This is a genomic window from Dyella flagellata (assembly GCF_030160275.1).
In the GTDB taxonomy this organism is placed as follows: domain Bacteria; phylum Pseudomonadota; class Gammaproteobacteria; order Xanthomonadales; family Rhodanobacteraceae; genus Dyella_B; species Dyella_B flagellata.
In genome coordinates, this window is the sequence record NZ_BSOA01000053.1 from 1 (window position 1) to 57671 (window position 57671).

Annotated in this window: 44 protein-coding genes and 3 tRNA genes; 28 read left to right on the forward strand and 19 right to left on the reverse strand. The window is 60.7% G+C overall.

All coding sequences use genetic code 11. The features are described 5' to 3' along the window. Window positions 1-139: 139 nt before the first annotated feature. The 4 genes from arsC to QQJ96_RS22815 are packed head-to-tail and all read right to left on the reverse strand — an operon-like array spanning window position 140 to window position 3742. The gene (arsC, locus tag QQJ96_RS22800) at window positions 140-484 is read right to left on the reverse strand and encodes an arsenate reductase (glutaredoxin) (protein ID WP_284334346.1); all 345 of its coding nucleotides are present in this window, start codon (window positions 482-484) and stop codon (window positions 140-142) included. A gap of 5 nt (window positions 485-489) precedes the next feature. Further along, window positions 490-1851: a pseudouridine synthase gene (locus QQJ96_RS22805; RefSeq protein ID WP_284334347.1), complete on the reverse strand. Its 1362-nt coding sequence runs from the start codon at window positions 1849-1851 to the stop codon at window positions 490-492. Further along, window positions 1848-2765 (reverse strand): SMC-Scp complex subunit ScpB, encoded by a 918-nt coding sequence (gene scpB, locus QQJ96_RS22810; protein ID WP_284334348.1) that lies wholly within the window; start codon window positions 2763-2765, stop codon window positions 1848-1850. Before scpB ends, QQJ96_RS22805 begins: the two co-directional genes overlap by 4 nt. A 44-nt stretch (window positions 2766-2809) precedes the next feature. After that, entirely contained in the window at window positions 2810-3742 is a 933-nt protein-coding gene (locus QQJ96_RS22815) for a segregation and condensation protein A (RefSeq protein WP_404649040.1), read from the reverse strand. Window positions 3743-4471: 729 nt separating this feature from the next. Between QQJ96_RS22815 and QQJ96_RS22820 the strand changes: the two genes are divergently transcribed. Then, window positions 4472-4846: a PilZ domain-containing protein gene (locus QQJ96_RS22820; protein WP_284334349.1), complete on the forward strand. Its 375-nt coding sequence runs from the start codon at window positions 4472-4474 to the stop codon at window positions 4844-4846. Between the two features lie 99 nt (window positions 4847-4945). Here the strand turns inward: QQJ96_RS22820 and QQJ96_RS22825 are convergent, their stop codons facing one another. Continuing rightward, window positions 4946-6634 (reverse strand): long-chain-fatty-acid--CoA ligase, encoded by a 1689-nt coding sequence (locus QQJ96_RS22825; protein ID WP_284334350.1) that lies wholly within the window; start codon window positions 6632-6634, stop codon window positions 4946-4948. Between QQJ96_RS22825 and QQJ96_RS22830 the strand changes: the two genes are divergently transcribed. Next, complete coding sequence (locus tag QQJ96_RS22830; protein ID WP_284334351.1) at window positions 6633-6776, forward strand: hypothetical protein; 144 nt, start codon at window positions 6633-6635, stop codon at window positions 6774-6776. The two genes, QQJ96_RS22825 and QQJ96_RS22830, sit on opposite strands and share 2 nt — an antisense overlap. Continuing rightward, window positions 6773-7207: a hypothetical protein gene (locus QQJ96_RS22835; protein ID WP_284334352.1), complete on the forward strand. Its 435-nt coding sequence runs from the start codon at window positions 6773-6775 to the stop codon at window positions 7205-7207. The genes QQJ96_RS22830 and QQJ96_RS22835 overlap by 4 nt, the downstream gene beginning before the upstream one ends. 129 nt (window positions 7208-7336) lie before the next feature. Here QQJ96_RS22835 and acnA read toward each other — a convergent pair whose 3' ends face one another. Beyond that, on the reverse strand, window positions 7337-10087 hold the full coding sequence (gene acnA / locus QQJ96_RS22840; protein ID WP_284334353.1) for an aconitate hydratase AcnA: 2751 nt from the start codon (window positions 10085-10087) through the stop codon (window positions 7337-7339). Window positions 10088-10397: 310 nt separating this feature from the next. On the opposite strand from acnA, the gene acnB reads away from it, so the two are divergent. From acnB to QQJ96_RS22855, 3 genes are all read left to right on the forward strand, one after another. Then, window positions 10398-12989, forward strand: coding sequence for a bifunctional aconitate hydratase 2/2-methylisocitrate dehydratase (acnB, locus tag QQJ96_RS22845; protein ID WP_284334460.1), 2592 nt, complete (start codon window positions 10398-10400; stop codon window positions 12987-12989). Between the two features lie 116 nt (window positions 12990-13105). Then, a complete protein-coding gene (locus QQJ96_RS22850) occupies window positions 13106-14005 on the forward strand; it encodes a LysR family transcriptional regulator (RefSeq protein WP_284334354.1) in 900 nt (299 codons plus the stop codon). 160 nt (window positions 14006-14165) lie between these two features. After that, window positions 14166-14669: a nuclear transport factor 2-like protein gene (locus QQJ96_RS22855; protein WP_284334355.1), complete on the forward strand. Its 504-nt coding sequence runs from the start codon at window positions 14166-14168 to the stop codon at window positions 14667-14669. 153 nt (window positions 14670-14822) lie between these two features. On the opposite strand, the gene hflD is transcribed toward QQJ96_RS22855, so the two are convergent. Genes hflD through QQJ96_RS22870 form a run of 3 tightly spaced genes read right to left on the reverse strand, consistent with a single transcriptional unit; the run spans window position 14823 to window position 17060 of the window. Further along, entirely contained in the window at window positions 14823-15437 is a 615-nt protein-coding gene (gene hflD, locus QQJ96_RS22860; RefSeq protein ID WP_284334461.1) for a high frequency lysogenization protein HflD, read from the reverse strand. A gap of 10 nt (window positions 15438-15447) precedes the next feature. Further along, window positions 15448-16575 carry a tRNA 2-thiouridine(34) synthase MnmA gene (mnmA, locus tag QQJ96_RS22865; RefSeq protein WP_284334356.1) on the reverse strand — a complete coding sequence of 376 codons (1128 nt, stop codon included), beginning with the start codon at window positions 16573-16575 and terminating at the stop codon, window positions 15448-15450. Then, window positions 16572-17060: an NUDIX hydrolase gene (locus QQJ96_RS22870; RefSeq protein WP_284334357.1), complete on the reverse strand. Its 489-nt coding sequence runs from the start codon at window positions 17058-17060 to the stop codon at window positions 16572-16574. Before QQJ96_RS22870 ends, mnmA begins: the two co-directional genes overlap by 4 nt. Before the next feature lie 135 nt (window positions 17061-17195). Here QQJ96_RS22870 and clpS point away from each other — a divergent pair, with 135 nt between their 5' ends. Both clpS and clpA read left to right on the forward strand, forming a co-directional pair. Then, window positions 17196-17522: an ATP-dependent Clp protease adapter ClpS gene (gene clpS, locus QQJ96_RS22875; RefSeq protein ID WP_284334358.1), complete on the forward strand. Its 327-nt coding sequence runs from the start codon at window positions 17196-17198 to the stop codon at window positions 17520-17522. Between the two features lie 122 nt (window positions 17523-17644). Beyond that, complete coding sequence (gene clpA, locus QQJ96_RS22880) at window positions 17645-19915, forward strand: ATP-dependent Clp protease ATP-binding subunit ClpA (RefSeq protein WP_284334359.1); 2271 nt, start codon at window positions 17645-17647, stop codon at window positions 19913-19915. Between the two features lie 82 nt (window positions 19916-19997). On the opposite strand, the gene infA is transcribed toward clpA, so the two are convergent. Together infA and QQJ96_RS22890 are read right to left on the reverse strand one after the other, a co-directional pair. Then, on the reverse strand, window positions 19998-20216 hold the full coding sequence (infA, locus tag QQJ96_RS22885) for a translation initiation factor IF-1 (RefSeq protein WP_126686694.1): 219 nt from the start codon (window positions 20214-20216) through the stop codon (window positions 19998-20000). A 111-nt stretch (window positions 20217-20327) separates the two neighbouring features. Then, window positions 20328-20606: a polyhydroxyalkanoic acid system family protein gene (locus tag QQJ96_RS22890; RefSeq protein WP_284334360.1), complete on the reverse strand. Its 279-nt coding sequence runs from the start codon at window positions 20604-20606 to the stop codon at window positions 20328-20330. Window positions 20607-20839: 233 nt separating this feature from the next. On the opposite strand from QQJ96_RS22890, the gene QQJ96_RS22895 reads away from it, so the two are divergent. The 8 genes from QQJ96_RS22895 to pgsA all read left to right on the forward strand — a co-directional run bounded on the left by QQJ96_RS22895 (window position 20840) and on the right by pgsA (window position 29043). Then, entirely contained in the window at window positions 20840-21613 is a 774-nt protein-coding gene (locus tag QQJ96_RS22895; RefSeq protein WP_284334361.1) for an FHA domain-containing protein, read from the forward strand. 58 nt (window positions 21614-21671) lie between these two features. Beyond that, window positions 21672-22757, forward strand: a complete 1086-nt coding sequence (serC, locus tag QQJ96_RS22900; protein WP_284334362.1) for a 3-phosphoserine/phosphohydroxythreonine transaminase — start codon at window positions 21672-21674, stop codon at window positions 22755-22757. Window positions 22758-22805: 48 nt separating this feature from the next. Next, window positions 22806-23894, forward strand: coding sequence for a prephenate dehydratase (gene pheA / locus QQJ96_RS22905; RefSeq protein ID WP_284334363.1), 1089 nt, complete (start codon window positions 22806-22808; stop codon window positions 23892-23894). After that, window positions 23891-25198 (forward strand): 3-phosphoshikimate 1-carboxyvinyltransferase, encoded by a 1308-nt coding sequence (gene aroA, locus QQJ96_RS22910; protein WP_284334364.1) that lies wholly within the window; start codon window positions 23891-23893, stop codon window positions 25196-25198. The genes pheA and aroA overlap by 4 nt, the downstream gene beginning before the upstream one ends. A 2-nt stretch (window positions 25199-25200) precedes the next feature. Next, a complete protein-coding gene (kdsB, locus tag QQJ96_RS22915; protein ID WP_284334365.1) occupies window positions 25201-25971 on the forward strand; it encodes a 3-deoxy-manno-octulosonate cytidylyltransferase in 771 nt (256 codons plus the stop codon). A 105-nt stretch (window positions 25972-26076) separates the two neighbouring features. Beyond that, entirely contained in the window at window positions 26077-26544 is a 468-nt protein-coding gene (locus QQJ96_RS22920) for a low molecular weight protein-tyrosine-phosphatase (RefSeq protein WP_284334366.1), read from the forward strand. A gap of 52 nt (window positions 26545-26596) precedes the next feature. Next, window positions 26597-28423 carry an excinuclease ABC subunit UvrC gene (gene uvrC, locus QQJ96_RS22925; RefSeq protein WP_284334367.1) on the forward strand — a complete coding sequence of 609 codons (1827 nt, stop codon included), beginning with the start codon at window positions 26597-26599 and terminating at the stop codon, window positions 28421-28423. Window positions 28424-28467: 44 nt separating this feature from the next. After that, the gene (gene pgsA / locus QQJ96_RS22930) at window positions 28468-29043 is read left to right on the forward strand and encodes a CDP-diacylglycerol--glycerol-3-phosphate 3-phosphatidyltransferase (RefSeq protein WP_284334368.1); all 576 of its coding nucleotides are present in this window, start codon (window positions 28468-28470) and stop codon (window positions 29041-29043) included. Between the two features lie 167 nt (window positions 29044-29210). Here the strand turns inward: pgsA and QQJ96_RS22935 are convergent, their stop codons facing one another. From QQJ96_RS22935 to QQJ96_RS22945, 3 genes are all read right to left on the reverse strand, one after another. Then, a complete protein-coding gene (locus QQJ96_RS22935; RefSeq protein ID WP_284334369.1) occupies window positions 29211-29717 on the reverse strand; it encodes a hypothetical protein in 507 nt (168 codons plus the stop codon). Window positions 29718-30467: 750 nt separating this feature from the next. After that, window positions 30468-31004: a hypothetical protein gene (locus tag QQJ96_RS22940; protein ID WP_284334370.1), complete on the reverse strand. Its 537-nt coding sequence runs from the start codon at window positions 31002-31004 to the stop codon at window positions 30468-30470. An 18-nt stretch (window positions 31005-31022) separates the two neighbouring features. Continuing rightward, on the reverse strand, window positions 31023-34301 hold the full coding sequence (locus tag QQJ96_RS22945; RefSeq protein ID WP_284334371.1) for an nSTAND1 domain-containing NTPase: 3279 nt from the start codon (window positions 34299-34301) through the stop codon (window positions 31023-31025). A 253-nt stretch (window positions 34302-34554) separates the two neighbouring features. Here QQJ96_RS22945 and QQJ96_RS22950 point away from each other — a divergent pair. The 4 genes from QQJ96_RS22950 to QQJ96_RS22965 all read left to right on the forward strand — a co-directional run bounded on the left by QQJ96_RS22950 (window position 34555) and on the right by QQJ96_RS22965 (window position 36672). Beyond that, window positions 34555-34630: transfer RNA gene (locus tag QQJ96_RS22950), tRNA-Gly, on the forward strand. A gap of 554 nt (window positions 34631-35184) precedes the next feature. Then, the gene (locus QQJ96_RS22955) at window positions 35185-36207 is read left to right on the forward strand and encodes a hypothetical protein (protein ID WP_284334372.1); all 1023 of its coding nucleotides are present in this window, start codon (window positions 35185-35187) and stop codon (window positions 36205-36207) included. 233 nt (window positions 36208-36440) lie between these two features. Beyond that, window positions 36441-36516, forward strand: a tRNA-Gly gene (locus tag QQJ96_RS22960). Between the two features lie 82 nt (window positions 36517-36598). After that, window positions 36599-36672, forward strand: a tRNA-Cys gene (locus QQJ96_RS22965). An 85-nt stretch (window positions 36673-36757) separates the two neighbouring features. Here QQJ96_RS22965 and QQJ96_RS22970 read toward each other — a convergent pair. After that, window positions 36758-37231, reverse strand: a complete 474-nt coding sequence (locus QQJ96_RS22970; protein WP_284334373.1) for an ASCH domain-containing protein — start codon at window positions 37229-37231, stop codon at window positions 36758-36760. Between the two features lie 76 nt (window positions 37232-37307). Next, complete coding sequence (locus QQJ96_RS22975) at window positions 37308-37961, reverse strand: dihydrofolate reductase family protein (protein WP_284334374.1); 654 nt, start codon at window positions 37959-37961, stop codon at window positions 37308-37310. 226 nt (window positions 37962-38187) lie between these two features. Between QQJ96_RS22975 and QQJ96_RS22980 the strand changes: the two genes are divergently transcribed. Further along, window positions 38188-38664 carry a hypothetical protein gene (locus QQJ96_RS22980; protein ID WP_284334375.1) on the forward strand — a complete coding sequence of 159 codons (477 nt, stop codon included), beginning with the start codon at window positions 38188-38190 and terminating at the stop codon, window positions 38662-38664. An 11-nt stretch (window positions 38665-38675) separates the two neighbouring features. On the opposite strand, the gene QQJ96_RS22985 is transcribed toward QQJ96_RS22980, so the two are convergent. Continuing rightward, window positions 38676-40334, reverse strand: coding sequence for an MASE1 domain-containing protein (locus QQJ96_RS22985; RefSeq protein WP_284334376.1), 1659 nt, complete (start codon window positions 40332-40334; stop codon window positions 38676-38678). 363 nt (window positions 40335-40697) lie between these two features. On the opposite strand from QQJ96_RS22985, the gene QQJ96_RS22990 reads away from it, so the two are divergent. The 3 genes from QQJ96_RS22990 to QQJ96_RS23000 are packed head-to-tail and all read left to right on the forward strand — an operon-like array spanning window position 40698 to window position 46269. After that, on the forward strand, window positions 40698-42110 hold the full coding sequence (locus tag QQJ96_RS22990; protein ID WP_284334377.1) for a TolC family protein: 1413 nt from the start codon (window positions 40698-40700) through the stop codon (window positions 42108-42110). Further along, a complete protein-coding gene (locus QQJ96_RS22995; RefSeq protein ID WP_284334378.1) occupies window positions 42107-43237 on the forward strand; it encodes an efflux RND transporter periplasmic adaptor subunit in 1131 nt (376 codons plus the stop codon). The genes QQJ96_RS22990 and QQJ96_RS22995 overlap by 4 nt, the downstream gene beginning before the upstream one ends. After that, the gene (locus tag QQJ96_RS23000) at window positions 43234-46269 is read left to right on the forward strand and encodes an efflux RND transporter permease subunit (RefSeq protein WP_284334379.1); all 3036 of its coding nucleotides are present in this window, start codon (window positions 43234-43236) and stop codon (window positions 46267-46269) included. Before QQJ96_RS22995 ends, QQJ96_RS23000 begins: the two co-directional genes overlap by 4 nt. Window positions 46270-46599: 330 nt before the next feature. Here the strand turns inward: QQJ96_RS23000 and QQJ96_RS23005 are convergent, their stop codons facing one another. Continuing rightward, window positions 46600-47541, reverse strand: coding sequence for a cytochrome-c peroxidase (locus QQJ96_RS23005; protein ID WP_284334462.1), 942 nt, complete (start codon window positions 47539-47541; stop codon window positions 46600-46602). Here QQJ96_RS23005 and QQJ96_RS23010 point away from each other — a divergent pair. After that, a complete protein-coding gene (locus tag QQJ96_RS23010; RefSeq protein WP_284334467.1) occupies window positions 47491-47622 on the forward strand; it encodes a hypothetical protein in 132 nt (43 codons plus the stop codon). The two genes, QQJ96_RS23005 and QQJ96_RS23010, sit on opposite strands and share 51 nt — an antisense overlap. A 68-nt stretch (window positions 47623-47690) precedes the next feature. On the opposite strand, the gene QQJ96_RS23015 is transcribed toward QQJ96_RS23010, so the two are convergent. Further along, entirely contained in the window at window positions 47691-48197 is a 507-nt protein-coding gene (locus tag QQJ96_RS23015) for a hypothetical protein (RefSeq protein WP_284334380.1), read from the reverse strand. Between the two features lie 382 nt (window positions 48198-48579). Here QQJ96_RS23015 and QQJ96_RS23020 point away from each other — a divergent pair, with 382 nt between their 5' ends. From QQJ96_RS23020 to QQJ96_RS23030, 3 genes are all read left to right on the forward strand, one after another. Continuing rightward, window positions 48580-51597, forward strand: a complete 3018-nt coding sequence (locus QQJ96_RS23020; RefSeq protein ID WP_284334381.1) for an IPT/TIG domain-containing protein — start codon at window positions 48580-48582, stop codon at window positions 51595-51597. A gap of 156 nt (window positions 51598-51753) precedes the next feature. Next, a complete protein-coding gene (locus QQJ96_RS23025) occupies window positions 51754-56994 on the forward strand; it encodes an RHS repeat-associated core domain-containing protein (protein WP_284334382.1) in 5241 nt (1746 codons plus the stop codon). 13 nt (window positions 56995-57007) lie between these two features. Then, entirely contained in the window at window positions 57008-57568 is a 561-nt protein-coding gene (locus QQJ96_RS23030; RefSeq protein ID WP_284334383.1) for a hypothetical protein, read from the forward strand. Window positions 57569-57671: the final 103 nt, after the last annotated feature.

The window sequence follows — 57671 nt, forward strand, 5'->3', positions numbered from 1 at the left end:
ACAGGCCAGCAAAGAAAAGTGACTCGGGCCCTTTAGGGTCCGAAAGCGCCGCAGGCAATGCAACATCGTTGCGACATGCAACAACAGTGCGACGACAAAAGGGGGATGTTGGGGGCTAGCCCCCAACTTACGCGCCCCCCTAGAGGATCTCCAACACCTTCTCAGGCGGCCGCCCAATCACCGCCTTCCCGTTGGCGACCACGATCGGCCGCTCGATCAGCCGCGGATGCTTCACCATCGCAGCGATCAGCGCTACTTCGTCCAGCGATGAATCATCGAGCCCCAGCTCCCGATACTCGTCTTCGCCCGTGCGCAGCAGTTGCCGCGCGGTGATGCCCAGTTGCGCGGCCAGTGCTTTGAGTTCGGCTGCGCTGGGCGGGGTTTCGAGATAATTGATGACCTCGAACGGCTTGCCGTGCTGTTCCAGCAAGGCAAGCGCACCGCGCGACTTCGAACAGCGGTTGTTGTGGTAGATGCGGATCATCAAGATCAGCGATTGCCGGAACGATTGCCGCCGCCGCCACCTTGGCCGTGCGGGCGATTGCCGCGCTGCGGACGGCCACCGCCCGGGCGATTGCCACCGCCACCGCCGCCGCCACCGCCACGGCTATTGCGATTGCCGCCGCCAGCGTTGAAGCCGCCGTAGGGATTGGAGCCACCACCGCCGCCACCACGACGATTGCCTTGCGCCTGGCCACCGCCATGACCGCGCCCGCCTTCGCGGGATTCGCCGGCAAACCAGGTGCGTGCGGGCGGCAGCTCCTGGCCTGGACCGATGCCGCGCTTCTTCTTGTTGCTACGCGCCTTCTGCTGGCGCTCCGGCACGGCCACGTTGCCGTTCACTTCGCGATTCGGATTGGGGCGACGCTTCTGCTTGCCGCGTGCCGGTTCTTCGCGGATACGATCGAACGCACGCAGTTCGCGCGCTTCGTCGTGATAGCCGCCGCTCCATGCCGCGGTGCCACTCTTTTCCGGACGATATTCGACGACGTTGCGGGGGGCGCGGCGCTGGTGCAGCACCGGGCTCAACGTGAGCACCGGTTGGGGTGCGCCGAGGCCGGCGGTCTTGCGCAGCTCTTTTACAGCGTCTTCGTTGAGCGTTTCGCAGTCACCACGGCGCAACATGCGCGGCAGCTCGATGCCGCCGTAGCGGATGCGCTTCAGGCGGCTGACCAGGAAGCCCTGCGAATCCCACAGGCGGCGCACCTCGCGGTTGCGGCCTTCGCGAATGACCACGCGGAACCAGCTATGGCTGCCGCCGCGGCTGATGATGGCCATTTCGTCGAAGCGGGCGGGGCCGTCTTCGAGCTCGACGCCGGCCTTGAGCTTTTCGATCACTTCATCGGGTACTTCGCCATGCACGCGGCACAGGTATTCGCGTTCCAGGCCGCTGCGTGGATGCATCAGCGCATTGGCGAGTTCGCCGTCGGTGGTGAGCAGCAGCAGGCCGGTGGTGTTGATGTCCAGGCGGCCCACGGCGACCCAGCGCGCGCCTTTCAGTCGCGGCAGCTGTTCGAACACGGTGGGTCGACCTTCGGGATCTTCGCGGGTGGTCACCACGCCCTCGGGCTTGTGGTAGACCAGCACTTCGGCATCATCGCGGCTGTCGGTGGCGACCACGAACTGCTTGCCGTCGATCACGACGCGATCGCCTGCGCGCACGCTGGCGCCAATGGTGGCGGGGGTGCCGTTGACCTCGACTTCACCGGCCTGGATGCGCTGCTCCAGCATGCGGCGCGAGCCAAGCCCGGCGTTGGCGAGCACCTTGTGCAGGCGCTCTTCGATCTGGGGGGTGTTTTCAGGCGGCGTGGCGCGCTTGAGGCTCAATACGGATTTTTGTGGCGCATTCATGCGCGGTACTCCTCGGTGTCTTGCTCGGCGGTGCCTTCAGCGGCATCCGCGGGATTCGCTGCCTCATCGGCAGTGGAAGGATGGGTTTCGGTTTCGGCGACTTTTTTCGCTTCGTCAGCGGAATCGCCGGATGGGACTGCTTCGGTGGATTCTTCGGATGGTTCTGCGTGGAGCGAGGGTTCCGGGTGCTGCTGCCCTTGCTCCTGGATTGCTTCGTCGCTTGGCGTCACGGGATGTTCCGTTTCGAACGGTTCCCGCTCCGTGTGTTCTTCTTCAGCGTGTGTTTCGTCGTCGAGCGCATCGGCTTCTTCAGCATCCGGATCGATCGGCAGATCGCGGATCGGCCTGGGTGGAGCCGATTCGTTGTCCAGCCGCAGCTGCGGGTCTTCCATGTCGCGGATTTCGGACAGTGGCGGCAGTTCGTCCAGGGATTTGAGGTTGAAGTAGTCGAGGAACGCGCGGGTGGTGCCGTACAAGGCAGGCTTGCCAGGTACATCACGGTGGCCGACGACGCGGACCCATTCGCGCTCCTCCAGCGTCTTGACGATGTTGGAGGACACCACCACGCCACGGATCTGCTCGATTTCCGGCCTCGTGATGGGCTGCCGGTAAGCGATCAGCGCCAGCGTTTCCAGCAGGGCGCGCGAGTAGCGGCTCGGTTTTTCCGACCACATGCGCGACACCCAGGGGTGTACAGCTTGCCGCACCTGGTAACGGAAGCCGGAGGCGACTTCCTTCAGCTCCACGCCGCGGCCCTGGCAGTCCTCGGTCAGTTGCTCGAGCGCCATGGCGATCTGCGCGCGGTCGACCTCGTCTTCCTCGACGAACAGCTCGCCCAGTTGCGCGATGCTCAGCGGCTGGCTGGCGGCCAGCAGGGCGGCTTCGATAATCGGTTTGAGTTGCTCGATCTGCATAGCTTTAGGATCGGGTGTCCATCGCAGTTGCGTTCTTTTGCGGGTTACTCGCCACCGGAGGCGACATTCGCTTGCTCGAACACGTCGTCGCCGCCGGTTTCCTCCGTCATGGCTTCTTCGTGCGCCGAGGCTGCGTTGGCTTTCACGTAGATCGGCGCCAACGGCTCCTCCTGCACGATGCTGACCAGAAACTCCTTGGCCAGCTCCAGCATGGCCAGGAAAGTCACCACCACGCCCAGGCGTCCTTCGCTTGCGTCGAACAGCGTTTCGAAGCGGTGGAACTGGTCGTCCTCCAGGCGGCTGAGCAGCTCGCCCATGCGCTGGCGCACACTCAGCGCCTCGCGCTTGATGGCGTGATGCCCAAACAGTTCGGCCCGGTGCAGCACGTCCTTGAGGGCCAGCAGCATTTCCTTCAAATCCAGCGGCGGTGGCAGCTTCACCACGTTGCGCTCGCCGGCGTCGGCCTGCGCCAGCACCGTGTCGCGTTCCAGGCGGGGCAGGGCTTCGATGTCCTCCGCCGCCCTCTTGAAGCGCTCGTACTCTTGCAGCCTGCGTACCAGTTCGGCGCGGGGGTCTTCCTCCAGCCCTTCCTCCGTGGGTGGGCGTGGCAGCAGCAAGCGTGATTTGATCTCCGCCAGGATCGCCGCCATCAGCAGGTATTCGGCGGCCAGTTCCAGGCGCATCACGTCGCGCATCATCTCGATGTATTCCATGTACTGCCGGGTGATCTCGGCAATCGGGATATCGAGGATGTCCAGATTCTGCCGGCGGATCAGGTACAGCAACAGATCCAGCGGCCCTTCGAACGCCTCCAGGATGACTTCCAGCGCGTCCGGAGGTATGTACAAATCCTGCGGCATCTGCAGGATGGGTTCGCCGCGCACGATAGCCAGCGGCATTTCCTGCTGCTGCGGCACCCCGGCAAACGCGTCTTGCGTTGCTAGTAAAGGCTGAGACTCGGTTGGCTCAGTGCTCATCAATGCGTGTCTTAAGGCCCGCCCGGCAAGGGCTGGCGTTCAGTTGACGACTCAAAACTCTTTTCCCACACGGAAACCTTAAGAGTTCATGCCTGGAATGCCTTGGCTGCTTGAGGCCATTCCGATAAAGCCCATCTGCGCGATGCCCAGCCAAGCAAGCGGTTTCCCGCGATGCTGGCCCTGATGAATCCCACGACTGTGGTTCGTGTCAGGCTGGCGAACGTCGGATGCCGGTTAGCAACGAGATACCTGCGTCACTGGTACGGCCGGACGTGAACCGACGTGACGCCGCTGGCGTTGCCCGCGATTCGTAAAGGTCGGCTGAGTACATCGGGTGAGGGCCATTCCGGCCGGGGCTCCCGGCGACCATCCATGCTTGGCCCCACGCACGGGTTACAGATTAACGTCAGAGGTTCGGCATGTCTAGCGAGGACTTCAACGGCGTTCAGGGGGCTTGGGCAGCTCCACCACGCCCAAGGCGCGGCAGCATGTGACCCTATGTGTCGGTGGCGGAGTCCGGGCGCCATTGCAACAAGCCTGATTCAGCAGTGAAACGCGGTTGTAGCAGTGGCATGTGGCTTGCTTCATCATAAGAGCGCCTGCGGGGAACGCCGGTTAGGAATACGCTGGTGCCTGACGAGTGACGAAACTGCCGGGAGGTCCGGATTCATCGCCACGCAGGATCGGATCCGGGCGTCACGTTGGCGTCGTTGGTGGGAGATGAAAAAGATGACGACAAGAGATGGGCACGCCACGGACGGTTCCGATGGGGAGCATTTGCGCCCCGCCCGCATGCGCATCAAGACCACGGTATTGATGAGCCACGGCGAGGAATCCCATTCGACCGACCTGATCGATATCTCGGCAACCGGCGCCTTGCTGCGCCGCCCGGGGGGCTGGAACGGCCAGCCCGGCCAGAGCTGGGTGCTCGACATGATCTTCGGCGGCGACCTGCACATCCACCTGGAGGCGAAGGTGGCGCGCGTGTCGGAGCGGCACATCGGCTTTGCCTACACACATATCCCGGAGGACAAGCAGGTACCGCTGTGGAACTTGCTGGGCGGCTATGCCGACATCCTGGAGATGTGGCATCACCACGAATAGCAAGACTTGCGATGCGTAGGCTGGGATGACAATCCCAGCTTGCCATGTCCGCACCTGCGCGATGCTGGGATTGTCATCCCAGCCTACACTCAGCTCACTTCACCCCGCTACGGCAGATGGTTTCTTCTCGTCCCTGAGTTCACGCCGCAGTATCTTGCCTACATTGCTCTTGGGCAGCGCATCGCGGAACTCGATGCTCTTGGGGCGTTTGTAGCCGGTGAAATTCTCGCGGCAGAACTGCTTGAGCTCGTCGATCGTGAGATTCGGATCCTTGCGCACCACGAACAGCTTGACCGCTTCGCCGGAGTGTTCGTCGGGCACGCCGATGGCGGCGACCTCGGCCACGCCCGGGTGCTTCATCACCGTATCCTCGATCTCGTTCGGGTACACGTTGAAGCCGGACACCAGGATCATGTCCTTCTTGCGGTCGACGATATAGACGTAGCCGTTTTCATCCATCTTGGCGATGTCGCCGGTGTGCAGCCAGCCATCATCGGTGAGCACCTTGGCCGTTTCGTCGGGGCGCTGCCAGTAGCCCTTCATCACCTGCGGTCCGTGCACCATCAGCTCGCCTACTTCGCCGATCGCCAGTGGCTGGTTGTCCTCCGACCAGATCGCCACGTCGGTGGAGGAAATCGGCAGGCCGATCGAGCCGTTGTACTCCTTCAGGTCCAGCGGGTTGATGCAGGCCGCGGGCGAAGTTTCGGTAAGCCCATAGGCTTCGGCCAGGGTGCAGCCGGTGACCTTTTTCCAGCGCTCGGCCACCGCGCGTTGCACCGCCATGCCGCCGCCCAGGCTCAGGTGGAGATTGGAAAAGTCCACGCTTTCAAAGCCCGGCGTGTTGAGCAATCCGTTGAACAGCGTATTGACGCCAGTAATCACCGAGAAGTGCGAATTGCGCAACTCTTTGACGAAGGCGGGCATGTCGCGCGGATTGGTGATGAGGATGTTCAAGCCGCCCAGGCGCATGAACACCAGACCGTTCGCCGTCAGCGAGAAGATGTGATATAGCGGCAGGGCGGTGATGACGATCTCGCGTTCCTCAGTGAGGTTCGCGCCGATCCAGGCACCGGCCTGCATCATATTGGCCACCATGTTGCCGTGCGTGAGCATGGCGCCTTTGGCTACGCCAGTGGTACCGCCGGTGTATTGCAGGAAAGCGATGTCCTGGTGCGTAAGGGAAGGCTTCGGCGCTGCCTGCTTCGCGCCGGTGGCCAATGCATCCTTGAAACGCACCGCCTGCGGCAGCGAGTAGGACGGCACCATCTTCTTGACGTGCTTGAGCACGAAGTTGACCGCGACGCCCTTGAGGCCCAGCAGGTCGCCAATGCCGGTAGTCACGATGTGCTTGACGTGGGTTTCGGCCACCACCTGTTGCAAGGTCGCCGCGAAGTTGTCCAGCACCACGATGGCCGCCGCGCCGGAATCTTCCAGCTGGTGCTTGAGTTCGCGCGCGGTGTACATCGGATTGGTGTTCACCACCACCATGCCGGCGCGCAACGCGCCGAACAGGGCGATCGGATACTGCAGGATGTTCGGCAGCATGATCGCGACACGGTCGCCCTTGGCGAGCTTCAGTTCACCGGTGAGATAAGCGGCGAACTGCGCGCTCAGCGTGTCGATTTCGCCATAGCTCAGCCGCTTGCCGAAGCTGGAGAACGCGTCACGCTCGCGATAGCGTTGAAAAGATTCTTCCAGTACGGCCACTACCGAGGCGTACTGATTGATATCGATTTGCGCGGGTACGCCATCCGGGTAGTGACTCAGCCACGGGCGCTGATTGCTCATGTTCGATCCCAAGCTCCATGAATTAATGCCAATGGTGACGAGCGCGCGCATCAGGCATCATGACGGCAAGGCATTGGAGCATACGCCGGCGTACAGCGGCAAGCCGCGTCGCAGCGAGGTCTCCCGGGGGCGGCTGGCATGAAATATCTGCACCGATTTTCGTTCTTTATCCTATTGACGCTGGCCGCAGCCGGGTGCCATCGCACGCCGGACGAGATGCTGATCCGGCACGCCATCGATAACGCGGCCCAGGCTGCTGAGCAGGTGGACGCATCGGCCGTGGTCCGCCCGCTTACCGATGATTTCGACGGCAACAGCGGCACGATGACCCGCCAGGACCTCGGCAATCTGCTGCGCGTCGCGAAGTTTCGCGGCGAGACGCTGCATGCCGTGTTAGGGGCGGTGGATGTCCAGCCGCGCGGTGAGCGATACGTAGCAAGTTTTACCGTGACGCTGACCAGTGGCGGAAAGTTGTTTCCCTCGCAACTGGGTGTGTTCCAGGTGGAAACCGCGTGGCGCAGGGACGGGCATGATTGGCGCTGCTACAGCGCGACGTGGACGCAGCAGCTTTGAGCAGGATACGCAACGAGGTGTAGGCTGGGATGCCAATCCCAGCATGAGGAACCGGCAAAGAAAGCTGGGATTGTCATCCCAGCCTACGAGAGAGACCCCTCTCTCTTGGAGGAGAGGGGGCGAGGAATGTCACGCAGCCTTCTTGCCGGCCAACTGCCGCAGCACGTACTGCAGGATGCCGCCATGACGGAAGAATTCCCTTTCCTTCGGTGTAAGCAGCAGCACCTTCACCGTGAAAGTCTTCTCTCCGTTCTCGCCCTTGGCCACCACCTTGGCTTCCTTCGCGTCACCGTCCTGCAAGCCGGTGATCTCGAAGGTCTCCTTGCCGTTGAGGCCCAGCGATTTCGCATTCTCGCCATCCTTGAACTGCAGTGGCAGCACGCCCATGCCGACCAGGTTGGAACGATGGATGCGCTCGAAGCTTTCGGCGATGACGGCTTTCACGCCCAGTAGCAGTGTGCCCTTGGCCGCCCAGTCGCGTGAGGAGCCGGTGCCGTATTCCTTGCCGGCGATCACGACCAGCGGCGTCTTGTCGGCCTTGTACTTCATCGCGGCGTCGTAGATGGCCATCTGCTCGCCACCTGGTACATACAGCGTATAACCCCCTTCCACGCCATCGAGCATCAGGTTCTTGATGCGGATATTGGCGAAGGTGCCGCGCACCATCACGTCGTCGTTGCCGCGGCGCGAACCGTAGGAGTTGAAGTCCTTCGGCTGCACGCCCTTGGCGATCAGGTAGCGGCCGGCCGGGCTGTCTTTCTTGATCGAGCCGGCGGGCGAGATGTGGTCGGTGGTGATCGAATCGCCGAACAGGCCGAGCACGCGCGCGCCGTGGATGTCTTCGATCTTGCCCGTCTGCATGGTCATGCCTTCGAAGTAGGGCGGATTCTTGATATAGGTGGAATCGGCCCACTGGTATACCGCGCCTTCCGGCGAGGGGATGGCGTTCCAGCGGCTGTCGCCCTTGAACACATCGGCATAGTTCTTCTTGAACATCTCCGGGCTGACGGCGCCGGCAATGACGTCGGAGATTTCCTGGTTGCTCGGCCAGATGTCTTTCAAATACACCGGCTTGCCGTCGCGGCCCGATCCCAGCGCATCGGTGGCGAGATTGACATCCAGCGAACCGGCCAGCGCGTAAGCCACCACCAGTGGCGGCGAGGCCAGGTAGTTCATCTTCACTTCCGGATGCACGCGGCCTTCGAAGTTGCGATTGCCGGAAAGCACGGACGCTACGGCGAGATCGCCTTCACCTATCCCCTTGCTGATTTCCTGCGGCAAGGGACCGGAGTTGCCGATGCAGGTGGTGCAGCCGTATCCGACCACGTAGAAGCCGACTTTCTCCAGCTCCTTCAACAGGCCGGTTTTTTCCAGGTAGTCAGTCACCACCAGCGAGCCGGGTGCGAGCGAGGTCTTCACCCACGGCTTGGCTTTCAAGCCTTTTTCCGCGGCCTTCTTGGCGAGCAGGCCGGCGCCCAGCATGACGGCAGGATTGGAAGTGTTGGTGCAAGAAGTGATCGCCGCAATCACCACTGCGCCGTCCTGCAAGCGGAAGTCCTCGCCATTCATCGATACGTGCGGACCTTGCGCCAGCGCACTGGCGTCGTGACCCACCGCGGTACCGCCGCCTTCGCCGGCAAGACGTGCCTCGGCACGTTCCGAAGGGACGTTCTTACGGTTGACGGTGAGGGTGGCGAGGCTATCGTGATAGCTCTTCTTCACATCTTCGAGCAGCACGCGGTCCTGCGGGCGCTTGGGGCCGGCCATCGAAGGTTTCACGTCGGCGAGATTGAGTTCCAGGGTGGCCGAGAACTGAGCATGCGGAGTGTTCTCGTCATGCCACAGGCCCTGTGCCTGAGCGTAGGCTTTGACCAGTGCGATGTGGTCGTCGCTGCGGCCTGACAGATGCAGATAGTTCAGCGCTTCCTGGTCGACCGGGAAGATGCCGCAGGTCGCGCCGTATTCCGGCGCCATGTTGCCGATGGTGGCGCGGTCGGCGAGGGGCAGGTGCTTGAGGCCATCGCCGAAGAATTCCACGAACTTGCCGACCACGCCGAGCTTGCGCAGCATTTGCGTAACGGTCAGCACCAGGTCGGTGGCGGTCACGCCTTCGGACAGCTTGCCGCTGAGCTTGAAGCCCACTACTTGCGGAATCAGCATCGAGGACGGCTGCCCAAGCATGGCCGCTTCCGCTTCAATGCCACCTACGCCCCAGCCCAGCACGCCAAGGCCGTTGACCATGGTGGTGTGCGAGTCGGTGCCGAACACGGTATCGGGATAGGCCCAGTCCGCGCCATCCTTGTTGCCGGTGAAAACCACGCGTGCCAGGTGCTCCAGGTTCACCTGGTGCACGATGCCGGTGCGCGGCGGCACGACCTTGAAATTGTTGAAGGCCTTCTGGCCCCAGCGCAGGAACGAGTAGCGCTCGTGGTTGCGTTCGAACTCGATTTCGACGTTCTTTTCCAGCGCCGCCGGCGAGCCGAACACGTCGACCTGCACCGAGTGGTCGATCACCAGTTCGGCCGGGGCGAGCGGATTGATCTGCTTGGCATCGCCGCCCAGCTTCACCACCGCGTCGCGCATCGCGGCCAGGTCCACCACGCAGGGCACGCCGGTGAAATCCTGCAACACCACGCGTGCGGGCATGAAGGCGATTTCCGTATCCGGCTCCGCCTTGGGGTTCCACTTGGCGACCGCCTCGATTTCCTTCTTGGTGATGTTGACGCCGTCCTCGTGGCGCAACAGGTTTTCCAGCAGGATCTTCATCGAATAGGGCAGCTGCTTCAGATCGAAGCGCTGGCCCAGTTTGGCGAGGCTGGCGATCTGGTAGGTGCTGCCGTTGACCTTGAGGGTATCGCGGGTGGCGAATGAGTCCAGCATGGGCATAACTCCTGTTGCTTGAAGACTTGGCGACGCGCGTGGCGCAAGGCTTGGGATGCTAAGGCACAGCGCGTTAGGGGAATTGCAAGAAGGCTGGTGTTCCGGCTTGGGGATGCCGTGAAGTTTGAGCCAATTCCCGACCTAAGCAAGCCGCGGGCAGCCAGCATGGTCTTGCATGATTTCGAACGCAGGCGGAAACAGCTTGTCGTTGCTGCGCTTTGGCCGCGGCTGGCAAAATAGCGAGCTTCGCCGCTCCCCCATTCGGGTGGGGCTGCCCACGGCCAAAGCCATCCCCGAAGGATCCGATCGCATGCTCAACGCCTATCGCCAACACGTTGCCGAGCGCGCCGCGCTGGGCATTCCCCCGCTGCCGCTGTCGGCCCAGCAGACCGCCGAGCTGATCGAATTGCTGAAGAACCCGCCCGCGGGCGAAGAGGCCTTCCTCACCGACCTGATCGCCCACCGGGTGCCGGCCGGCGTGGACGATGCGGCCAAGGTCAAGGCGTCCTATCTTGCCGCGGTGGCCTTCGGCACCGAGCGCTGCGCGCTGATCAGCCGCGAGAAGGCGACGGAACTGCTGGGCACCATGCTCGGCGGCTACAACATCCATCCGTTGATCGAGCTGCTGGATGACGCGCAGGTAGGCGGTATCGCCGCCGATGCGCTGAAGAAAACGCTGCTGATGTTCGATGCCTTCCACGATGTCAAGGAAAAGGCCGACAAGGGCAACGCCAACGCCAAGACGGTGCTGCAAAGCTGGGCCGATGCCGAGTGGTTCACCAGCCGTCCGGAAGTGCCGCAGAGCCTGACCATCACCGTGTTCAAGGTGCCGGGCGAGACCAACACCGACGATCTTTCTCCCGCGCCCGACGCGACCACGCGCCCGGATATCCCGCTGCACGGGCTGGCCATGCTGAAGAACAAGCGCGAAGGCGCGGCGTTCCAGCCGGAAGAAGACGGCAAGCGCGGCCCGATCCAGTTGATTCAAGACCTCAAGCAACAAGGCCATCTGGTGGCTTATGTCGGCGACGTGGTCGGCACCGGTTCCAGCCGCAAGTCCGCGACCAATTCGGTGCTGTGGTGGACGGGCGAGGACATCCCTTTCATTCCGAACAAGCGCTTCGGTGGCGTCTGCTTAGGTAGCAAGATCGCGCCGATCTTCTACAACACCATGGAAGATGCCGGTGCGCTGCCGATCGAGTTGGACGTTTCCGGGATGGACATGGGCGACGTTATCGAGCTGCGTCCCTACGAAGGCAAGGCGCTGAAGAACGGCGTAGTGATCGCCGAGTTCAAGGTGAAGTCCGATGTGCTGTTCGATGAAGTGCGCGCTGGCGGCCGCATTCCGCTGATCATCGGCCGCGGCCTCACCGCCAAGGCGCGCGAGGCGCTGGGCCTGGCGCCGTCCACGCTGTTCCGCCTGCCGCAGAGCCCGGCCGATACCGGCAAGGGCTACACGTTGGCGCAGAAGATGGTCGGCCGTGCCTGCGGCCTGCCGGAAGGCAAGGGCGTGCGCCCGGGCACTTATTGCGAGCCGAAGATGACCTCGGTGGGTTCGCAGGACACCACCGGCCCGATGACCCGCGACGAACTCAAAGACCTGGCCTGCCTGGGCTTTTCCGCCGACCTGGTGATGCAGTCCTTCTGCCACACCGCCGCCTATCCGAAACCGGTGGACGTCAAGACGCACCACGATCTGCCGGCCTTCATCGCCACCCGCGGCGGCATCAGCCTGCGCCCGGGCGATGGCGTGATCCACTCCTGGCTCAACCGCATGCTGCTGCCCGACACGGTCGGCACCGGTGGCGACAGCCATACGCGCTTCCCGATCGGCATTTCGTTCCCCGCCGGTTCCGGCCTGGTGGCGTTTGCCGCGGCTACCGGCGTGATGCCGCTGGACATGCCCGAATCGGTGCTGGTGCGCTTCAAGGGCGAACTGCAGCCGGGCGTGACGCTGCGTGACCTGGTCAATGCGATTCCGCTGTATGCCATCAACCAAGGCCTGCTCACCGTCGCCAAGCAGGGCAAGCAGAACATCTTCTCCGGCCGCATCCTGGAAATTGAAGGCCTACCCGACCTGAAAGTGGAGCAGGCGTTCGAACTGTCCGATGCATCCGCCGAGCGTTCCGCCGCCGGCTGCACGGTGAAGCTCAACCAGGCGCCGATCATCGAATACTTGAACAGCAACATCACGCTGCTGAAGTACATGATCGCGCAGGGCTACCAGGATGCCCGCAGCTTGCAGCGCCGCATCAAGGCGATGGAAGCATGGTTGGCCAGCCCGCAGTTGCTCGACGCCGACCAGGACGCCGAATACGCCGCGGTGATCGAGATCGACCTCAACGAAATCCATGAGCCGATCGTGGCGTGCCCGAACGACCCGGACGACGTCAAGACGCTGTCGGACGTGGCTGGCGCGAAGATCGACGAAGTGTTCATCGGTTCGTGCATGACCAACATCGGCCACTTCCGTGCGGCGTCGAAGCTGCTGGAAGGCAAGCGCGATATTCCCACGCGCCTGTGGGTGGCTCCGCCGACCAAGATGGACCAGAAGCAGCTCACCGAGGAAGGCCACTACGGCGTGCTCGGCACTGCCGGCGCACGCATGGAAATGCCGGGTTGCTCGCTGTGCATGGGCAACCAGGCGCAGGCGCGCGAAGGCGCCACGGTGTTCTCCACCTCCACCCGCAACTTCCCCAACCGCCTGGGCAAGAACACCAACGTGTACCTCGGGTCGGCGGAGCTTGCCGCGATTTGCTCGCGCCTGGGCCGCATCCCGACCCGCGCGGAGTACCTGGCCGACATCGGCGTGATCAACGCCAATGGCGAGAAGATCTATCGCTACATGAACTTCGACCAGATCGCCGATTTCAAGCAAGTGGCCGACACCGTCAACGCCTAATCGGCGGAGCAGGGTAGGCTGGGATGAAATCCCAGCATCTATAGAAAAGCTGGGATTGCCATCCCAGCCTACGCGAAGCCCGGCCTATGCCGGGCTTCGTCGTTTATGCTTGCGCCATGATCTCCTCCCACTTGTCCGCCGTCTCGTTACGCGACCTGATCCTGGTGCAGGCCGTGCACCGCCATGGCAGCTTCAATAGTGCTGCGCGAGCCATGCACATCAGCCCCTCCGGCCTGTCGCATCAGGTGCAGAAAGTGGAGCAGGCGCTTGGCGCACCGCTGTTCGAACGCGGCGGGCGACGCGTGGTACCTACGGCGGGCGGGCAACGCTTGCTGGAGCAGATCGATGCCGTGCTGCTCGCTGCCGAGCATCTGCAGCAAGCCGCACGCGCAGGCGAAACCGCGTTCGGTGGCGAGTTGCGACTAGGCGTTTTGGCCACGCTGGGTCCCTATCTGCTGCCGCATCTGATCGAACCCTTTCCGCAGCACTTTCCAGGCGCGCGGCTCAGCCTGTCGGAAGGCAAGCCGCGCGGTTTGCTGCGCCGCCTGCACGAAGGCGAACTCGATGCGGTGCTCGCTCCGCCGGCCTCTTCGTTGAGTGGCATGGTGATGTGCCCGCTGTTTTTCGAGCCTTGGGAGGTGCTGCTGCGTGCCGATCATCCGTTGGCCGGCAAACGCAACATCTCGATGGAGCAGTTGGACGCCAGCGAAGCGATCCTGATGGCGGAAAGCCACGCCGACGGCGAGGGCTATGTGCAGGATGTCAGTCTGGAAAGCCTGGCGGCGCTGGTGAATTTGCGCGGAGGGCATGCCCTGGTGCCCGCGCTTGCGCATGATCGACTGGCGTCAATGCCGGATATCGCACTGGCGAAAATCAAGGGTGAGGCCCCTGGCCGGGAAATTGCGCTGTATTGGCGCGAGGCATCGCCATGGCATGGCGATTTGCAAGCCTTTGCCGAATTGTTGCGCAAGCTTGCGAAGCAGCGTCCTGGTTTGCACCTGATCGAGACCGTGTAACGCAGTTGATACAGCCGTGTGCCGCGGCTTTACACCTCGATTGAAGGGCGCCGCAAGCAGGAATAGCATCCGGGCGTCTGCTCGCCGCTGAGCAGGCGCCGGGAATCCATGACGACCGCATTGCGTTTTCAATCCTGGTTTGCAGGAGATGGCCATGTGCATGAAGTCGATGGGCGTGAAGTCCGGGCTCCTGGTCCTGGCACTTTGGCTGGTGACGGCGATCGCCGCCGCGGCGGATTCTGGCGCCAACAACGCTGCGGACATTTTGAAAATACGCAACGTTGAGATCAGCTTCCATCAGGCGGGTAGCTGGCTGCCCAGGCCCGACCTCGACATGATGATGAGCTTATATGCGGACGATGCCGCCCTGACCGACACGGCGCATGGCAACAAGCTCTATCAAGGCAAGCAGCAGGTGCGCGACTACTTTGCCAAGGTCGCCGCGCCTTTCCAGCCTGGCAAGCACTGGATCGGCTATACGCCGGCGATGCGGATCAAGGCTGCCGTCGATGGCGACAAAGCCACGCTCTACTTCGAATGCCTATGGATGGACGTCGACCGCAATGCCATCGGCGCACACTCGTTCTCCGATATAACGCTGGAACGGTCTGGCGACCAGTGGCTGATCAAGACAATCAGGGTGGGCAAGGTCGATAAGCTCTGACGTGTCGATTGGGGATGCAAACCCCAACATTGCCATGGCTGCACAACACCTCATGGCCGTCATTCCCGCGCAAGCGGGAATCCATTTTCAGCGGCGTATCAGGGCAAGATGGATTCCCGCTTGCGCGGGAATGACGGCCATCTGGATACATAGTTACAAAGTGGTGCCGGTCAACAACCCCCGCGCCAGCATCGTGCATTGCCGCCGATGCAGCACCAGCTGCCATTGCCGGCCGCCGATCTGCCGCCACAACACAGCCGAGCGCACCGCCGCCAGCAGGCTCGCGCGCACGCGCTCTACCAGGGCTGGCTGCTGCAGCCATTGCGGATTGCCGGTGACCATCACGCGCGGCCGCAGCGTCGACAGCGTGCTGGCGTACAACTCGGCCAGACGGCTGAATACTTGCGGCGAATTCAGGCCGAAATGATCGACCTGCCGCTTGGTTGAAAGAATGCCTTGCTGCAGATGATCGAGCAGGTCCTTGTGGTGCGCGAGGCTGCGCTCCAGCCGCATCACGGTGACCACCATGCGCGTAATGGCCATGTCGCGGTCGTTTTCGTCCAGTTGTCCGATCAGCGTGCGCAGCCCGAGCCGGATGCCGGACACGTTGCCATACACCCCGACCACCGATGGCGCGTCGATGCGGAACACGCTCGCCAGGCTGGCATCGAGGGCCAGCTCGTCGCAGCGTCCTTCATTGGCGAGCTGCTGCGCCAGGATGGAGGCCTGGAACAGGCCGGCCAGGGCGAGCACCCGTTCCTCGTTGATGGCGAAAGCTTCAAACACGCTGCGTCGTTTCCTCTGCGGATGGATGGGCAAGGCCGCCGAAGGCCGCATCGGTGGCCGCTATGACCGCGCCGCCCAGGCACTCCTCGCCGGCGTAGAACACGACCGACTGGCCGGGTGTAACGGCGCGTTGCGGCTGGTCGAACCGCACTTCCAGCCGGTCATTTTGCATTGAGACGATACAGGCCTGATCGTGCTGCCGGTAACGGGTCTTGGCCGTGCAACGAAATTCCCCGCTCGGCGCCGCACCGGCGACCCAGGTGGGGGATTCGGCCGTAAGCCGGCGCGACTGCAGCCATTGGTTCTCGCCACCCTGGGCGACATAGAGCATGTTGCGGGCGACGTCCTTGCCCACCACGTACCAGGGCTCGCCGCCGGCATTTTGACGCCCGCCTATCCCCAAGCCGTTGCGCTGGCCCAGGGTGTAATACATCACACCCTGGTGCTCCCCGATCAGGCGGCCGTCGGGGCTGCGCATCTCGCCGGGACGGGCAGGAATGTATTGGGTCAGAAACTGACGGAAATCGCGCTCTCCGATGAAACAGATGCCGGTGGAATCCTTCTTGGCGTGGGTGGGCAAGGCGGCGGCGCGCGCCATCTCGCGCACCTTTGATTTCTCGATCTCGCCTACCGGGAACAGGGTGGAAGCCAGCTGTCGCTGGCCCAGCGCGTGCAGAAAGTAGGTCTGGTCCTTGGCCTGGTCCACGGCGCGCAACAGGCGGTAGCGGCCGTCCAGGCAGTCCACGCGCGCGTAATGGCCGGTCGCGATTTTTTCCGCGCCCAGCGCATGGGCCTCGTCCAGGAAGGTCTTGAACTTGATTTCGCGGTTGCACAGCACGTCGGGGTTGGGTGTACGCCCGGCGCGGTATTCGGCCAGGAAATGCTCGAACACGCCATCCCAGTACTCGGCGGCGAAATTGCGGGCGTGGAAGGGGATGCCCAGCCGGCCGCAGACCGCCACCGCGTCCTTGCGGTCCGCGTCGGCAGTGCAAGGGCCGTTGCGGTCGTCTTCCTCCCAGTTCTGCATGAACAGGCCTTCCACCTCGTAGCCGGCTTGTTGCAGCAGCAACGCGGCGACCGAGGAATCCACGCCGCCGGAAATACCCAGCATCACCTTCATGGTGCGGTACCCTCGGGCATCAGGCAGTTCACCACGGACAGCGGCAGCCGCTGCCCGGCGAGCCATTCGTCGATGCTCAGCAACACCATGGGGCTGCGCAGGCGCCCGCCCAAGGCCGCAATCTCCTGGCGCGTAAGCCATAGGGCGCGCCGCACCCCCACGTCGAGTGCTTGTTGAGAATCGTGACTTAACGGTTTGGCGGCAAAGGTGAAGCGCACGATCACGTCGCCATGTTCCTTGCTGCGCCACTGGTGCACGCCAATCAGATGCGTCAACGCGACGGTCCAGCCGGTTTCTTCACGCGTTTCGCGTACGGCGGCCTGCTGCAAGCTCTCGCAATCATCCAGGTGTCCTGCCGGCTGGTTGTAGGCCACGCAGCCGTTGACCTCCTCTTCCACCATCAGGTAGCGGTCGCGGTCGGCCACCACGCAGGCCACGGTCACATGCGGACGCCATACGTCGCTGGGGTTGTCGGGCGTTGTCATCTTAAGCGTCAATAAAGGGCAGGGGCGGTACTGGAAAAAACGTTATTGTGCCATTACCTAATGCCGACTAGCCGGGTAGCAAAATAAGCTCAAGGCGTATACTGCAACCGAACAGGACCGGATCCTTTTTTGAGCATGGCGAACGAATCCGAACAAGAACACGGCAGTGGGCGTGGGCTCACCGTCGAAGTATCGAAACCCGAGGTGGCGCGTCCGCCGCTGTTTCAGGTACTGCTGTTGAACGACGATTTCACACCGATGGACTTTGTGGTTGAGGTGCTGCGTATGTTTTTTGGCATGGACCAGGAGAAAGCCGTCCAGATCATGTTGCACGTACACACCCGCGGTAAGGGCGTGTGCGGGGTGTTCACGCGCGAAGTGGCCGAAACCAAGGTCACGCAAGTGAACGAATATTCACGTGCCAGCCAGCATCCTCTGTTGTGCACGATGGAGAAGGTTTAAAAGAGAGCCAAATCGAAGTTTTTCGCATCTGCGAAGGCGAAAACATTGATCCAGCCTTTTTTGGCCCCCATCTTGCATCCATCGCGGTGAAGCCGCCTAAATTTGCAGTGGAGTAGGTCCGGATGTTCAGCAAGGATCTCGAAGTCACCATCGGCCAGTGCTACAAGCAGGCCCGTGAGCAGCGCCACGAGTTCATGACCGTGGAGCACCTGCTGCTCGCCCTCACCGAAAACCAGTCGGCGTTGGGTGCCCTGCGCGCCTGTGGCGCGGATCTCCCGCGGCTGACCCACGAGCTGGAAAAGATCATCGCCGAGACCGTGCCGGTATTGCCGCACGGCGACGAACGCGACACGCAGCCCACGCTGGGTTTCCAGCGCGTGCTGCAGCGGGCGGTGTACCACGTGCAATCCTCCGGCCGTAAGGAGGTCACCGGCGCCAACGTGCTGGTGGCGATCTTCGGCGAAAAGGATTCGCACGCGGTGTACTTCCTGCACCAGCAGGAAATCACGCGCCTGGATGTGGTCAACTACATCTCGCACGGCATCGCCAAGATCGGCGACGAGCCGTCCAGTGGCATTTCCGGCGGCGAGCGCGACGCCGAAGACGGTGTCGAAGGCAAGGGCAATCCGCTCAGCGAATATGCCAGCAACCTCAACGAACTGGCGCTGGAAGGCAAGATCGATCCGCTGATCGGTCGCCAGGACGAGATCGAGCGCACCATCCAGGTGCTATGCCGCCGGCGCAAGAACAACCCGCTCTACGTCGGCGAGGCCGGCGTGGGCAAGACCGCGCTGGCCGAAGGCCTGGCCAAGCGTATCGTTGACGGCGAAGTGCCGGAAGTGCTGGAGAACGCCACCATCTGGGCGCTGGACCTGGGCGCGCTGGTGGCGGGCACCAAGTACCGCGGCGATTTCGAGAAGCGCCTGAAAGCCGTCATCGGTCAGCTGAAGAAGCAGGCTGGCGCGATTCTCTTCATCGACGAGATCCACACCATCATCGGCGCCGGTTCCGCCTCCGGCGGCACCATGGACGCCAGCAACCTGATCAAGCCGATGCTGGCCTCGGGCGAGCTGCGCTGCATCGGTTCCACTACGTTCCAGGAATTTCGCGGCATCTTCGAGAAAGACCGCGCCTTGGCGCGCCGCTTCCAGAAGATCGACGTGGTCGAACCCAGCGTGGCCGACAGCCTGGAAATCCTCAAGGGACTGAGGTCACGTTTCGAAGAGCACCACAACGTGTCCTACACGCTGGAGGCGCTGAAGGCCGCCGTCGATCTTTCGGTGAAACATATTCCCGATCGCCTGCTGCCGGACAAGGCCATTGATGTGATCGACGAGGCCGGCGCACGCCAGCGGCTGCTGCCGGTCGATCAGCGCAGCGGCAAGGTGGATGTCCCCGAGGTGGAATACATCGTCGCCAAGATGGCGCGCATTCCGGCCAAGCAGGTATCGGCTTCGGACCGCGACGTGCTGAAGAACCTGGAGCGCAACCTCAAGATGGTGGTGTTCGGGCAGGATCCGGCCATCGAAGCCCTGGCGGCCTCGATCAAGATGGCGCGTTCCGGCCTGGCCGATCCGTCCAAGCCGATCGGCTGTTTCCTGCTCGCCGGTCCCACCGGCGTGGGCAAGACCGAGGTCACCAAGCAGCTCGCCATGCAGCTGGGCATCGAAATGATCCGCTTCGACATGTCCGAATACATGGAAGCGCACTCGGTGTCCCGCCTGGTCGGCGCGCCCCCGGGCTATGTCGGCTTCGACCAGGGTGGCCTGCTCACCGAGGCGGTTACCAAGCATCCGCATGCCGTACTGCTGCTGGACGAAATCGAGAAGGCGCATCCGGATGTGTTCAACATCCTGTTGCAGGTGATGGATCGCGGCGTGTTGACCGACACCAACGGCCGCGAGGCGAATTTCAAGAACGTGATCGTGGTGATGACCACCAACGCCGGCGCGCAGCAGGCTTCCCGCCGCAGCATCGGCTTCGTCAAGCAGAACCACTCGATGGACTCGATGGAAGTGATCCGCCGCAGCTTCACGCCGGAGTTCCGCAATCGCCTGGACGCGATCATCCAGTTCAATCCGCTGGACTTCGAGCATATTCTGCGCGTGGTCGACAAGTTCCTGATCGAGCTGGAGGCACAGCTCAGCGAGAAGCATGTTTCGCTGGATGTGGATGCCGACGCCCGCCGCTGGCTGGCCGAGCACGGCTTCGATCCGCAGATGGGTGCTCGCCCGATGGCGCGCGTGATCCAGGAAAAGATCAAGCGCGTGCTGGCCGACGAACTGCTGTTCGGCAAGTTGTCCGAGGGCGGCAAGGTGAGCCTGAGCGTGAAGGATGGCGCGCTGGCGGTGAATGCCGAAGCGGCCGAGCCGGTGCCGGCAACGATCTCCTGAGCGGGATCGCCTGCCCAACAAAAAAGCCGCGCCCTGCAGGCGCGGCTTTTTTTATCGGGGCAGCCTTATCAGGGCGGGCCGCTTACTTCATGCGGTAGGTGATACGGCCCTTGGTGAGGTCGTAGGGGGTCATCTCCACCTTCACCTTGTCGCCGGTGAGAATGCGGATGTAATGCTTGCGCATGCGGCCGGAGATATGGGCGATCACGACGTGGCCGTTTTCCAGCTTTACTCGAAACATGGTGTTGGGCAGGGTCTCGATGACCGTACCATCCATTTCAATGACGTCGTCTTTGGCCATGCGTTCCAGGAAGTACGCGCGAGCCACCATGGTCGCGTAAGCCATCCATTATGCCACGTAACGGCAGCGGGTCAAAGAAATTGGTCCTTTGGGCTGCCAGCGGGCCGGCGCTCAGCTGAAATGCTCGTCCAGCTTGCGGCGGATTTCCTGCTCGATCATGCCCTTGAGCGGCGAAAACAACATGCCCAGCTGCGCGCTCACGTGGATTTCATTGGGCTCCAGCGTGATCGTGCCGGTGATGCCGGGGCGCTGGAAAGAGAGTGTGCGGTCGCTTTGCCATTTCGTCTCGACCTGGAATTTTTCCCGCATGCGGGTGGCGACGTGGTCGATCACGGCGTGGGCTTCGGCGGGTGACAGGCGGTGCGGGCGGTGGATTTCGATACTGGCCATACAGGTGCTCAAACACAGGTGAACTTGGCGCGTAGGCTGGGATGGCAATCCCAGCATCAGGATGCGGCATGGCAAGCTGGGATTATCATCCCAGCCTACGCGCCGCCGGACGCGCATACAGTGCGGTGACGGGTACGTGGAACAGAACAGGGAACCGCTAATCATAAACGCAAATCCTGTCGATATTTTCTGCGCTTCTGCTAGAGTCCCGCCGTCAGCTTCCCGGTTCTTTCATGCGCATCGAGTTTCCCCATTCCACCAGGGCGGTTTTCCACTGGAATCAGGCGCTGTTGCGCATCGGCAGCGACTCGGACAATGACTTGATCCTCGCGGCTGGCCAGTCCGCCGGCCATCATTTGCACATCAGCCTGGACCGGCGTGGCTGGGTGCTCGACGTGCTGCCCTACGCCAATCGCATTTACGTCAACGCGCGCCCGGTGCGCGAGCGTGCCATCCTGCGCGCCGGCGACATGCTGAGCGTGGGCGACTGCCGCATGCTGCTCTGTGCAGATGAGGCCCCTGCCGGGCGTACCGCCCCCGAAATGCCCGAGCAGGAGCGCTGCACGGTGGCCTTGCGCGCCGTCGCCGGGCCGCTTTCGGGGCAGGTGCTGCCGCTGGCAGATCGTCTGGAATGGGGTCCGCAAGGGCGTGTTCCGCTGGACCTGCCGCAGGGCGAGTCCGCCACGCTGACGATTTTCTGGCGTGCGGGCCAGCTGTGCATGGAAACCGGCCAGGCGCTCGACGGGCGTTACCCGGTCCGGGTCAACGGCATCGCCGTGCAGCAGACTACGCTGCTGCCGGGCGACCAGATCGGCGTCGGCATGCATCGCTTTCTCATCGACGCGCCCGGCCTGGAGCCTGAGCCGGAGATCGTGCTGCCGCCGGAGCCGGAGCAGCCCTTGCCCGAGGATGTCGCCGGTCCGCGCGGCGAGGTCTGGTGGCTGATCGCCACCGCGGCGGTGCTGGCACTGGGTATTGCGCTGATGCTGTTGCTGCACGCGCATTGACGTCCTGTTGCTGCGTCGCGGCATAATGCCTGTGACCATTCAAGACGGGATGCGGTGCGTGAGCAGGATTTGGAACTTCAGCGCAGGTCCGGCGGCACTGCCGTTGCCGGTACTCGAACGCGCGCAGCGAGAGCTGCTGGATTGGGGCGGCAGCGGCGCATCGGTGATGGAGCAATCCCATCGCGGAAAACGCTTCATTGCCATGGCCCAGCAGGTGGAAGCGGACCTGCGCGAACTGATGGGCATTCCCGGGCATTATGCCGTGCTGTTCGAGCAGGGCGGAGCCACCCAGCATTTCGCGCAGATTCCCATGAACCTTGCGCGCGAAGGCGACCGCGCCGACTACATCCTTACCGGCCATTGGAGCGAGAAAGCGGCCAACGAAGCGGCGCCATACGTACAGGTGAACGTGGCCGCCAGCAGCAAGGCGGACAGCTTCCTGCGCATGCCGGCGCCGGAGACATGGCAGCTCGATCCGGGCGCGGCGTATGTGCACATCGCCACCAACGAGACCATCCATGGCGTGCAGTTCAAGCATGTGCCCGAGGTCGGTGAGGTGCCGCTGGTAGCGGACATGTCCTCCGACATCCTGTCCGGCCCTATCGACGTCAGCCGCTACGGGCTGATCTACGCAGGCGCGCAGAAGAACATCGGCCCGTCCGGCCTGGTGCTGATCATCATTCGCCGCGACCTGCTTGAACGCACCACGCGCCCGATGGCGAAGATCTTCCGCTACGCCGAGCACGCGGCCCACGATTCGATGCTCAACACCCCCAATACCTGGGGCTGGTACCTGGCCGGGCTGACCTTCCAATGGCTGAAGGACAACGGCGGCCTGGCCGCGATGGCCGAAAACAACCGCCGCAAATCCGAACTGCTGTATGCGACTATCGACGGCTCCGGCGGCTATTACCGCAACCCGATCGATCCGCCGGTGCGCTCGCGCATGAATGTGCCGTTCACCCTGCACGACAGCGCGCTGGACGCGGCTTTCCTGCAGGAATCGGAAGCGGCCGGCCTGCTGGCGCTGAAGGGGCACAAAGCGCTCGGCGGCATGCGTGCTTCGCTCTACAACGCAGTGCCGCTGGAAGCCGTGCAGGCGCTGGTGGACTTCATGCGGGACTTTGCTCGCCGGCATGGCTGATACACTGCGGAACCAACCCGGCCATCTTTACGTCTGGACATCCATCGCATGAACGAACCCAAGTTATCGCTGGTTGAAGTGCGCGACCGCATCGACAGCATCGACCGGCAGATCCAGGAGCTGATCTCCGAGCGCGCCAATTGGGCCCGCGAGGTGGCCAGGGTGAAAGGCGAGGGGCTCTCGGCGATCGATTATTACCGCCCCGAGCGTGAGGCCCACGTGCTGCGCATGGTGGTCGATCGCAACCACGGTCCGCTGTCCGACGCGGAGATGGTGCGCCTGTTCCGCGAGATCATGTCCTCCTGCCTGGCGCAGGAAGATCCGCTTAAGGTGGGCTACCTCGGGCCCGAAGGCACCTTCAGCGAGCAGGCCGTGCGCAAGCACTTCGGGCACGCCGCCTATGGGTTGCCGCTGGGCAGCATCGAGGAAGTATTCCAGGAGGTAGCCGCCGGCCATGCGGATTTCGGCGTGGTGCCGGTGGAGAACTCCGGGCAGGGCATGATCCAGGTCACGCTCGACATGTTCCTGACTTCCGAGGCGCGTATCTGCGGCGAGGTGGAGTTGCGCGTGCATCAATGCTTGCTTTCGCAGCGCGATACGCTGGAAGGCATCAAGCAGGTCTACGGGCATGCGCAATCGCTGCAGCAATGCAAGACCTGGCTGCGCATGAACCTGCCCAATGCCGAGTGCATCGCCGTGCAAAGCAATGCGGAAGGCGCACGCCTGGCGCGCCATGCGGACGATGCGGCAGCTATTGCTGGCTCCACGGCGGCGAAAGTCTATGGCTTGAAGATCGTCGCCCAGGGCATCGAGGATCGCGCCGACAACACCACGCGCTTCCTGGTGATCGGCCGCTCGCTGTTCCCGGCGTCGGGCAACGACCGCACCTCGCTGCTGATCACCGTCAACGACAAGCCGGGCGCGCTCTACGAAATCCTGAGCCCGTTCGCCAAGCATGGGGTCAGTTTGAACCGCATCGAATCGCGTCCGGCGCACACCGGCAAATGGCAGTACGCCTTCTTCATCGACGTTTCCGGCCACATCGACGACGCATCGCTGCAGGCAGCCTTGCAGGACATGGGGCCGCATGCGGCCCAGGTACGTGTGCTTGGCGCCTACCCGGTGGCCCTGCCATGAGCGGCGCACAGCGTCTGGATTGGGTCAGCCGGCCCGCAACGGCCCTGCATGGCGACGTGGTCGTGCCCGGCGACAAATCGGTGTCGCATCGTTCGATGATGCTGTCGGCGATTGCTGACGGCACTTCGCACATCCGCGGTTTCCTGGAAGGGGAAGACACGCGCGCAACGGCGGCCGTGCTCGCGCAGCTGGGTGTGCGGATCGAAGCCCCATCTTCCGGCGAACGCATCGTGCACGGCGTGGGCCTGCATGGCTTGCAGGGCTCGAACCAGCCGCTCGATTGCGGCAATGCCGGCACCGGCATGCGTTTGCTGGCCGGCCTGTTTGCGGGGCAGGCCTTCGACAGTGTCCTGGTTGGCGACGAATCGCTGTCCAGGCGCCCCATGCGCCGGGTGACCGAGCCGTTGGCGAAAATGGGCGCGCAGATCGATACGCAAGACGGCCTGCCGCCGTTGCACGTGCGTGGCGGACGCAAGCTCAATGGCATTCGCTATCAGCTGCCGGTGGCTAGCGCGCAGGTGAAATCCGCGCTGTTGCTGGCCGGTTTGTATGCCGAGGGCAGCACTGAAATCATCGAGCCGCACCCCACGCGCGACTACACCGAACGCATGCTGCAAGCATTCGGCTGGCCGATCGAATTCTCGCCCGGCCATGCGAAGCTCGAAGGCGGCCATCGCTTGCGCGCTACCGACGTGGTCGTGCCGGCGGACTTTTCTTCGGCGGCGTTCTTCCTGGTGGCGGCGAGCATCCTGCCAGGTTCGACGCTGCGCCTGCCGGCCGTGGGTTTGAATCCGCGCCGCACCGGCCTGCTTGAGGCCTTGCGCTTGATGGGGGCGGACATTCGCGTCGAAAACCAGGGCGCAAGCGGCGGCGAGGCGGTGGGCGACCTGCTCGTGCGTCACGCACCGCTGCATGGCATCGAACTGCCGGAAGCTTTGGTGCCGGACATGATCGACGAATTTCCCGCCCTGTTCGTCGCGGCGGCTGTGGCGAAAGGGCGCACCGTGGTGCGTGGCGCGGCCGAACTGCGGGTCAAGGAATCCGACCGCATCGCCACCATGGCAGCCGGTTTGCGCGCCTTGGGTGTGCGTATCGAGGAAACACCGGACGGAGCGATCATCGATGGTGGCGCCATCGGCGGGGGCAGCGTGGACAGCCACGGCGATCACCGCATCGCAATGAGTTTTGCAGTGGCCGGGCTGGTGGCGAAAGATGCCGTGACGATTGGCGATTGTGCGAATGTCGCTACCTCGTTTCCGGGCTTCACGGCGCTGGCCAACAGCTGCGGGTTTGCGCTGGGTTGATCATGGCGTCCACTCCCAACTTCATTGTCGCCATCCCCGCCCGCTACGGTTCCACCCGGCTGCCAGGCAAACCCTTGCGTACGATCGGCGGCGTGCCGATGGTGGTGCGTGTGGCGCAACGCGCGCAGCAGGCAGGTGCTACGCAAGTAGTGGTGGCGACAGATGACCAGCGTATCGCCGATGCCTTGGCGGCGTTGGGCGTGGACGTATGCATGACCAGCGCCGACCATGCGTCGGGTAGCGATCGCCTGGCCGAATGCGCGGCCCACTATGGCTGGCCATCGGACACCATCGTGGTGAACCTGCAAGGCGATGAGCCATTCGCGCCTGCGGCGGGTATCCGTGAAGTGGCGCTCGCGCTTGCCGAAGACACGGCGCCGGTGGCGACGTTGGCTACGCCGATCACCGATGCCCACGAGCTGTTCGATCCGAACGTGGTGAAGTTGGTGAGGTCTTGCAACGGTCGCGCTTTGTACTTCAGTCGCGCACCGTTGCCGTGGGCACGCGATGCCTTTGCAACGGATCGAAACACGCTGCCGGAAAATGTCCCGTTCCTGCGGCACATCGGCATTTACGCCTATCGCGCCGGTTTCCTTCAGCAATACACGCGTCTTGCACGCACACCGCTTGAGCAGGCCGAGTCGCTGGAACAACTACGTGTACTCGAACACGGCTATCCCATCGCCGTCCGCCTCACGCCCGAGCCGTTTCCGCCGGGCATCGATACCGAGGCTGATTTGCAACGTGCCGAGGCTTGGGCCATCAGCGCGTAGGCTGGGATGGCAATCCCAGCATCGGGATACCGCGCGCAAAGCTGGGATTGTCATCCCAGCCTACGCGCAACGAGCTTTATCATTAAACATCAATGAATTGAAACCATGGTGGCCAAGTCCGTCCTATTCGTTTGCCTGGGCAACATCTGCCGCTCGCCATTGGTCGAAGCCGTGGCCCGCAAGCAATTGGCCGCAGCGGGTTTCGATATCGAAGTGGCGTCTTGCGGCACCGGTGGCTGGCATGCCGGCGAACAAGCCGATCCGCGTATGCGCGCCGCCGCGGCAAAAGCCGGCTATGACTTGGAGCCGCACCGCGCGCGCCAGCTCAGGGCCGACGATTTCGAGCAGTACGACCTGTTGCTGGCGATGGACAGCAATAACTTGCGCGACATGCAGCGCGTAGCCGGTGACAAGGCGCGTGATCGGCTTGCCTTGTTCCTGGACTGGAGCGTGGCCGCGCCGCCCCGGGACTTTCCCGACCCTTACTACGAAGAGCTGACGGCTTTCGCCAAATCGGTGGCGCTGGCCGAGCGTGGCGTCCAGGGACTGATCCAGCGCTTGCGCCAGGGCTGATCCTTGATTCCTGATGGCTTGAAAACGCGCCAAACGGTCTAAAATCTCCCTCATGCAGCCCGCTCCCTCCCAGGCCTTCGACGGCAAGGCCTTTGTCAGTACGCTCACCACGTCGCCCGGCGTCTATCGTTACTTCGACGAGGACGGCGAACTGCTGTACGTCGGCAAGGCCAGCAGCCTCAAAAAGCGCGTGGGCAGCTATTTCCTGAAGCCGCGCATGGAGCCGCGCATTGCGGCGATGGTGTCGCAGATCGCCCGCTGCGAGATCACTGTCACGCGTACCGAAGCCGAGGCCCTGTTGCTGGAATCCCAGCTGATCAAGGCGCTGAAGCCGCGCTACAACATCCTGCTGCGCGACGATAAGAGCTACCCTTACATTTACCTGTCCGGTGGCGAAGACTATCCGCGCCTGGCCTTCCATCGCGGCGCGCGCAATCAGCCGGGCCGCTACTTCGGACCGTTCCCGAGCGCCTTTGCCGTGCGCGAAAGCCTCAACCTGATGCAGAAGCTGTTCAAGGTGCGCCAGTGCGAGGACAGCTACTTCCGCAATCGCTCGCGGCCTTGCCTGCAATATCAGATCGGCCGCTGCACCGGGCCATGCGTGAATCTGATCAGCACCGATGACTACCGCAGCGACGTCCGTCACGTGGAGATGTTCCTGGAAGGCCGCGGCAGCGCCGTCATCGACGAACTGGCCACCTCGATGGAGCAGGCCAGCACCGCCTTGAACTTCGAGCGTGCCGCAGCCTTGCGCGACCAGATCGCCACGCTGCGCAAGCTGCACGCGCAGAACCACGTGCAGGGCGCAACGGCGGACATGGACGTGATTGCCTGCCGCATCGAAGCCGGCATTGCTTGCGTCAGCGTGTTGTTCTTCCGCAACGGCATCAGCCTGGGTACGCGCGATTTCTATCCACGCTTGCCGCTGGACGCTGAGCCCGCCGATGTGCTGGCACAGTTCGTGGCGCAGTACTACCTGGACCGCCCGGTGCCGCGCGAGATCATCCTCGGCGAGCCGATCGCAGACGGGGCATTGCTAAGCGAAGTGCTGGCGCAGCAATGCGGTCATGCCGTGGAGATCAAGACGCGTGTGCGTGGCGAGCGCGCGCAATTCCTGCAGATGGCCGAGCGCAATGCGCAAGCCTCGCTCACCTCGCGCATTGCCAGCCGCCAGACGCTGGGTGCGCGCTTCGATGACTTGCAGAACGTGCTCGGGCTGGACGAGCCACCCAAACGCATCGAATGCTTCGATATCAGCCACACCCAGGGTGAATTGACGGTGGCATCCTGCGTGGTGTTCGGGCCGGAAGGGCCGGAGAAGTCTCATTATCGCCGCTTCAACATCAGCGGCATCACGCCCGGCGACGACTACGCCGCGATGCATCAAGCGCTTACCCGCCGTTTCCGCAAGGTGGCGGAAGGCGAGGGCGCGCGACCGGACCTGCTGCTGATCGATGGCGGTACAGGGCAGGTAGCCCAGGCGCTGGACGTATTGCAAGAGCTGGGCATCACCGGCATCGAAGTCGTGGGCGTGGCCAAGGGGCCGGGCCGGCGTGCCGGCGAGGAAACCCTGGTGCTGGCCGGCTCCGGCCGTGAGATTCACCCCGGCCCCACATCGCCTGCGCTGCACTTGGTGGCTGCCGTGCGCGACGAGGCCCATCGCTTCGCCATCAGTGGACACCGCAAGCGCCGCGAAAAAGCGCGCGAGCGTAGCGTGTTGGAAGAGGTGCAAGGCGTAGGCGCGCGCCGACGCGCGGCCCTGCTGAAGGCGTTTGGCGGCCTGGCCGGGGTGGAAGCGGCTGGTGTCGAAGAGCTGATGCAGGTGAAGGGCATCGACCGCAGCCTGGCCGAGCGCATCTATGACGCACTCCATGCGTAATCACACTTGTTCGTGAGACACTGCACGAAAAACGGAAACAGCCCATGCGCATCAATCTACCGACCTGGCTGACGCTGTTCCGCGTGGCGTTGCTGCCGGTGATGGTGCTGGTGTTCTACCTGCCGTTCCGGGGCCACAACGTTACCGCGGCGATCGTGTTCACCCTGGCCGGCGTGACCGACTGGCTCGACGGCTACCTCGCACGCCGCCTCAACATGACCTCCAAGTTCGGTGCTTTCCTCGATCCCGTCGCGGACAAGCTGATGGTGGCGGTGACGCTGTTCATGCTGGTGGCCTCGCATAAGGGTGATTGGTCGGGCATCGTGATGGCAATCACCGCGGCGATCATCGTAGGGCGCGAGATCAGTGTCTCGGCATTGCGCGAATGGATGGCCGAGATCGGCATGCGCGCCACGGTCAAAGTGGCTTTTATCGGCAAGCTGAAAACGGCGATGCAGGTAGTCGCCCTGATCGTGCTGATCCTGCAGCACGAAAAGGAGGCTGAAGCCTTGCGGCTTTACCACATCGGCGAAGGCTTGCTGGTGCTGGCTGGAGTGCTGACGATCTGGTCGGGCCTGCATTACCTGCGTGCGGCGTGGCCGGCGTTGCAGGATGAATAGTTGCACCTATTGCCGTTCGAAAGAAAAGTATCGCCGTCGTACAGCATAAGCTAGGGTACGGTCTTGGCATGCCAACGCATGCGCTAGGCTTAGTTTCGTAGCACAACTGATAAAAGCGGCGGGTTGTCCGTAACCCGCGCGCAAGTCGAAATTGCAAATGGATTTAGTTAGACCTCAGCGGCACTCGTTTCTCCCGCTCTCGCTTGGTACGCGGCGGGGGTGGGGGAGAAAAGCCACTGCTGATTCCCATTGTTGGCGGCAATGGGCCAGAGATGCGGTGTGGTGGTACTGTTTCCGCCGCCATCCAGAGCGTAAAGCTTATTGTTCCCCGCATTGATGAGCATAGCCGGGAATCCAGCAAATGGATTTGACGCGTTTTCGCCTCCTAACCACCAACTCATCGGAGATGCGGTCGTTAGAGGGGCCAGGATCAGGGTGTTGTTGGAAGTGTTGACGTCGATAACCAATGATTCCCCTGAACCTACAATTTGGAGTTGGAATACCTGGCTTGATTCCTTTGATGCGACCATTTTCCAAGTATAGATGTTGCCTGGTTTTCCCTGGACCAGTGCAATCGGGGTGTTCGGAGTTGGGGAATTCGAGCTGATCCCCAGATAAGCATAAGGTTGCTGGCTGCTATAGCAGGACAGCGTGAATGTGCCGTTGATGGTCATAACATCCTCTCCTTAGTTTGTGTTTGCCTGATGGGCGTTAAGGTGCTGGCCGTGATGGATGACCAGCGACTGGGGTAGTCCCTTACAAACTGCCTCCGATAGAAGGCTCTTGGCCATTGCGGCAAAAACTTATCCAGCGGTGGCGTAAGGATTTCTTCTGAAATGCTTCCGCCGGGTAAGTGATTGATATGGTTTGCGTTACCGTTATCTCGACCAGGCGGTCAAACAAGCGCCGATCACAGAAACGGGGACACCCTGATTCGCCGCAATCGCCCGGCCGCGCGTTCGTTAGGCAGCCGCCAGTTGTATGCAGGTAGCGCGTAGGCTGGGATGCCAATCCCAGCATTGCCATGCCTGCCGTTCCACCATCCCGACCCATGGGAGAGGCCGGTTGCGTTCAACAACATTCCGCAAGCCATCCACTTATCCGATCTGGACTTCAAGAATCCGGAAAACACGCAGTACTACCCCCCCTTTCTCGGCCATTGGAGTCACTCTTCCAGCGCCGGGCGTGGGTTGGTATTAGAACGCGACGAACACTTTTCGTGTGGCCGGGACGCCATTTCAAGCGCGTCATAAGGAAAGTGATGAGCACGAAGTGGTGACTTGAGCAGCACCGGGAAGTAGATCCCACTGAGAAACTCAGCCGGTGTCATCCATGCGAGGACGGCGGGAGTTGAATATCTCGATAGGGCAAGCCTGAACGCTCCCTCCCCCGAAAGAGAGAGGGAGCTACGACGCTTCAATAAGTCATTGCGGGTTGTGGCAGATGACCTGGGGATCTGGACTGCAAATGGCAAAATAGGGCTGAAGCCGGTTCATAGCAACGAGAATCACCCCAAATTTTCTGGTCCCTTGGTGCTCGTCTCTATATTCGACGTTGATGCTCCTGCGGTCCTGGCTAATGGCGATTCCTCCAATCTGGTTGTTCACTACAGCACCGTTTGCCAGGTTGGTACTGATATTCGCGCTGACAAATTCCAGAACCTTGAGGGGAGGATGATGTTCCGATTTATTGGTATCGTGCAACTCATACTTGATGCTGAAAGAGCCGTTGACTTTAGAAATTTCCATCAAGCCGGTGAGAGGGTCTATGAGCCCCAGCTGGGGAGATGTCGGTGTCCGAACAATTGATGTGTTCGGTTCTAGCTGAAACTTCCAATGATAGCCAGGGCCATATTCTGGAACGAAGCCGGCCTTTTCGAACGGGTGATAAGTGATGTACACCTTGATAGTGGCCAGGCATGGAGCATCGGTATTGCTGGAGTCAGTATTTGGTCTACTCATATTTCCTCCTTGAGCGTTTTAGTGGTTACTGCTTGCCGTATTGACGGCGTGCAGATAGTTGCCGTTTCTATAACCGTATTCGGCGAGTTGACGCATGATGGGTGCTGCTTTGTCGTGTTGTTCCAAGCATAGATAAGCTAGTGCTGTAGATGCCATAGCACGGTAGTCGCGCCTATTGTGTGCAAATGTATCGCTGGTTAAGTCAAGTACCTGACGACAATCTTTCAGTGATGCGCCCTGATTGCCTATTGCTCGTTCTGCCTGGGCGCGAAGCATTATCCAAGAAGTATGGTATTGCTTTTGGTCAATATCACCATCGGCTGTGTTGCCGCGATTATTTATGATGTCAAGCCCGGCATCGACTTGCGCATAAGCTTCTGTTGGCTGATTTAATCGCAAAGAGGCATAGGCGGCATTTGCATGTGCGAGGGCTTCCAGCGTTCGCCAATCCTCATTTTTTGGATTCAGTCGTGTCAATGTCGAGAGTTTTTTTGCAGCGGCAAGGTCTCCGGTGATCGCTTGCTGGAATTGGCCGCTCTCGGCGAGTAAAGCGTCTTTGAGAAGATATTCCTGTAATGCGGCGCTTTGCCATACCTGGTTTTTCGCGTCATGTTGCAACAGTCCATGGATGAGCGGTTCGGCTAAATGGAGGTCAGTATCTGCTTCTTGGTCTTTCCCCATGTCGATAAGAAGTCCGGCATGCTCTTCTAGCGCCAAGACCAGGCGGTAGCTCCATTGGTATTCTTCAGGTGCAGATTGCTGAAGTGTGCGCAGTTCCATTTGCCCTTGTTGGTACAGAGACAATGCTTGCTGTAAATCGCCGTTCGCTCTCCGCACGGTTGCGGCCCAGACAAGGCTGTCGGCAAGGTAGGCACGCAGGTTGTGATCGTCCGGGTGGCGGGCCAACGCCTTGCGTTTCAATTGAATGGATGCTTCGAATTCGCTAGCCGCGCGGGCGTCATCGCCGCGTTCCTGCGCGACGGATCCAAGACTGTTGCGAGCATAGGACACTTCGATCCATGCATCGACATTGTCCGGTTCGCGCGCGCTCATGCGTTCTGCGTAATATTGATATTGTCGGAAATACTGTTCTGCACCATTGAAGTCATCCTGGTCCAGCTTGATTTGCCCAAGCCAGAACGCATCGGCGCCTAGGTCCTTCAGTAGTTGGGCGCTTTCAAGTCCTTGCGCCAGGTTGCTTTCCAATAGGGCCTTGGCTTGGATCAAGGCATCATGCGCGCTATTGGGGTTGCCATGAGCGTATTCCACTTCGGCAATAGTTTGCAGGGCGCGTGCTTGCTGTTGTCTTGCGGCAGGACTAAGTGCATCAGGTCGTTGCTGACGTAGGTAATACAGTGCCTTGTTACCTACGCCATCAAGCAGGTCAAGCTTGCCCAGAGGCCTGAGCTTGTCGGCCAGGTCGCCAAGCATGTAACCCATCAGGCCTTCTGCTTCCCGTTGGTGTTGTTTGGCGACGATGGATGCCCGATGGGCAATCAAGCCGAAGCTGCCGGCCAGCAGGCCCAGCAAGGCAAAACAGGCGATGGCGACAAGTCGCAGCCGTTCGGCATGTTTCATGCGGCGGACGGATGCGGCGATGAAAGTGCGTACATCTTCGCTCAGTGGAATCGTGGCCTGATTCACCAGGTCACGGGCTTCTTCCAGTTGTCGCCCGCGTGGTAGCAGGCGGTGAACGTGTCGATTGTCGCCCAGCCATTGCCGGCTCAAGGCTTCGATGCGGCTGCGCAGGCGTAGTGCTTGCCGATGTGCCGTGATCCATTCCGCGACACGTGGCCATTGCCGTAGCAGTGCTTCGTGCGCGACGCCGAAAACCGGTTGCTCGTCAGCAATCAGGCTGACGAACAGCCGTTGTTCGACCAGTGCGTTCACGAGCGAGTGCTCGGCTTCGTTCTGCAAGATCGACCAGGGAGCATGATGGCCGCTGACGGCGTCGTCGTTGGCGCTCAACGTCACCAGCAATGAGAGGATACGTGGCAAGGTGGATCGCACGGCTTCGGGCAGACTGGCGAGCGTGGTGTCTGCGCGCCGCCCCAGGGCGCCTTCGATGCCGCCCAGGCTACGGTAGGCTTCGATGGTCAAGTTGCCGGTCTTGTCGCGCTGCAGATAAAGCTCCTGCAGCGTGTACTGCATGAGCGGCAGGGCGTCGGGACTGTTGGCGGCATCCTCGCAAAGCAAGTCGTCCAGTCGCGCGCGGGTGATGTCATCGATGCCGAACCGTAGTCCCGCCGTTTCCGCCGGCAGCCGGATCATCTGCGCGATCTCGGCGCGGCTAGGGGGATGCAAATCGAAATGCCCGCCAGTGGCCCTCGCTTCCATCAGCAATGGCTGTTTGGCGATATGCGGATAGAAATCGTTGCGGCAGGCGGCGATCACGATCAGGGCGCCGGTGCGTGCCAGTACATCGAGTATGGCGAGGAACTGCTGGCGCTGCGTATCTGCCACCGTGGGAGAGAAGATCGCCTCGAGCCGGTCCACGAACAGCACGGCGCGTGCCTGCGGATGGCGTGCATTGAAGTGTCGCAGTGCACCCAGCACAGCATCGGGTGTTTGCAGCAGCTTCATGCCGAGTCCATCAGCACTGTGGCCTTCCAGCAAGGGTTTGCCGTCGATCTCCAGGTCGATCAGCGCCGCGCCTAGCGCAGTGAGTGGGTTGGTGTCGCCGATACCGCCAAGATCGAGAATGGTGGAGGCTACAGCCTGGATCTTTTCGTCATAACGGCTTAGCGTCGGCAGCAGGCCAGCCTGAATCAGCGAGGTCTTGCCGCAGCCGCTAGGCCCGAGCACAAGCACGAGGGCGCGATCGGTTTGTCCCTGTGCCAGTACGGCGGCGTGCAATTGACGGATCGCGGCGTCGCGGCCGAAGAATACCGACGCATGCTCAGCGCCGAAGGCGTCGAGGCCAACATAGGGCGACCCTGTCGACCAGCCTTTGCTATTGACAGGTGTGGCCCCGCCGGGAGCCAACGACACCAGTGCCAGCGTGCGGTAGCCGCGCTTACGGACATTCTCGATATACGCAGGTTGTCCCGCGTTGTCCCCCAGTGCGCGCCGTAATTGGGTGATGGCCTTGTGGACCTGGTTCTCGCCGACGATCACCCCAGGCCAGCAACGCCGCAGCAATTCGTCCGCGCTGAAGATCTGGCCGGCCTGCCCGCATAGGGTCACCAGCACGTCCATGGCGCGCGGCTCGATCTGTACACGTTCGCCATCACGGCACAACGTGCAGGTGGATGGCTCCACCAGCCAGCCACCGAAGTGGAAATCCTTGGCATTCATCGGCGATCCCCTGTTACCGCCCCATACCGATTCGCTTTATTAGCAACTCTTGAAACAGGTCCCCCATGTGGCCATGCTGAGCCGCATGCAGTCACTTGGCCGGTAAATACACCAGAAAGCCAAGAGCAGTTGAGAAGCTTGATGCATATCCCCGAATTCGCTAAGGGTCTCCGGGAAGATGTGAAGGAAATGAATGTAGTAGGGCAGGGCGCTTGACGAATGGAATCCTGGCGCTAAAATGGGCGGCTCCGATGCGGGAATAGCTCAGTTGGTAGAGCACGACCTTGCCAAGGTCGGGGTCGCGAGTTCGAGTCTCGTTTCCCGCTCCAGAATTTGGTGACTGCACCATCCCTTAGGGCCAGCCTCAAAAGCTGGCCCTGAGCTTTTGTAGGCTGGGATGGCAATCCCAGCTTTCCATGCTGCATCCTGATGCTGGGATTGTCATCCCAGCCTACACGCCTTTGTCGATGACAGCGATGTACCGAATTACCAACAGCCTATGGCTGATTTTTTGAATGCGAACGACCGTTGCTGGCGGCATTCGTGAGGAAAAATGTGATCGGGATTTCATCGGGGACGTCTAAGATTATTTCCTAGTGCCGTCTTATTTCCTTCATATGACATAGCCGGTATTCTCGACTGGTCCAAGCGCCAGATTCCTCGGGGGAGGGGCTGCTTTACGTCTTGCGCTTGCGACAAGGAGAAAAAACTCAGGGCAACACTCTAGGGCTTTCGCACTCGCGAAGCGTTCGCTTGTGGATCGGTATTCATGCCGTTATCTGCACGGGCACTCATGGCTGCGATTAGACCTGTCCCGTTGAGCAAGTGCTACACGGCGCTCGCTCAGTGACCTTTCATCCTGATTTTTCTTGGGGAGAACTAAATGCAGTCCAAGCAAGCATTGCGCATTCGCCGTATGGCCAAGATGGTGTCGATGGTCGGACTTTTCGGCGCGGGGGCGTTCCTGTCCGCGGCGACCGCTTCAACTTACGACGTTGCCGCCGACGCACAAGCGCAGGCGGTGAAGTCGTGGCATGAAACGATGCGACACACGGCTACGCCTGCCGCCGGCTGTTTCCACGCTGCGTATCCCAGCGTCATCTGGGAAAAAGCCTCGTGTGGAAGCACGAATTACCGCTCCAACCCGCATGTGAACAACAGCGCGGCCGAAACCGTCGGCAATGGCAATGACTACGCCGCTGGCACCGCAAACCTCACCAGTTCGGCAACCGGCAGCTTCCCGGTGGTGACGGGAGTGACGAGCGAAACCGGGTCGGGCGGCGCCAACGATTACACGCTGCAGCTCAATACCAACCTGGCCAATGGTTCGCCGGCCTGCGCCAGCTATGGCTATTCGAGCTGCCAGGTGTGGGAGCAGTTCATCTACTCGTCCAATTACGGCACGGCGGGCGCGCAGGTGTTCATGCAAAACTGGATGTTCATTCCGGCGCACGCCAGATGCCCGGGCGGATGGAATCACTACCGCACGACTTCGTACAACGGCTGCTACAAGAACAGCAATGCGGTAAATACGGTGACCGTTCCGGCGACCCAGCTGGCGAACATGAAGCTGGCCGGTGCAGTCGCCGCCAACGGCAACGACACGGTGACCTTCACCAATGGCGCCAATGCCTATGCGGTGAGCGAGCCCGACAGCACGCTGGCTATCGCCTATGTGTGGAACCAGTCCGAGTTCAATATCGTCGGCAATGGTGGTGGCTCGGCGGCCACCTTCAACACCGGCTCATCGGTGACGGTGAACGTGCAGGTGAACGATGGCAACAGCAACGCTCCGAGCTGCCTGGCCAATGCCGGCTCGACCGGTGAAACCAACAATCTGAACCTTGGCTCGTGCTCTGCCACGGGCGGCACCTCGCCGTATATCCAGTTCACCGAATCGAACTGATAGCCTCTCGCGTCCATGGAGTAGCCGCCGCCCGGTGGGGCGGCGGCTTTTTTTCACTTCGCCCCAAGTACCGGTGTGTTTACGGCGAACCGCCCGGCAAACGAAACCGGGTCAAGCGGCAGGGGGGGCCTCTGGCCGGGGGCGGGGCGGGTGCTATGGCTGCGACAGCGTGAATTTGGATGGACCCGGCTATTCACATCCAAATCGATTCTGCTATAGTTACCGACTCCGATGCGGGAATAGCTCAGTTGGTAGAGCACGACCTTGCCAAGGTCGGGGTCGCGAGTTCGAGTCTCGTTTCCCGCTCCAGATTCAAGCAAAACCTCGGTGAGCCGAGGTTTTGTTTTTTAAAGCGGACCCAAGACCTGCTAAGGTTGCGGTTCCACGCATTGGCCAGGTGGCAGAGTGGTCATGCAGCGGCCTGCAAAGCCGTGTACGCCGGTTCGATTCCGACCCTGGCCTCCAATGCGTGTACTGAAAAGCGCCTTCATGGCGCTTTTTCTTTGTGGGGTAGGGGAACTTTGTGATGGATTGCATCGACTGGCTGAAGTCACGGACCCAGTGATCCGGCTATGACCTCGAAGGTCACGCAAACGACGGGCATCGCCTCACTCGGTTTCCTCCCAATACGTTCGCATTCGCGAGAAAAGAACGCCCAGTGCGCTTGGCGCCAGTATTGAAGAGAGCCATCGCCTTCGCCTTCAACGAGAGCGTGTTCATCGGTGACCGCGGAGTAGGGCATGACATCGACACTGACGATCCGGGTGATGAGCGACGCGTTGCCCAAATGATCGACCACGATTTCGATGTCACCCGCTTGCGGAAGGGAGTCATGATCATGCTCATACGACCAGGCGAGACTGGCATTTGCGCGTTTTTTGCCGTTGTGGATGAGGGCTAACAGCTCTTGCGAAAGTTCATCCGAGTCGCCATAGCCATCCATGCGTACGCGATCAGGCTGGTGGGTGATGCCCAGCTGCCCAAGTTTTTCGAGAACTTCATCAAGAGTAAAGGCGAGCGACATGGGGCGAAATGCTCGTTAGACCGTAGGCTGGGATGACAATCCCGGCATCAGGAAGCCGGCATCGAAGCTGGGATTGTCATCCCAGCCTACGTTTGCTCAGGAAGACATGCATCGCGCGTTTGCCGGCCACATGTTTCGTGCATTCGTAGCCCAGGGCGCGCATGTCCAGGCCGTGCCAGAGGTTTTCGCCTGCGCCGAGCAGGACGGGCCGAACGGCCAGGTGCAATTCATCGATCAAGCCGGCTTGCAGATACTGGCGAACGGTGGATACGCCACCGCCCAGGCGGACGTCGCGACCGCCTGCTGCGTCCATGGCCAGCTTGAGTGCCGCATGGATGCCTTCAGTCACGAAGACGAATTCCGTACCGCCGGCCATTTTCAGCGGCGCGCGCGGGTGGTGTGTCAGCACAAACACTGGCGTGTGATACGGCGGTTCTTCGCCCCACCAGCCTCGCCAGCTTTCGTCCGGCCACGGGCCGCGGATCGGGCCGAACATATTGCGGCCGAGGATCCATGCGCCGATGTTGGAGAAGCCTTGTTCGGCGATGTCGTTATCTACGTCGGTTTCTCCGCCTTCCTGACCTTGCATGCGCTGCCACAGGCGCGTGTGGAAGAACCATTCCATGAGTTCGGGGCCGCGCACGCCCAGTGGATGGTCCAGGTTCTGGTCGGTGCCGGCACCGTAGCCGTCGAGAGATACCGCAAAACTTTGCACACGAAGTTGGGGCATGGAAATCTCGCTGAGGGTCGAGGTCGTGGGTGGTTGTTAAAGCTTGCCACGATTCAAGGGGGCATTGCCGCAAGAATAGGCGGTAAAGGAAACGTGAATGGTCGGGTGCTTTTATCGCGCTGCTGAATCGCGGATCGGTCGTGCTGAAAAATTCCCCAGCCTGCACGCGAGTCCCTGCTACATTTCGGCTTCCGGTAGGCGAACTACCATCAGCAGGGGAAGTCCCATGTCCCGTATCCAAGGAAGTCTCGTTCGTAAAGCAGCACTCGCCGGTCTGACTGCGTTTTGCTTTTCCTCCATGGCCTTTGCCCAGACCGCCGCACCGGCGACTGGATTGGGTCAATCCTGGCCGAATGCTACGGACGTAAGTGCCAGTCCGAATTGGCACGTGTACGTGTTCGTGTTGAATGGCATCAAGTACATCCAGGTCAACGATCTGAATGGCACGGTGCACGCCGCCGTGGGTACCGCCAGCGGTACGTCGATCGTATTGCCAGTGGGTGTGGATGCTCAGAATGTAGTGACGCCTGCGGCGAACGCGCCTGCGTCGACGTCATCCAGTGCGGTTTCGACGGAGACGGTCTATCAAGACAGCGCAACTACGGTGACGGCCACGCCCCAAACCAGTGGGGCGACGCAGTTCAATGTGATGAGCATTAAATCCTGTCCTACCGCGTCATGCAGCGGCAATGGAGGTGCTTGACTAGGTAGGGATTACTTCACCCACAGCCGCAAGGGGGGAGCAAAGCGAGAGATCTCCCTTTGCTCCTCCTGGACCGCATCATGCAGCATTGCGGTTAGCTGGAGCCGATCCCCGGGTATGCGCATATGTAGCAAGCCATCGAAGATGCGCACATGGTCCCGTATTTCCGGGATGTCCAAGGTGCTTGCACCTAGTTTGGCCGCCAGGAGTTTGCGCTCTTCCGAGTGAAAAACCGCATTGGCAACACCGGTTTCTTCCAGCACGCCTTCTACGCGGAGCACGATCCAGCGTTTTCCGTTAGTTTCTCCTCCGCGAAGCACCAGGCTAACGCGGGTGCAGGCGAGCCTGGAGGTCACATAGACCACAGCTTCGCAAGCCGTTCGATAAGTGGCGGTGAGCACAGCCGGATTCAGTCGACTGAATCCGCGGCCGCTGATCTCGCAGCGATAGGCGATGCCGGCTTCATCGAGCGCACGAGCAACCGTTTCATTCAAGGCAGCCGGCAATCCGCGTTCGCGCCATGCCACGGGATGCATGTTTTCGGCGAGGCGATACACCTGGCTCTGCGTGTTCAACGCTTGTTTGTAGAAGGCATGGCTTTCGATGTTAGGCACAATACGCCGCATCTGCTCAAGCAAGCGGCTGTTGGTGATGTGCAAGGTTCCCGCAAGGTATTCCAACGCCTGGGATGTGTGCCGCATCCGCTGCTCGCTAAGCTGGAGACTCTGCCTTGCAACGCGTTGCACATTAAGCAAGCTAAGCCGCTCTTCTTCTTCTTTCGCAAGCTGGACGCTGATACGTGCTCCCAGCACAAACAAGGATGTAACGGTAATGGTCAAAAACGCCATTGCCGTGTAGAGCTGGCTATTCGGAGCCTCTTCTGAAGTAAGCGAGACGGAGATGCAGGCGATAACAAGAGGGCCGCTTATGGCTACAGCTCGCCAGCCATGTTTCAGCGTCAGCCATGCCATCGGTAAAGCCATGGCTATGGTTGCTATGAGGCGGGTTTGATCGTTGCCTGTCTGGTTTAGCCAAGCAAGAAGGCAGATCGATGGAATCAGCAGCGTTGCCGTATCGAGCGTCAAACGGCTGCTCAGTATTTTGTGGATCTGTTCGCGCAAGTGGCCTGGCCGTGAATCAAGCCATGCCATCAATACCCATGGCACGATGGAGACGATGGCTAGATAAGGGCCTAGGAAAAAATCCACCAGCCATGACGCGGGGGCAAACGGACCTTGTACCGTTTTTGCCAAGGAGGCGGCGGTCCAGCTGTACGCCATACTACCCAGCGAGACAAGCAGGATGCATGCGAGCAGCGCCTTTATGTCCACCACGTGTTCCGACTTGGAAGGAAGCGGCGGAAACTTGCTACGGCACCACCATACGATGGGCATGGCTACGGCAAAAGGTGGGATGCACCGAAAAGCGATCCACGCCTGACCAAGTTCTGTGCAGGGGAGTACTTCGTACGCATTGGGCAGCGCTTCGCCAACAAAAAGCGCAGGCCAAAACCGATAGGGCGTCAAGAGGAGGCAGGCCAAGCGTATGCCGGCATGAATCGGCCAATGCGCAGTGGATAAAAATGGATGTATCGAGAGATATAGAAGCCCGTAGCCGACCGCAACCCCCAACTGCAGTAGCCAGTCATTAGCCCACCAGCGCTTCCCCATGCGTTCTCCCCCGCTAAAGAAAATCCCCAAGATGTAGGCGTCCTTGCACAAACACATTCCCGCCAGATTAACCTAAGAATAAGACTATGCCGGCTGTGAAGTCTGTGTGAGCAGGGTCAAGAATCGGACAATCGGGTGCCATATTAATGGAGCAGACTCGGGTCCAGGTACGAATTTTTACGAAAAGGCGAGTCCGCGGCGGTTGGCCGCACGCCTTGACTCGCTATCGGCCGCATGGCCGGAGCCTTGAGAATGCAAAGGCCGGTTAGCACACTTAAAGGGCTTTAAGGCAACCCAAAGTGTCAGCTAAGCCAAGGCAGCTAGCCTGGGTGCCGAACCAAGAACCCACGGTGGAGAATGCAGGTGCGGCTGCTTCGTAAGGATTCGCCAGATGGCCGGGCATTGCCTCTGGCCCAGGTACTGCGGCTAGGCATGCTGGCAAGCGCGGTAGCCCTCACCGGCTGTGCAACCTACTCGCCTTTGCCGCTGGGCGAGGGGCAGGGGGCCAAGGACGTCGCGCACCTCTCTGTCGACACTTCGACCATGCCGCTGCCGGCGCTACGCTCCCACCCGTTTGATCTCTCCCATGGGATGGACGTCACCGACGTGGCGATCCTGGCGGTTGCCAACAGCCCGGACTTGAAGGTGATGCGCGACCAGCTGGGCGTGGCGAAGGCCCAGGCCTTCCAGGCCGGCTTGCTGCCGGATCCGCAGATCTCGCTCAACCAGGAATACCTCACCCATCCCATTCCGGGTTTCCGGACCTCGTCCGCCTACGGCATCAGCGAGGACATCACCAGCCTGCTGCTGCGTTCCACCCGCAAGGCGGCGGCCAATGCGCAGGCCGAACAGGTAAACCTGGACCTGCTGTGGGCGGAGTGGCAGACGATTGCCCAGGCGCGGCAGCTGTTCAACCAGATCGTGTCCCTGCGGGAACAGCAGCAACAGCTTGCCGCGGAGCAGGCCGCGTTGAAGCCGGTGGACGGTTATGTGCGCCAGGCTCTGCAGCAGGGCAACCTCACCTTTGATGCCGCCAGTGCCGGCCTCAATGCCTATGCCGATGCGACCAAGCGGCTGTCCGATAACACGGTGCAATTGCACCAGGCCGAACACGATCTGCGCTTGCTGCTCGGCCTGGTGCCGGATGCCTCGCTGGACCTGATCGGGGAGCCCTTCCAGGCTTCGCCGACACCCGACCAAGTGGAAGTCGCGCTGGCCAGCCTGCCGCAGCGGCGTCCGGACCTGCTGGCCTTGCAGGCCGGCTACAAATCGCAAGAGGCCACTCTGCGTGGCGCAATTCGCGCGCAGTTCCCCGCGCTGACTTTCGGCGTCGATCGCCAAAGCGATAACTCGGGCGTCGGTTCGCACGGCATCAATATCGGTTTTACCTTGCCGCTGTTCGACCGCAACCGCGGCAACATCAAGATTGAAAAGGCGACGCGGCAGCAGCTCAAGGATGACTACGAAAACCGCGTGCTGAGCACGCGCAACGACATCCGCCAGTTGCAGCTCGACCAGGACACACTGGCCAGGCAGCGCGAGCAGTCGCAAGCGCAATCCAAGCGTCTGGACCAGGCGCGCAGCGCCGCCGAAAGCGCGTGGCAGAAAGGCCTGCTTGATTGGCCGACCTATTTGTCCATACGCGCCAATGCGCTAAGCGCGGATATGGATTACATCGCCGCACGTGATCAGCAATCACAGCAGGCGATCGCGCTGGAAGCCTTGCTAGGCAGTACCGACCTCCAACCCACTTCCGTAGCCGCCTCCCAACCATGAATCGATCTGCTCTTACGCGTGCCGCGCTCGCGGCCCTGATGCTTGCTGCACTCGCCGGTTGCGGCAAAGGCGGCGCCGATGACGATGAGGCGCCAGAGGTGAAGGGCAGTGTGCTGGTCACCACCACAGCGCCGGCCAGCCAGACCTTCCACGACACCATCCAGGCCTGGGGTACGGCCGCGGGCGATCCGCATCGCGCCGGTACCATCAGCCTGGGACACGGCGGCCAAGTGACCGGCTTGCTGGTGGCTGGTGGACAAACGGTACAGCGCGGGCAGCCCTTGCTGCGCATTGCCCCCGACCCGGTGGCTCGCAACGCGTTCCTGCAAGCGCAAAGCGCACTTGAACTTGCCACCGGCGAACTCAAGCGCACCGAGCAGATGGCGGCCCAGCATTTGGCCACGCAATCGCAGATGGCTACGGCACGCAAGGCGTTGGACGATGCCAAGGCCGGGCTCGAAGCACAGCGCGCACTGGGCGGCGGCACGACCGAAGAAACCGTCAATGCACCTGCGGAGGGTGTAATAACCGCCCTCAACGTCAACCTCGGCGATCGCTTCCAGGCCGGTACGGCCTTGATGAGCTTCGCGCCGGCCCAGGCACTGATCGCGCGCCTTGGCGCGCAGCCGGAAGAGGGCGCGCACTTGAAGCCAGGCATGCCGGTGACCGTGCAAAGCGCCTATGGCAGTGGTGAAGCTTTGCATGGCCGGCTCGATGTGGTCGGGCGCGCGATCGATGCGCAAACCCATTTGCTGCCGCTGCAAGTCAGCTTGCCGGCGGAAGCGAGCAACGTGCTGGTGGCCGGTGCGGCTGTGCAGGCAAGCATCGACACCACCAACTACACCGCCTGGGCGCTGCCGCGCGCGGCCGTGCTGCAGGATGACAAGGGCGCTTATGTGTTTGTGGTGGACAAGGACAAGGCCAAGCGTATCGATGTCACGTTGAAACATCCGGACGGCGATACGGTCGGCGTGCAAGGTCCGCTCGATGCCAAGATGCAGGTGATCGTGAGCGGCAATTACGAGCTGGACGATGGCGACGCCGTGCGCGAACACGACGAGCCCGCCAAGGGAGATTCCAGCAAGGACGAGGATACGGCCAAGGACAAGCAGGAGTCGGCCAAGTGAACAATGTGGGGTGGATCCAGCGACATTGGCGTTCGCTGCTTTTCCTGGTGGTTATGTTGGCGATTGGCGGCATCGGCAGCGCAGTGTTCATGCCGGTATCCATGTTTCCCAACGTGCAATTCCCGCGCATCGTGCTTTCGCTGGATGCCGGCGATCGCCCCGCTGACCAGATGGCGATCGCGGTAACTACGCCGATCGAAACTGCACTGCGTCGGGTGCCGGGCGTACGCAACATCCGCTCCACCACCAGCCGTGGCAGTGCGGATGTTTCGATCACGTTCGACTGGGGCACGGACATGAGTCGTGCGTTTGGCGACGTCAGCGCGGCGGCCAGCCAGGTGTTGCCCGAGTTGCCGGCGGGGACGCAGCTCACCACGCGCCGCATGGATCCCAGTTCGTATCCGATGCTGGCCTACAGCCTGCGCTCGCACACCTTGTCACCGAGTGCCTTGTACGACCTGGCGCAGTATCAGTTGCGACCTTTGCTCAGCGGCATCGCCGGCGTTGCGCGCGTACAAGTGCAGGGCGGGGAAGTAGCCGAATTCCATGCGGACGTGGATCCCAGCCGCCTGCGCGCGCAGGATCTGAGCCTCACCGACGTGGCCACCGCCGTCAGCCATGCGGCGACCATCGAAGCGATGGGGCACGTCTCCGATCACTACAAGCTCTATTTGCTGCTGGCGCAGAACCAGCCGCGCACAGTAGAAACGCTACGCCAGGTGGTAGTGCGCGCCGATAGCCATGGCATCGTGCGCCTGGGCGATATTGCCGACGTCACGCTCAGCCATGTACCGCAATGGATTCGCGTAACGGCGGATGGCCAGGATGCAGTGTTGATCCAGATCCTGCAGCAACCTGATGGCAACAGCGTGCAGATCGCGCGCGACGTCAAGCAGCGCCTGCAGGATTACGCGCCGCAGATGCCGGCCGGCGTGCAGGTCGCCAACTGGTACGACCAATCGCAACTCGTCACCGGTGCGGCCGGCAGCGTGCGCGATGCCATCCTGATCGGCATCGTGCTCGCCGGCCTGGTGCTGTTCCTGTTCCTACGCAATACGCGCGTGATTTTTGTTGCCATGTTGGTGGTGCCGTCGGTACTGGCGATCACCGTGTTGCTGCTGCACGTGCTGGGCATGAGCTTCAACATGATGACGCTCGGCGGCATGGCGGCGGCGGTAGGCCTGATCATCGACGACGTGATCGTGATGCAGGAACACATCATGCGCCGACTGCAAGGCGCAGACGGCGACGTGAGTGCGCGGATCGGGCGTGCGGCGTGGGAGTTCACCCGTCCGTTGACCGGTTCCAGCGCGGCGACCGTGGTGATCTTTGTGCCACTGGCGTTCCTCACCGGCGTCACCGGCGCGTTCTTCAAGGCCTTGTCGCTGACCATGGCCAGCGCCTTGGTGATTTCCTATCTGCTGACCTGGATCGTGGTGCCGTTGCTGTCGGAGCGGTTGCTGGACCAGCGCCATAGCGCCGATCATTCGGGCGGCCGTGCCACACAGCAGGTCAAGCAGCGTTATGAAAGCGTGCTCAAGCGCTGGTTGCAGCGGCCCATTTGGATCCTGGCGCTGGTGCTGCCCTTGATTGGCGTCGGCGCATTGGCGTTCAGCCAGGTCGGCACCGGGTTCATGCCGGCCATGGATGAAGGCGGCTTCACCTTCGACTACATCTCCAAGCCAGGCACCTCGCTGGAAGAAACCGGACGGCTGCTTACCCAGGTCGAAGCGATCATCCGCGCCAATCCCTACGTGGATACCTATTCGCGCCGCACCGGCTTGCAGCTTGGCGACGCGCTGACCGAAGCTAATACGGGCGATATTTTCATTCGCCTGAAGACGGGCTCGCGTCCTTCCACCGAAGAGGTGATGAACGACATTCGCCAGGAAGTGGAAAAGAAAGTGCCGGGCCTCGATGTGGAAGTGTCACAGCTGATGGAAGACATGATCGGCGACCTGGTGTCCGTGCCGCAGCCGATCGAGATCCAGCTGTACAGCGACAACCCCGAAGAACTCAACGATACCGCGCAGAAAGTCGCCGACGCGCTAGGCAAGATCAGTGGCGTCAACGGCGTGCTGCCGGGCATCAACCCGGCCGGCGATGCCTTGGTCATGACCGTAGACCCGGCCAAGGCGGCCTTGCAAGGGCTCGATCCCCAGGCGGTGACGGATCAGGTCAACGCGGCAATCGAAGGTACTATCGCCACGCAACTGCCCACGGACGGCAAGATGGTAGGCGTGCGCGTACGTTTGCCGACTTCCGCCTATAAGCGGCTGGAACAGGTTTCGGCGCTGCCCATTCGTGCCGCGGACGGCCATTTGCTGCCGTTATCGCAGATCGCCAAGCTTGAGATCGCGCAAGGACAACCGGAAATCACCCGCAACGATTTGAAGCGCATGGTGGCCGTCACCGGTCGTATCAGCGGGCGCAGCATGGGCTCGGTGATCAACGACGTGAAAGTGATGCTGGCCAAGCAAGGCATGTTGCCTAAAGGTATGTACTACCAGTTGGGCGGCTTGTACCAGCAGCAACAGGAAGCTTTCAAAGGCTTGACCGTGGTGCTGCTAGCCGCCATCGCCCTGGTGTTTACGTTGCTGTTGTTCCTCTACGAGAGCTTTCGCGCGGCGCTGGTGATCATGCTGATGCCCTTGCTGGCGATCGGCGCAGTGTTCATCGGCCTGTGGCTGACCGGCATCGAGCTGAACATCTCCGCGATGATGGGCATGACCATGATCGTGGGCATCGTGACGGAAGTGGCGATCTTCTATTTCTCCGAGTTGGAGGAAGTCGCAGGAAAGATGCCGTTGCATGAGGCCTTGCTGGAAGCGGCCCGCCACCGCATGCGGCCGATCCTGATGTCGACCATGGCGGCGATCCTCACCCTGTTGCCGCTGGCCCTGGCCATCGGCTCCGGCTCGCAGATGCAACAGCCGCTGGCCGTGGCCATCATCTCCGGCCTGTTGCTGCAGGTGCCGCTGGTGTTGCTGGTGATGCCAGCTTTGTACGGCGCACTGATGCGCAAACGTTGACGTAGGCTGGGATGCCAATCCCAGCATTGCCATGCTGAGAAGATCGCGGAGCTGGGATTGGCATCCCAGCCTACGTATGCGTCGATGCATCCGACCTGCTGCTGCAGGTGCCGCTGGCTTTGTATGGCGCGCTGATGCGCAAACGTTGACGTAGGCTGGGATGAAAATCCCAGCATTGCCATGCTGAGAAGATCGCGAAGCTGGGATTGGCATCCCAGCCTACGCATGCGCTGATGTATCCGGGCAGATCTTCCGCTAATCGCTCGCTGCGGATCGTTTAAAGACGAGTTTCTGCGGGTTTGGATATTTCCTCACTCGTCATCAGTGCCATTAGAGGGCCTGGAGGAAGGACTTCAAGTCTTCCCTTTCCTCGACAGTGAGCTGCAACGGATGACCCGCCTGCAGGCTGCGATAGTAAACCTCGCGATCGATCGCATCATCCAGCGTCGCCACGCTCCCATCGTGCATGTAGGGTGCCGTATGCGACACGTCGCGTAGGGATGGCGTTCGAAACAGGCCGATATCAGCAGGGTCCTGGGTGATATTGAAGCGACCCAGTTGCGCTTCATCCGCATGGGTGGCGACGCGATTGCCAAGGGCACCACCTTGCAGGGAACGCTTGATCACATCTTCAGTAAGAGCAGGCAGGTTTGCAGTGATGGCATCGAGGCCCACACCCGTGCGATGGTAGGCATGGTCTGTCAGCATCGCGGGCGTGCCTTCCAATCGATGGCATTCGGCACAGTGTCCTTTGCCTTGGAAGATGGCAAGACCTAATAGCGCGCGTGGACTTAGCTGTGTTTTGTCGTGACGCGCGGCGTAGCGATCGTAGGCGCTCTCTGGCGATCTCAATGACCGAACATAGGCCGCCAACGCGGCGGCCATGTGTTCGGAAGAGATGGCGGGCTTGGCGTCAGGAAATGCCTGCTTAAAAGCTTGCGCGTAGGCCGGGTCTCCCTGCACGCGCTCAAGTAATTGAGCTTGGTCATGCAATCCCATCTCCACCGGATTGGTCAGCGGGTCCATCACGGCCTGATCCAAGGCGCTACGCCGGCCATCCCAAAAAAAGGCCGTTTCCTGCGCATCCGCAAGCGTCATCAAGCTCGGCGTATTGCGCGTACCCGTGCGTCCTTCCACGCCAACCGCCACCTGTCGCCCATCCGTATAGTCTTTTTCGGGCATGTGGCACGACGCACAGCGGACTTTGCCATCGGCACTGAGATGGGAATCGTTGAAGAGCTGTTTGCCCAGGGCGATGCGTTGGGCGAGCAGTACTTGCGTATCCGGCTGCCGCCCGGATTGATGACCGACAACAACTGCGCCCACGACCAGACCGCCGAACAGGGCGATTAGCCCTATGCGGCGGAATAAGCGTGATGTCGGCGACTCCAACAAAGGCGTGTCCTGACTGCCTGGTTGAATTACATGGTCACAAAACGCACAGTCGCGCCGCTGGACTTGAGCGCCGCCGCATCGGCCGCTTGCTCGGAAGCATCGCTTACCACCATGACAACGATGCCCTTCATGGCTTCGGTCTTGACTTGCTTGGACAGGTTCGTGATGAACACCGTCGTTTGCTTGGCATCCGGACCACCCAGGATCAGCATGCCGCCAGGCATCAGGATGGGGCCGATGCCATGGACGATCGAATCGCTTTCGTTCTGGCGCCGACCATTGGCCGCCACGCTGTCGCCGCCTGGGATGACATAGATATAGGGCTTCATGCCGACATCCTTGCCATGCAGCTTGCCTTGCTTGGCAAGATAATTGCCCCAGGTGTTTTCGTCCGCGGTGGCCGCCGGCTTAGCGGGGCCTGCTGGCGTTGACGCGGCCGTGTTCGAAGTGTCACCTGTAGAGGCCGGATGGTTGCATCCCGCCAAAGCCAAGGCCAGTCCGCCTACGCAGATCATCCATCCTGACCGAATCATGGGTTCCCTCGTAAAGAAATAACGCTACCCCTGTGAAGGGACCCGCGATCGAGTCCATTCGTCTTCACACACTTCCGGCGGGCATTAAAACCCATGGATGGATGCCGTGGCTACTGTCGATGCCTTCACAAAATCGTCACGCCAATTTGTGATGGTATATACAACATCATGCCCGTGTTACGTTCGATGTGACGCGGGCAAGGGAAAGCCCAGACACGGGCATCACGCGTGATATCAAGCCAGCCGTTCATGAGCGAACGGCATAAGGGACGTGCGTATGGAGTCGCAGCACTGCGGAGCAGTCAAGGGCCAAACCCGAGAAGCTGGCTTGAGGGGGCGATGCCGAACAGGGCGACATCTGCTGCTGTGGGGCTTTTGGCTGATGTGCAGCGTCGTGCTCGGCCTTGGCGAAGCCGGCGCACAATCCACCCATTACGTCTATGACGCCAATGGACGGGTCGTCGCGGTTACCGCGAGCAACGGCACCAGCGTCCAATACAGCTACAACACGCTTGGCCACACCAGCCAGGTCAGCGCCCCGCTTTCGCCAGGGCAGCTGGCTATCTTTGCTTTTTCACCCGCTCACGGCGAAGCCGCAACGCAGGTCACGCTCCAAGGGCAAGGGTTCAACAGCAATGCGGCGAATGACACGGTCAGCTTCAATGGAACCGTAGCAAGCATCCTATCCGCCTCAACGACGCAATTGGTGACAACAGTTCCCAGTGGCGCCACGTCAGGCCCCATCAGTGTCACGGTCGGTACCCAGACGGCAACGAGTCCAGCACCGTTCGTAATCGACGATACCGGCTTGCCGCCCGTCATCACCCAGGTCAGCCCGGCGGTGGCAGCCGTGGGTGGCACGGTCACCGTAGTGGGCACTCATCTCGACCCCGTGGCGGGAGATGCCGCGGCGCAGATAGGCGGACAAGCGATCTCGGCCTTTGCCGTCGCGTCGGACACCCAACTGCAATTTGCGATACCCAACCATGCCGTCACGGGCTACGTCACCGTCACGACGCCTTATGGCTCCGCTATCAGCCCGACACCGGTCGGTGTGTTGCCGCCCAGCGTCAGCGCCTCCAATGTCGTGAGCAGTGGCGTTGCCACCGTGAACGGCAGTAGCGTCAATCTCAACATCGGCGCTGCCGCTCAGATGGGGGCCGTTGTGTTCACGGCGCCGCAAGGCGGCTGGGCGAGTCTTCAAGCCAGTGGCATCAACTCGTCCGCCACCTCCATCGGTTACACGGTGTATGCACCCGGCAATGGTGTGGTTCAGCAGGGCTCGATCTCGTCGGTTTCGCCGTCGATCCATATGCCGCATCTCACGGCGGGTGCGAGTTATCTGGTTATCGTCCAGTCGAACGGCGGCAGTACGCAGATGGCGCTGGGGGTGGAGGCCGACGCAACGCTGGTGGCCCCCAGCGCCATTACGATCGCCACCACCACGTCCGGGCAGAGCAAACGCCTGCTCGTCCCGTCCACGATGATGTCGGGTGTCAGCCTGGAGTTTGCGCTCAGCAATATCACCGTGACTGGTGGCGGCAGCAGCGAAGTGGACGTCTACACGTACGACGCCACCGGCGCCCAGGTCAATCTGACGCAATGCAAACCGGCCAGTTGCCGGGACTATCTATGGGGCATGGCGGCGGGCGGGACGTGGTCATTGGTCATCGTGCCGGACATCGGTGGCGTCATGTCGTTCAATATGACGCTGTACCCGCCGGTGACAGGCCCCTTGCTTACCGCCAATGCCCCGAGTACCCCGATCAATCTCGGCACGGGCCAATTCGAGTACGTGACCTTCAATGCCACCGCCGGCCAACCGGTGACGTTGATGATGTCCAACTTGAGCACAACGCCGGCGGGGCAATCGGCGTACGTCGCTATCTACAGCCCGAATACGGCGGTGATGACGCCCAACAACTTCTACACCTATGTCGATGCGAACGCGACGCCAGTCGTCAATATTGCCAGCTTGCCCGCCAGCGGTACGTACACCATCGGCATAGACACACCTCTTGGGGTACCCATGAGTGGAACGTTGACGCTCGTGCCGGCCGTGGTCGATACGCTGCCGACCAATGGGACCGTCCGCAGCTACAGCGCCAATGCGCCGGGACAAGGAATCTATTTGAATTTCGCGGCGAATGCGGGTGACAACCTCGAACTGGCTTTGAACCATATCGCTGTGGCCGGTGATAGCACCGGGACGTTGAACGTCAATGTCTACAACTCGGCGGGAACCCTGGTTAAGGACGGTAATGCCACGTGTCGCGGCACTGATCCCGGGTCGAGCTGCCGATTGCTTCTCTGGGGGCTGGCCGCTGGCAATTATTCGATCATCGTCTCTCCCGCCAATGGCGGAACCATGTCCTTCAGTACCCTGTTGCAACCTCCTGTCATGGGGCCTTTGCTAACGACCAATAGCCCCGTATCGGTGAATCTGGGGGCTGGTCAGTTCGAGCAGTTGACCTTCAACGCGACGGCAGGGCAGCCGGTGACGTTGAACATGTCAGGCGTAAGTACAACGCCATCCGGACAGCCCGTCTATGTGGGCGTTTATCGGCCCGATGTGGGAACCATGACGCCCGAAAACTACTACACCTATTTCGATGCCAACCAGACGCAGACCATCAATCTGCCTGGCCTGCCGGTTAGTGGCACTTACACCCTCATTGTCAACAATCCTCTAGGACTGCCGGCGAGCGGGAGTTTGTCCCTGGTGCGATCAGTGGGCGGCACCTTACCGAATGGCGCGGCGGGCCAGTCCTATAGCACCACGGTAACGGGTCAGAACATTGCGCTGAATTTCAGCGCAAATGCCGGCGACAACCTCGAACTGGGTTTGAATAATATAGTTGCGAACGGCAGCAGCTCCGGTGCCGTCAACATAAGTGTGTATAACCCGGCGGGCACCCAGATTGTCAGTGACACGTGTTACAGCTCCACCCCCGGGGCGAGTTGCAGGGAACTGCTTTGGGGCCTGATTGCGGGCAACTATTCGATCATCGTGTCACCCGCCAATGGTGGAACGATGTCATTCAATGCAACCTTGCAGCCTGCTGTCATGGGGCCGTTGCTAACGCTCAATAATCCCGTGTCTGTGACCCTTGGCAGCGGTCAATTCGAACAGCTGACATTCAACGCTACGGCAGGTCAGTCAGTGACAGTGAGCATGACAGGCGTGACCACGACGCCGTTGGGGCAGCGGCTGTACGTGGGCGTTTATCGACCGGATGTGGGGCAGATGACGCCGAACAACTACTACAACTATTTCGACGCGAATAGTGCACCCTCGATGAGCCTGCCCAATCTGCCGGTGAGTGGCACCTATACACTGATTGTGAATAACCCAATGGGCTTACCGGCCAGCGGACAGTTGTCGATCTCGTCGCCCTAGGGATGCTCTGATTGATTCCGAGGCATGGCAAGATCACTTCACTGTCCATGGAAGTGATGAAGATGCGCCACGCAATAACAATTTGATGCATTGAGATCAATCGCGGTGACGAGCGTGAAGTCACTTCGGGCAAAGGATAAAGGGAAGGGGAATGCCATGAAAGTTGAAAGGAAAATAGGGCGTGTGACTCTGGCAAGCATGGCCGGTATGGTGCTGCTAAGCGCCTTGGCACTCGCGCTGCCGCCAGCAACCGCGCCGGAGCGGATTCGCACGGCGGATCACAGCTACTTTCTGCTCCCTTCCGCAGAAGTTAGTCGTACGGCATTGCCGGATGGCCGTGTCCTTGAAGTGCACGGTGCCGAAGGCTTCGCTTATCTCATCGACGATCACCAACGAACGATAGTGAAGCTGCCTGAAGCGCGGCGTTTTAGCTCTGTCACCGTGATGCCGAACGGCTTGGTGCTGTTCTGGGGTGGCATCGACGGCCAGGGCGATGTATTCGATAGTGGCGAATGGTTCAATCCTGACACGCAGCATTTCGTGCGCACAGGCCCCTTGGGTTTGCCCGCACGCGCAGGCCATACGTTGTCGGTGTTGACGGACGGCACGCTGCTGATGACCGGTGGCTTGTCCTCCGATGGCACGCTCGCCACCACGGCTGTGATCTGGCAGGAAGCATCCCATCAGGCCACCCCGTTGCCAGATACCTACGCCCCGCGCATGGATGCGATCGCCACGTTGCAAGCCGATGGATCGGTGCGCATCGAGAGCGGCGTCGACACCAAGGGGCAGCTCTTGCATGACGCTTGGGTTTTCCATCCGAACGACGCGTCCAAGCTTGCTTCTTCAAAGCCAACATCAACGACGTTGATCGCAGCAACCTATCCCATCTCAGATACAAACCAAGCTTCCATTCATGGCCCCTTGGTGTTGCACTTTGCCGTGCCAGTTGATCTCAAGCAATTGAACACGCATAGTGTGACGTTGCTAGGGCCGGAAGGCACGGTACCCGTGCACGTGTTCGGCACCGAAGGCGGCCGCTTGGCATTCGTGCAATTGCCGGATGACCTGTATCCGGGTTCGCGCTACACGCTATTCGTCAAAGGTTTGCATACCGCAACAGGCACGACGGTGCCTTACACCACGGTTGGTTTTACGACCACTAGCACCGATGCCACGGGTGTGGTGGTGGCGGGCCACGGCGCTCGTCCGGCGGCGGAAGACAAGGATACAGGCCCATCACTGCCGCCGCTTTACGTAATGGCGGGTGGCGGTCATGCGGCGCCTTGCCCGGACGATACCTTGTGCCGTCCGTACAGCTTTGTGCGCGATGGTGCGTTTTATCCCGGCAAGAACAACGCGCCTGACTTCACCGGTGCGCATTGGCGCCTGTACGCCCCTTATCAGCATTTGCCCGATACGTATGCACTCGAAGCTGCGATGCCGAAGGGGACGACATCACTGATCGGTCAGGTGCGGCAGATCGATGAAACGCCGGTTGCCAACGCGGAAGTGAGCATCGGCGATACCATCGTGCGCACAGATGCGAAGGGTGTGTTCGTGCTGTCCAACATTCCCGCCGGCCGCGACGAATTGCTCGTGGACGGCGCCTCGGCCAGTCATGGTGAGGTGAAGTACGGTCGCTTCGTGGTGGGTGCGGACGTAAAGGCCAAGGCCATCAACCACATGCCGTTCGTGATGTATCTGCCGCGCATCCTGCCTCGTGATGAAATCGCGCTGCCCACGCCGACCACGCGCGAAGTAGTGCTAACGCATCCGGATATGCCCGGGCTGGAACTGCACGTGCCCGCGGGTGCGGTGTTCAAGGATCGCAATGGCCGCGTGCTGACGCATATCGCTCTAGTGCCCACGCCGGTCGATCACGCACCGTTCCCACTGCCCGACAACTTCCCTATGTACTTCACCATCCAGCCAGGCGACGCGGTCGTGCAAGGGCTGACGCCAGAGGCCTCGAAAGGCATCCGTGTGGTGTATCCCAACTACAGCAAAGCCAAGGCCAGTGCGCCGGCCGAATTTTGGGTATACAGCGTCAAGGAAGGATGGCAGATGTATGGCTCAGGTCACGTGACGGCCGATGCCAAGCATCTTGCGCCAGATCCTGGGGTGACTCTGGCTTGGGCATTGGGGGCTGGGGCATCGCAAGGCAGTGCCAATGGATCGGATCCCAATATCAATTGTAACTTAGTGAAAGTCGCGCCCATCGACTTGCAAACCGGCATCATGACTCACCAGTGGGATGACTTTGCGATTCAGGATGTCATGCCTTTGATGTTGACGCGTGGATACAACTCGGCGGACACTAATTCGCATGCCTTTGGTATCGGCATGAACGCCAACTTCGGCATCCACTTGTGGAGTGCGAGCAGTTCCATCGGAACCAGCATGTCGCTGGTACTGCCTTGCGGCGAAGGCGTTGCTTACAACCAGATTAGCGGCAATGACAACTGGCCGCTCACTGGAGCGGTGTGGGAGCACACGGGCACGAACTCGGCGTATTACGGCTCGACCATCCAGTTCTTGCTGGACAACACGCCATTGGGAGCGCATTGGATACTCACCATGAAGGATGGCACCCAGTACGCCTTCACGCGCCACGTGCCCAATTCCTTGTCGTGGGTCCAGGATCGCTATGGTAACCAGATCCAGTTCACCTACAACGGTGGTTTGATCCAGCAGATGGTGTCGCCGAGTGGTCGCATGATCACTTTCAGCTATGACAGCAGCAACCGTGTTACAAGCGCTACCGACAACAGCGGTCGCACCATTGGCTACACGTACAACACCGCCGGCAGCCTGGCCACGGTGACTTATCCAGATCAAACCACCGAGCAATACACCTACGATGGCAACAATCGCATGCTGACCATGCAGGACCGGCGCGGCCATGTGTGGGTAACCAATCAGTACGATGCCAATGGTCGTGTGACGAAGCAGGCTTATGCAGACAGCTCGGCTTACCAGTTTGCCTATGCCACGGACAGCAACAACAATGTCACGACCACCACGGTGACCGATTCGAATGGCAACCAAGAGCAGGTGGCCTTCGATCCGATCAGCAAGTATCCCAGCGGCGATAACTACGCCTATGGCACCTCGCTCTCTCAGGCCACGACGTTCAATCGTGAGCCGTCAGGCATGCCAGACAGTGAAGCCGACGCCTTGGGGCGTACGACAACCTATACACATGATGCGCTGGGGAACGTCACCAGTGTCACGCAACTGTCGGGTACATCGAACGCCGTCACCACAAGCTTCACCTACACTAGCGACTACAACCAACTTGCCTCGGTGACTGATCCGCTAGGTCATACGACCAAGTTCAGCTACACCAATGGCTGCCTTACGCAAATCATCGATGCCCTGGGTCATAGCAGCAACATACAATGCAATGCAGCTGGTCAGCCTACTGTCATGCAGGATGCCCTAGGCAACACGGCAACGTTTGCTTACCAAGGCTACGACTTACAGAGTGTTACAGACTCGTTGGGCAATACGATAAATTACGTGGTGGATACCCTTGGTCGGCGCATTGCCACGCGCGACGCGTTGGGTAACGTCACACTTACCCAATATGACACCAACGATCGCGTAGTCTCCACCACGGACGCCCTCAATCAAACAACCACGCTCAACTATGATGGCAACGGTAACCCGACGAGTGTCACGCTGCCCAATACCGGCATCATTGACTACACCTACGACAACCGTAACCGCCTCATCACCCGCACCGATGCGATGAAGAAGAGCGAGTCATGGACCTATGATGGGATGGGCAACGTGTTGACCCATACCGATCGCAAAGGGCAATTGACAGATATCAGCTACGACGCTCTCAATCGTAAGAGCCTGGTGTCTTACGCTGACGGGTCCGGTATCCAAATCAATTACGACGCTGGCGATCGAGTAATCAGCGTGATCGACTCGGCCAACGGCACCTTGAATTGGAGCTACGACGGGCTCGACCACGTCACTGCCACTAATAGCCATCAAGGCAGCCTTAGTTACACCTACGATGCAGCTGGCCGGCGTACTAGCATGACTGCCGCGGCACAGGCGATCGCTAACTATACCTATGACGATGCCGACCGCCTGACGACGATCACTCAGGGCAGTGAGACAGTGCAAGTCGTGTACGACGCCGATAATCGGCGGACTAAGCTCACGTTGCCCAATGGCATTACGATCAACTATAGCTATGACAACGCGAGTGAGCTGACGGGCCTGACTTATACGCAAAGCAATGGCAGTGTGCTTGGTAACCTGGCCTATGGCTACGACGCAAATGGCCGGATCGTCAGCAAAAGCGGCACCTTCGCGACCGATATGCTGCCGACAGCCACCACGCAACCAGCGACGTTCGACCTCAATGACCGAAAGACAAGCTTCAATGGTCAGGCGTTGACGTACGATGCAAATGGCAATCTGACCAGCGATGGTACGAACACGTATGCATGGAATGCACGGGACCAGCTCGCGCAGATCAGCCAGGGTGGTAACGTGCAACTAAGCTTCGGTTATGACGCGCTCGGTCGACGCATCAGTAAGACTGTGCAAGGCACTGCAACGCAGTTCCTGTATGATGGCAAAAACGTCGTGCAGGAAACACAAGGGAGCGCGATTAATCCGATTCTTGTGGGCCTTGGCGTCGACGAGCGCTTTGCGAGAAACGACGTTACAGGAAGAACCTACTTCTTGACCGACTCCATCAACAGTACGGTTGCGCTGACAGATCCCAATGGAGCGCTCAAGCAGCAATACAGCTATGACCCGTATGGGAACGTTACGCCGAGCGATACGGCGACAGGGTTTACAAATCCCTACCAATATATAGGGCGAGAAGTGGATGCAGCAGGACTTTATTACTATCGCGCCCGATACTATAGCTCGATGCTAGGCGGGTTTATCAGCGAAGACCCTATTGCGTTTGATGGCGAGCAGCTGAGCTTCTATGCCTACGTAAACGGTAATCCTATCAATTTGACTGACAGCCTTGGGACGGGGCCGAATAATGGAGGTCCATATCACCCCCCTAAAGGGAGGGGTAAAAATGGCAATGATGTGAAGCTTAAGTGCTATTTCGACGATAGTTGCATGGTGCTAAATGGAAAGATGTGGGTATTGATGCGCATGATCAATTCGCACCAGATGTGGGATTGGATCAATCCGCCGCCTCGAGGGGGGAGCCGGCACGCGGATGAGATTTCGAAACTTTGGCGTGGATACGCAAATTGCCAGGAGATATACAGGAAAAAGTGTGAGGGCTGCGATCAGAATGGAGGCAGATTGATGGTGCCGATTCCTTCACCGTCGCCGGCGCTGGCTCCATCGGCCGCGCCTGGCGCTGGATTTGTTTCAGAACCCGTTCTAGTTTGGTAATGAGGCTGCGGTCATGGAAACTCCTTTTGAATTACAAGTAATTACAGAAATACGTGATGCATTTGGCAAGGCGCAAAAGGACGGGGACACGTCGGTTTCAAAGTCTCTCGTTAAAAAATGGATGGCGTCACAGAGTATTAATGTAAGAGGTGCGATCTATTATTATGTAGCAGATGGTGGCTATTCAAAAGTCATTGAGCCAATGATGACCTTCGAAGACTATTTCAATTTTATCGTTCCCTATCTTTTGGACTGCATAAAATTAGATATCGATGGTGAATGGGTGCATAACCAATATATTGCCGGACATGAGTTGGTTGGTTGGATTACAGATTTCTGGGAAAAAGATATTCATAAAAAGAGGCTGAAAGAATTCAAAAAAACGTTGGCGTTGAATTTCAAGGAAGGAGACAAGGGAATAAAGGATGCCATTGTGAATGGAGTGTTGGAGCACCTGTTTGAAGATTCAGGGATAAGAAAGTTCTTTTCGGACTGGCGGGAGGATCCTGAGTTGAAGCAGGCGTATGAGGATGCGATGCTCTGGAACACCAAGCCGGGCATCAAGCCGATTTGATGAGATGCGATAGTCGCTTATATGGGGCGGCGATCGGGGCCACCCATGAATTGAGCCAAGTCTTGGCCATCGTTGCTTTGTCTTAGGCGCCCAAATAGTGGGT

Bases quoted from the DNA above. Each gene is read 5' to 3' on its own strand.
- arsC (WP_284334346.1), bottom strand. From the start codon at position 484: ATGATCCGCATCTACCACAACAACCGCTGTTCGAAGTCGCGCGGTGCG.
- QQJ96_RS22805 (WP_284334347.1), bottom strand. From the start codon at position 1,851: ATGAATGCGCCACAAAAATCCGTATTGAGCCTCAAGCGCGCCACGCCG.
- scpB (WP_284334348.1), bottom strand. From the start codon at position 2,765: ATGCAGATCGAGCAACTCAAACCGATTATCGAAGCCGCCCTGCTGGCC.
- QQJ96_RS22815 (WP_404649040.1), bottom strand. From the start codon at position 3,742: ATGAGCACTGAGCCAACCGAGTCTCAGCCTTTACTAGCAACGCAAGAC.
- QQJ96_RS22820 (WP_284334349.1), top strand. From the start codon at position 4,472: ATGACGACAAGAGATGGGCACGCCACGGACGGTTCCGATGGGGAGCAT.
- QQJ96_RS22830 (WP_284334351.1), top strand. From the start codon at position 6,633: ATGTTCGATCCCAAGCTCCATGAATTAATGCCAATGGTGACGAGCGCG.
- QQJ96_RS22825 (WP_284334350.1), bottom strand. From the start codon at position 6,634: ATGAGCAATCAGCGCCCGTGGCTGAGTCACTACCCGGATGGCGTACCC.
- QQJ96_RS22835 (WP_284334352.1), top strand. From the start codon at position 6,773: ATGAAATATCTGCACCGATTTTCGTTCTTTATCCTATTGACGCTGGCC.
- acnA (WP_284334353.1), bottom strand. From the start codon at position 10,087: ATGCTGGACTCATTCGCCACCCGCGATACCCTCAAGGTCAACGGCAGC.
- acnB (WP_284334460.1), top strand. From the start codon at position 10,398: ATGCTCAACGCCTATCGCCAACACGTTGCCGAGCGCGCCGCGCTGGGC.
- QQJ96_RS22850 (WP_284334354.1), top strand. From the start codon at position 13,106: ATGATCTCCTCCCACTTGTCCGCCGTCTCGTTACGCGACCTGATCCTG.
- QQJ96_RS22855 (WP_284334355.1), top strand. From the start codon at position 14,166: ATGAAGTCGATGGGCGTGAAGTCCGGGCTCCTGGTCCTGGCACTTTGG.
- mnmA (WP_284334356.1), bottom strand. From the start codon at position 16,575: ATGAAGGTGATGCTGGGTATTTCCGGCGGCGTGGATTCCTCGGTCGCC.
- QQJ96_RS22870 (WP_284334357.1), bottom strand. From the start codon at position 17,060: ATGACAACGCCCGACAACCCCAGCGACGTATGGCGTCCGCATGTGACC.
- clpS (WP_284334358.1), top strand. From the start codon at position 17,196: ATGGCGAACGAATCCGAACAAGAACACGGCAGTGGGCGTGGGCTCACC.
- clpA (WP_284334359.1), top strand. From the start codon at position 17,645: ATGTTCAGCAAGGATCTCGAAGTCACCATCGGCCAGTGCTACAAGCAG.
- infA (WP_126686694.1), bottom strand. From the start codon at position 20,216: ATGGCCAAAGACGACGTCATTGAAATGGATGGTACGGTCATCGAGACC.
- QQJ96_RS22890 (WP_284334360.1), bottom strand. From the start codon at position 20,606: ATGGCCAGTATCGAAATCCACCGCCCGCACCGCCTGTCACCCGCCGAA.
- QQJ96_RS22895 (WP_284334361.1), top strand. From the start codon at position 20,840: ATGCGCATCGAGTTTCCCCATTCCACCAGGGCGGTTTTCCACTGGAAT.
- pheA (WP_284334363.1), top strand. From the start codon at position 22,806: ATGAACGAACCCAAGTTATCGCTGGTTGAAGTGCGCGACCGCATCGAC.
- aroA (WP_284334364.1), top strand. From the start codon at position 23,891: ATGAGCGGCGCACAGCGTCTGGATTGGGTCAGCCGGCCCGCAACGGCC.
- kdsB (WP_284334365.1), top strand. From the start codon at position 25,201: ATGGCGTCCACTCCCAACTTCATTGTCGCCATCCCCGCCCGCTACGGT.
- QQJ96_RS22920 (WP_284334366.1), top strand. From the start codon at position 26,077: ATGGTGGCCAAGTCCGTCCTATTCGTTTGCCTGGGCAACATCTGCCGC.
- uvrC (WP_284334367.1), top strand. From the start codon at position 26,597: ATGCAGCCCGCTCCCTCCCAGGCCTTCGACGGCAAGGCCTTTGTCAGT.
- pgsA (WP_284334368.1), top strand. From the start codon at position 28,468: ATGCGCATCAATCTACCGACCTGGCTGACGCTGTTCCGCGTGGCGTTG.
- QQJ96_RS22935 (WP_284334369.1), bottom strand. From the start codon at position 29,717: ATGACCATCAACGGCACATTCACGCTGTCCTGCTATAGCAGCCAGCAA.
- QQJ96_RS22940 (WP_284334370.1), bottom strand. From the start codon at position 31,004: ATGAGTAGACCAAATACTGACTCCAGCAATACCGATGCTCCATGCCTG.
- QQJ96_RS22945 (WP_284334371.1), bottom strand. From the start codon at position 34,301: ATGAATGCCAAGGATTTCCACTTCGGTGGCTGGCTGGTGGAGCCATCC.
- QQJ96_RS22955 (WP_284334372.1), top strand. From the start codon at position 35,185: ATGCAGTCCAAGCAAGCATTGCGCATTCGCCGTATGGCCAAGATGGTG.
- QQJ96_RS22970 (WP_284334373.1), bottom strand. From the start codon at position 37,231: ATGTCGCTCGCCTTTACTCTTGATGAAGTTCTCGAAAAACTTGGGCAG.
- QQJ96_RS22975 (WP_284334374.1), bottom strand. From the start codon at position 37,961: ATGCCCCAACTTCGTGTGCAAAGTTTTGCGGTATCTCTCGACGGCTAC.
- QQJ96_RS22980 (WP_284334375.1), top strand. From the start codon at position 38,188: ATGTCCCGTATCCAAGGAAGTCTCGTTCGTAAAGCAGCACTCGCCGGT.
- QQJ96_RS22985 (WP_284334376.1), bottom strand. From the start codon at position 40,334: ATGGGGAAGCGCTGGTGGGCTAATGACTGGCTACTGCAGTTGGGGGTT.
- QQJ96_RS22995 (WP_284334378.1), top strand. From the start codon at position 42,107: ATGAATCGATCTGCTCTTACGCGTGCCGCGCTCGCGGCCCTGATGCTT.
- QQJ96_RS23010 (WP_284334467.1), top strand. From the start codon at position 47,491: ATGGGAATCGTTGAAGAGCTGTTTGCCCAGGGCGATGCGTTGGGCGAG.
- QQJ96_RS23015 (WP_284334380.1), bottom strand. From the start codon at position 48,197: ATGATTCGGTCAGGATGGATGATCTGCGTAGGCGGACTGGCCTTGGCT.
- QQJ96_RS23020 (WP_284334381.1), top strand. From the start codon at position 48,580: ATGTGCAGCGTCGTGCTCGGCCTTGGCGAAGCCGGCGCACAATCCACC.
- QQJ96_RS23025 (WP_284334382.1), top strand. From the start codon at position 51,754: ATGAAAGTTGAAAGGAAAATAGGGCGTGTGACTCTGGCAAGCATGGCC.
- QQJ96_RS23030 (WP_284334383.1), top strand. From the start codon at position 57,008: ATGGAAACTCCTTTTGAATTACAAGTAATTACAGAAATACGTGATGCA.